The sequence below is a fragment of the Pseudonocardia yuanmonensis genome, assembly GCF_039542425.1.
In the GTDB taxonomy this organism is placed as follows: domain Bacteria; phylum Actinomycetota; class Actinomycetes; order Mycobacteriales; family Pseudonocardiaceae; genus Pseudonocardia; species Pseudonocardia yuanmonensis.
Map to the genome: position 1 here is coordinate 113,399 of NZ_BAABIC010000011.1, position 55,472 is coordinate 168,870.

At 73.7% G+C, this 55,472-nt stretch carries 58 protein-coding genes (2 of these 58 running past the window's edge); 24 read left to right on the forward strand and 34 right to left on the reverse strand.

What is annotated here, in order from left to right; genetic code table 11:
• Together ABD990_RS17635 and ABD990_RS17640 are read right to left on the reverse strand one after the other, a co-directional pair.
• A protein-coding gene (locus ABD990_RS17635) for an ABC transporter permease (RefSeq protein WP_345381649.1) crosses the window boundary here: on the reverse strand, positions 1-574 show its 5' portion. The gene continues 212 nt to the left of window position 1, outside the view; the window shows 574 of its 786 coding nt (coding positions 1-574); it begins with the start codon at positions 572-574; its stop codon lies beyond the left edge, outside the window.
• Positions 571-1,515, reverse strand: a complete 945-nt coding sequence (locus tag ABD990_RS17640; protein ID WP_345381650.1) for an ABC transporter permease — start codon at positions 1,513-1,515, stop codon at positions 571-573. Before ABD990_RS17640 ends, ABD990_RS17635 begins: the two co-directional genes overlap by 4 nt.
• A gap of 25 nt (positions 1,516-1,540) precedes the next feature.
• Here ABD990_RS17640 and ABD990_RS17645 point away from each other — a divergent pair, with 25 nt between their 5' ends.
• Positions 1,541-2,845, forward strand: a complete 1,305-nt coding sequence (locus ABD990_RS17645) for an MFS transporter (RefSeq protein WP_345381651.1) — start codon at positions 1,541-1,543, stop codon at positions 2,843-2,845.
• Between the two features lie 3 nt (positions 2,846-2,848).
• Here the strand turns inward: ABD990_RS17645 and ABD990_RS17650 are convergent, their stop codons facing one another.
• Both ABD990_RS17650 and ABD990_RS17655 read right to left on the reverse strand, forming a co-directional pair.
• Positions 2,849-3,772 carry an SDR family oxidoreductase gene (locus tag ABD990_RS17650; protein ID WP_345381652.1) on the reverse strand — a complete coding sequence of 308 codons (924 nt, stop codon included), beginning with the start codon at positions 3,770-3,772 and terminating at the stop codon, positions 2,849-2,851.
• 765 nt (positions 3,773-4,537) lie between these two features.
• Positions 4,538-4,948, reverse strand: coding sequence for a hypothetical protein (locus ABD990_RS17655; protein ID WP_345381653.1), 411 nt, complete (start codon positions 4,946-4,948; stop codon positions 4,538-4,540).
• 314 nt (positions 4,949-5,262) lie between these two features.
• Between ABD990_RS17655 and ABD990_RS17660 the strand changes: the two genes are divergently transcribed.
• Complete coding sequence (locus ABD990_RS17660) at positions 5,263-6,018, forward strand: sigma-70 family RNA polymerase sigma factor (RefSeq protein ID WP_345381654.1); 756 nt, start codon at positions 5,263-5,265, stop codon at positions 6,016-6,018.
• A gap of 127 nt (positions 6,019-6,145) precedes the next feature.
• On the opposite strand, the gene ABD990_RS17665 is transcribed toward ABD990_RS17660, so the two are convergent.
• The 3 genes from ABD990_RS17665 to ABD990_RS17675 are packed head-to-tail and all read right to left on the reverse strand — an operon-like array spanning position 6,146 to position 8,815.
• On the reverse strand, positions 6,146-7,228 hold the full coding sequence (locus ABD990_RS17665) for a hypothetical protein (RefSeq protein WP_345381655.1): 1,083 nt from the start codon (positions 7,226-7,228) through the stop codon (positions 6,146-6,148).
• Positions 7,229-7,274: 46 nt separating this feature from the next.
• Positions 7,275-8,267 carry an NADPH:quinone reductase gene (locus ABD990_RS17670; RefSeq protein ID WP_345381656.1) on the reverse strand — a complete coding sequence of 331 codons (993 nt, stop codon included), beginning with the start codon at positions 8,265-8,267 and terminating at the stop codon, positions 7,275-7,277.
• Between the two features lie 44 nt (positions 8,268-8,311).
• Entirely contained in the window at positions 8,312-8,815 is a 504-nt protein-coding gene (locus tag ABD990_RS17675; RefSeq protein WP_345381657.1) for a GNAT family N-acetyltransferase, read from the reverse strand.
• A gap of 187 nt (positions 8,816-9,002) precedes the next feature.
• Between ABD990_RS17675 and ABD990_RS17680 the strand changes: the two genes are divergently transcribed.
• Positions 9,003-9,539: a nucleoside/nucleotide kinase family protein gene (locus tag ABD990_RS17680; protein WP_345381658.1), complete on the forward strand. Its 537-nt coding sequence runs from the start codon at positions 9,003-9,005 to the stop codon at positions 9,537-9,539.
• A gap of 82 nt (positions 9,540-9,621) precedes the next feature.
• Here ABD990_RS17680 and ABD990_RS17685 read toward each other — a convergent pair whose 3' ends face one another.
• The 4 genes from ABD990_RS17685 to ABD990_RS17700 form a co-directional block, all read right to left on the reverse strand.
• Positions 9,622-10,368 (reverse strand): hypothetical protein, encoded by a 747-nt coding sequence (locus tag ABD990_RS17685; RefSeq protein WP_345381659.1) that lies wholly within the window; start codon positions 10,366-10,368, stop codon positions 9,622-9,624.
• Positions 10,365-11,270 (reverse strand): ABC transporter ATP-binding protein, encoded by a 906-nt coding sequence (locus tag ABD990_RS17690; RefSeq protein ID WP_345381660.1) that lies wholly within the window; start codon positions 11,268-11,270, stop codon positions 10,365-10,367. Before ABD990_RS17690 ends, ABD990_RS17685 begins: the two co-directional genes overlap by 4 nt.
• On the reverse strand, positions 11,267-11,626 hold the full coding sequence (locus ABD990_RS17695; protein WP_345381661.1) for a GntR family transcriptional regulator: 360 nt from the start codon (positions 11,624-11,626) through the stop codon (positions 11,267-11,269). The genes ABD990_RS17690 and ABD990_RS17695 overlap by 4 nt, the downstream gene beginning before the upstream one ends.
• A 317-nt stretch (positions 11,627-11,943) precedes the next feature.
• A complete protein-coding gene (locus ABD990_RS17700; protein WP_345381662.1) occupies positions 11,944-12,240 on the reverse strand; it encodes an antibiotic biosynthesis monooxygenase family protein in 297 nt (98 codons plus the stop codon).
• Positions 12,241-12,385: 145 nt separating this feature from the next.
• Between ABD990_RS17700 and ABD990_RS17705 the strand changes: the two genes are divergently transcribed.
• Complete coding sequence (locus tag ABD990_RS17705; RefSeq protein WP_345381663.1) at positions 12,386-13,705, forward strand: acyltransferase; 1,320 nt, start codon at positions 12,386-12,388, stop codon at positions 13,703-13,705.
• On the opposite strand, the gene ABD990_RS17710 is transcribed toward ABD990_RS17705, so the two are convergent.
• The 4 genes from ABD990_RS17710 to ABD990_RS17725 form a co-directional block, all read right to left on the reverse strand.
• Complete coding sequence (locus ABD990_RS17710; protein ID WP_345381664.1) at positions 13,653-14,423, reverse strand: ANTAR domain-containing protein; 771 nt, start codon at positions 14,421-14,423, stop codon at positions 13,653-13,655. The two genes, ABD990_RS17705 and ABD990_RS17710, sit on opposite strands and share 53 nt — an antisense overlap.
• 61 nt (positions 14,424-14,484) lie before the next feature.
• Positions 14,485-15,123: a DedA family protein gene (locus tag ABD990_RS17715; protein ID WP_345381665.1), complete on the reverse strand. Its 639-nt coding sequence runs from the start codon at positions 15,121-15,123 to the stop codon at positions 14,485-14,487.
• A 117-nt stretch (positions 15,124-15,240) separates the two neighbouring features.
• Positions 15,241-17,403, reverse strand: coding sequence for a 3-hydroxyacyl-CoA dehydrogenase NAD-binding domain-containing protein (locus ABD990_RS17720; protein WP_345381666.1), 2,163 nt, complete (start codon positions 17,401-17,403; stop codon positions 15,241-15,243).
• Between the two features lie 14 nt (positions 17,404-17,417).
• On the reverse strand, positions 17,418-18,638 hold the full coding sequence (locus tag ABD990_RS17725; RefSeq protein ID WP_345381667.1) for an acetyl-CoA C-acetyltransferase: 1,221 nt from the start codon (positions 18,636-18,638) through the stop codon (positions 17,418-17,420).
• A gap of 131 nt (positions 18,639-18,769) precedes the next feature.
• On the opposite strand from ABD990_RS17725, the gene ABD990_RS17730 reads away from it, so the two are divergent.
• Positions 18,770-19,558 (forward strand): MerR family transcriptional regulator, encoded by a 789-nt coding sequence (locus tag ABD990_RS17730; protein WP_345381668.1) that lies wholly within the window; start codon positions 18,770-18,772, stop codon positions 19,556-19,558.
• Between the two features lie 90 nt (positions 19,559-19,648).
• On the forward strand, positions 19,649-20,173 hold the full coding sequence (locus tag ABD990_RS17735) for a potassium channel family protein (RefSeq protein ID WP_345381669.1): 525 nt from the start codon (positions 19,649-19,651) through the stop codon (positions 20,171-20,173).
• A gap of 12 nt (positions 20,174-20,185) precedes the next feature.
• Here ABD990_RS17735 and ABD990_RS17740 read toward each other — a convergent pair whose 3' ends face one another.
• The 3 genes from ABD990_RS17740 to ABD990_RS17750 all read right to left on the reverse strand — a co-directional run bounded on the left by ABD990_RS17740 (position 20,186) and on the right by ABD990_RS17750 (position 22,909).
• Complete coding sequence (locus ABD990_RS17740) at positions 20,186-20,458, reverse strand: amphi-Trp domain-containing protein (protein WP_345381670.1); 273 nt, start codon at positions 20,456-20,458, stop codon at positions 20,186-20,188.
• Positions 20,459-20,797: 339 nt separating this feature from the next.
• The gene (locus tag ABD990_RS17745) at positions 20,798-21,076 is read right to left on the reverse strand and encodes a hypothetical protein (protein WP_345381672.1); all 279 of its coding nucleotides are present in this window, start codon (positions 21,074-21,076) and stop codon (positions 20,798-20,800) included.
• A gap of 12 nt (positions 21,077-21,088) precedes the next feature.
• On the reverse strand, positions 21,089-22,909 hold the full coding sequence (locus ABD990_RS17750; protein ID WP_345381673.1) for a glycoside hydrolase family 15 protein: 1,821 nt from the start codon (positions 22,907-22,909) through the stop codon (positions 21,089-21,091).
• A gap of 101 nt (positions 22,910-23,010) precedes the next feature.
• Between ABD990_RS17750 and ABD990_RS17755 the strand changes: the two genes are divergently transcribed.
• The 6 genes from ABD990_RS17755 to ABD990_RS17780 all read left to right on the forward strand — a co-directional run bounded on the left by ABD990_RS17755 (position 23,011) and on the right by ABD990_RS17780 (position 27,301).
• Positions 23,011-23,415 carry an acyl-CoA thioesterase gene (locus tag ABD990_RS17755; protein WP_345381674.1) on the forward strand — a complete coding sequence of 135 codons (405 nt, stop codon included), beginning with the start codon at positions 23,011-23,013 and terminating at the stop codon, positions 23,413-23,415.
• Positions 23,416-23,458: 43 nt separating this feature from the next.
• The gene (locus tag ABD990_RS17760; protein ID WP_345381763.1) at positions 23,459-24,136 is read left to right on the forward strand and encodes a MerR family transcriptional regulator; all 678 of its coding nucleotides are present in this window, start codon (positions 23,459-23,461) and stop codon (positions 24,134-24,136) included.
• Positions 24,097-25,068 (forward strand): hypothetical protein, encoded by a 972-nt coding sequence (locus ABD990_RS17765; RefSeq protein WP_345381675.1) that lies wholly within the window; start codon positions 24,097-24,099, stop codon positions 25,066-25,068. Before ABD990_RS17760 ends, ABD990_RS17765 begins: the two co-directional genes overlap by 40 nt.
• Positions 25,069-25,280: 212 nt before the next feature.
• The gene (locus tag ABD990_RS17770) at positions 25,281-25,856 is read left to right on the forward strand and encodes a ClpP family protease (protein WP_345381764.1); all 576 of its coding nucleotides are present in this window, start codon (positions 25,281-25,283) and stop codon (positions 25,854-25,856) included.
• A gap of 1 nt (position 25,857) precedes the next feature.
• Positions 25,858-26,469, forward strand: coding sequence for an ATP-dependent Clp protease proteolytic subunit (locus ABD990_RS17775; RefSeq protein ID WP_345381676.1), 612 nt, complete (start codon positions 25,858-25,860; stop codon positions 26,467-26,469).
• Between the two features lie 241 nt (positions 26,470-26,710).
• A complete protein-coding gene (locus tag ABD990_RS17780) occupies positions 26,711-27,301 on the forward strand; it encodes a class I SAM-dependent methyltransferase (RefSeq protein WP_345381677.1) in 591 nt (196 codons plus the stop codon).
• Between the two features lie 219 nt (positions 27,302-27,520).
• Here ABD990_RS17780 and ABD990_RS17785 read toward each other — a convergent pair whose 3' ends face one another.
• From ABD990_RS17785 to ABD990_RS17795, 3 genes are read right to left on the reverse strand one after another with little or no spacing between them, the layout of a single operon-like run.
• Positions 27,521-28,249, reverse strand: coding sequence for an SDR family NAD(P)-dependent oxidoreductase (locus ABD990_RS17785; RefSeq protein WP_345381678.1), 729 nt, complete (start codon positions 28,247-28,249; stop codon positions 27,521-27,523).
• 8 nt (positions 28,250-28,257) lie between these two features.
• Positions 28,258-28,419, reverse strand: a complete 162-nt coding sequence (locus ABD990_RS17790; RefSeq protein WP_345381679.1) for a hypothetical protein — start codon at positions 28,417-28,419, stop codon at positions 28,258-28,260.
• A gap of 2 nt (positions 28,420-28,421) precedes the next feature.
• Complete coding sequence (locus tag ABD990_RS17795) at positions 28,422-29,228, reverse strand: enoyl-CoA hydratase-related protein (protein ID WP_345381680.1); 807 nt, start codon at positions 29,226-29,228, stop codon at positions 28,422-28,424.
• Between the two features lie 67 nt (positions 29,229-29,295).
• Between ABD990_RS17795 and ABD990_RS17800 the strand changes: the two genes are divergently transcribed.
• Positions 29,296-29,892, forward strand: coding sequence for a TetR/AcrR family transcriptional regulator (locus tag ABD990_RS17800; RefSeq protein WP_345381681.1), 597 nt, complete (start codon positions 29,296-29,298; stop codon positions 29,890-29,892).
• Here the strand turns inward: ABD990_RS17800 and ABD990_RS17805 are convergent.
• The 4 genes from ABD990_RS17805 to ABD990_RS17820 form a co-directional block, all read right to left on the reverse strand.
• Positions 29,870-31,027, reverse strand: coding sequence for a hypothetical protein (locus tag ABD990_RS17805; RefSeq protein ID WP_345381682.1), 1,158 nt, complete (start codon positions 31,025-31,027; stop codon positions 29,870-29,872). The two genes, ABD990_RS17800 and ABD990_RS17805, sit on opposite strands and share 23 nt — an antisense overlap.
• 154 nt (positions 31,028-31,181) lie before the next feature.
• Positions 31,182-31,487 carry a hypothetical protein gene (locus ABD990_RS17810; RefSeq protein ID WP_345381683.1) on the reverse strand — a complete coding sequence of 102 codons (306 nt, stop codon included), beginning with the start codon at positions 31,485-31,487 and terminating at the stop codon, positions 31,182-31,184.
• Between the two features lie 118 nt (positions 31,488-31,605).
• A complete protein-coding gene (locus ABD990_RS17815) occupies positions 31,606-32,784 on the reverse strand; it encodes a fumarylacetoacetate hydrolase family protein (protein ID WP_345381684.1) in 1,179 nt (392 codons plus the stop codon).
• Positions 32,785-32,794: 10 nt separating this feature from the next.
• On the reverse strand, positions 32,795-33,244 hold the full coding sequence (locus ABD990_RS17820; RefSeq protein ID WP_345381685.1) for a DUF2867 domain-containing protein: 450 nt from the start codon (positions 33,242-33,244) through the stop codon (positions 32,795-32,797).
• 578 nt (positions 33,245-33,822) lie between these two features.
• Here ABD990_RS17820 and ABD990_RS17825 point away from each other — a divergent pair.
• The 4 genes from ABD990_RS17825 to ABD990_RS17840 all read left to right on the forward strand — a co-directional run bounded on the left by ABD990_RS17825 (position 33,823) and on the right by ABD990_RS17840 (position 36,558).
• Positions 33,823-34,428, forward strand: coding sequence for a TetR/AcrR family transcriptional regulator (locus ABD990_RS17825; protein ID WP_345381686.1), 606 nt, complete (start codon positions 33,823-33,825; stop codon positions 34,426-34,428).
• 46 nt (positions 34,429-34,474) lie between these two features.
• Positions 34,475-34,699, forward strand: coding sequence for an FDXHR family putative zinc-binding protein (locus ABD990_RS17830; protein WP_345381687.1), 225 nt, complete (start codon positions 34,475-34,477; stop codon positions 34,697-34,699).
• Between the two features lie 120 nt (positions 34,700-34,819).
• Positions 34,820-35,908: an S-(hydroxymethyl)mycothiol dehydrogenase gene (locus ABD990_RS17835; protein WP_345381688.1), complete on the forward strand. Its 1,089-nt coding sequence runs from the start codon at positions 34,820-34,822 to the stop codon at positions 35,906-35,908.
• Positions 35,908-36,558 carry an MBL fold metallo-hydrolase gene (locus tag ABD990_RS17840; protein WP_345381689.1) on the forward strand — a complete coding sequence of 217 codons (651 nt, stop codon included), beginning with the start codon at positions 35,908-35,910 and terminating at the stop codon, positions 36,556-36,558. The genes ABD990_RS17835 and ABD990_RS17840 overlap by 1 nt, the downstream gene beginning before the upstream one ends.
• Positions 36,559-36,616: 58 nt before the next feature.
• Here the strand turns inward: ABD990_RS17840 and ABD990_RS17845 are convergent, their stop codons facing one another.
• Positions 36,617-37,759, reverse strand: coding sequence for an MFS transporter (locus ABD990_RS17845; RefSeq protein ID WP_345381690.1), 1,143 nt, complete (start codon positions 37,757-37,759; stop codon positions 36,617-36,619).
• On the reverse strand, positions 37,756-38,676 hold the full coding sequence (gene mtnA / locus ABD990_RS17850) for an S-methyl-5-thioribose-1-phosphate isomerase (RefSeq protein WP_425569620.1): 921 nt from the start codon (positions 38,674-38,676) through the stop codon (positions 37,756-37,758). The genes ABD990_RS17845 and mtnA overlap by 4 nt, the downstream gene beginning before the upstream one ends.
• Before the next feature lie 153 nt (positions 38,677-38,829).
• On the opposite strand from mtnA, the gene ABD990_RS17855 reads away from it, so the two are divergent.
• The 6 genes from ABD990_RS17855 to ABD990_RS17880 all read left to right on the forward strand — a co-directional run bounded on the left by ABD990_RS17855 (position 38,830) and on the right by ABD990_RS17880 (position 45,210).
• On the forward strand, positions 38,830-39,765 hold the full coding sequence (locus tag ABD990_RS17855; protein WP_345381692.1) for a metal ABC transporter solute-binding protein, Zn/Mn family: 936 nt from the start codon (positions 38,830-38,832) through the stop codon (positions 39,763-39,765).
• A 2-nt stretch (positions 39,766-39,767) separates the two neighbouring features.
• On the forward strand, positions 39,768-40,505 hold the full coding sequence (locus tag ABD990_RS17860) for a metal ABC transporter ATP-binding protein (RefSeq protein ID WP_345381693.1): 738 nt from the start codon (positions 39,768-39,770) through the stop codon (positions 40,503-40,505).
• The gene (locus ABD990_RS17865) at positions 40,493-41,680 is read left to right on the forward strand and encodes a metal ABC transporter permease (protein ID WP_345381694.1); all 1,188 of its coding nucleotides are present in this window, start codon (positions 40,493-40,495) and stop codon (positions 41,678-41,680) included. The genes ABD990_RS17860 and ABD990_RS17865 overlap by 13 nt, the downstream gene beginning before the upstream one ends.
• Complete coding sequence (locus ABD990_RS17870) at positions 41,677-42,564, forward strand: metal ABC transporter permease (RefSeq protein ID WP_345381695.1); 888 nt, start codon at positions 41,677-41,679, stop codon at positions 42,562-42,564. Before ABD990_RS17865 ends, ABD990_RS17870 begins: the two co-directional genes overlap by 4 nt.
• Before the next feature lie 16 nt (positions 42,565-42,580).
• A complete protein-coding gene (locus ABD990_RS17875; RefSeq protein WP_345381696.1) occupies positions 42,581-43,651 on the forward strand; it encodes a gamma-glutamylcyclotransferase in 1,071 nt (356 codons plus the stop codon).
• Between the two features lie 155 nt (positions 43,652-43,806).
• A complete protein-coding gene (locus ABD990_RS17880) occupies positions 43,807-45,210 on the forward strand; it encodes an MFS transporter (RefSeq protein ID WP_345381697.1) in 1,404 nt (467 codons plus the stop codon).
• A gap of 49 nt (positions 45,211-45,259) precedes the next feature.
• On the opposite strand, the gene ABD990_RS17885 is transcribed toward ABD990_RS17880, so the two are convergent.
• From ABD990_RS17885 to ABD990_RS17910, 6 genes are all read right to left on the reverse strand, one after another.
• Positions 45,260-46,375 (reverse strand): amidohydrolase family protein, encoded by a 1,116-nt coding sequence (locus tag ABD990_RS17885; protein WP_345381698.1) that lies wholly within the window; start codon positions 46,373-46,375, stop codon positions 45,260-45,262.
• A gap of 12 nt (positions 46,376-46,387) precedes the next feature.
• Positions 46,388-48,076 carry a chaperonin GroEL gene (groL, locus tag ABD990_RS17890; RefSeq protein WP_345381700.1) on the reverse strand — a complete coding sequence of 563 codons (1,689 nt, stop codon included), beginning with the start codon at positions 48,074-48,076 and terminating at the stop codon, positions 46,388-46,390.
• 142 nt (positions 48,077-48,218) lie between these two features.
• Positions 48,219-48,593, reverse strand: coding sequence for a propane 2-monooxygenase effector subunit MimD (mimD, locus tag ABD990_RS17895; RefSeq protein ID WP_345381701.1), 375 nt, complete (start codon positions 48,591-48,593; stop codon positions 48,219-48,221).
• Positions 48,590-49,792 carry a ferritin family protein gene (locus ABD990_RS17900; protein ID WP_345381702.1) on the reverse strand — a complete coding sequence of 401 codons (1,203 nt, stop codon included), beginning with the start codon at positions 49,790-49,792 and terminating at the stop codon, positions 48,590-48,592. Before ABD990_RS17900 ends, mimD begins: the two co-directional genes overlap by 4 nt.
• Positions 49,789-50,844 carry an FAD-binding oxidoreductase gene (locus tag ABD990_RS17905; RefSeq protein ID WP_345381703.1) on the reverse strand — a complete coding sequence of 352 codons (1,056 nt, stop codon included), beginning with the start codon at positions 50,842-50,844 and terminating at the stop codon, positions 49,789-49,791. The genes ABD990_RS17900 and ABD990_RS17905 overlap by 4 nt, the downstream gene beginning before the upstream one ends.
• A 199-nt stretch (positions 50,845-51,043) precedes the next feature.
• Entirely contained in the window at positions 51,044-52,681 is a 1,638-nt protein-coding gene (locus ABD990_RS17910) for a ferritin family protein (RefSeq protein WP_345381765.1), read from the reverse strand.
• Positions 52,682-53,021: 340 nt separating this feature from the next.
• Here ABD990_RS17910 and ABD990_RS17915 point away from each other — a divergent pair, with 340 nt between their 5' ends.
• Positions 53,022-54,908, forward strand: coding sequence for a sigma-54-dependent Fis family transcriptional regulator (locus ABD990_RS17915; protein WP_345381704.1), 1,887 nt, complete (start codon positions 53,022-53,024; stop codon positions 54,906-54,908).
• Between the two features lie 163 nt (positions 54,909-55,071).
• Here the strand turns inward: ABD990_RS17915 and ABD990_RS17920 are convergent, their stop codons facing one another.
• On the reverse strand, positions 55,072-55,472 hold the final stretch of the coding sequence (locus tag ABD990_RS17920) for an SCO6745 family protein (protein ID WP_345381705.1). The gene runs 487 nt beyond the window's last position; the window shows 401 of its 888 coding nt (coding positions 488-888); its start codon lies beyond the right edge, outside the window — the gene reads right to left on this strand; it ends in the stop codon at positions 55,072-55,074.

Sequence of the window (55,472 nt, forward strand, 5' to 3'; positions counted from 1 at the left end):
CGAACCGCAGGCAGGCATGCGCGGTCAGCGGGCGCAGGGCGTTCGGGAGGATGTGCCGCACGGCGATCCGGCCGGGCCCGGCGCCCAGCGCGACCGCCCCCTCCACGTACTCGCGGGCCCGCTCGCGGACCGTGAGCTGGTAGGCGAGCCGGGCGAACGGCGTCCAGCCGGTGAGCAGCACGGCGATCAGCAGCGTCCCCGTGCCGGGCTCCCGGACGGCCGCCACGACCAGGCCCACGATCACCGTCGGGACGGCCACCAGGACGTCGAGCACCCGCTGCAGGAGCTGGCCAGCGATCCCGCCCGCGTACCCGGCGAGGATCCCGAGCAGCGTGCCGGCGGCGGCGCAGAGCAGCACGGCGACCAGCGTGAACCACATGGAGAACCGGGTGCCGGCGAGCAGCCGGGCGAGGACGTCCCGGCCCAGGTTGTCCGTGCCGAGGGGATGGGCGGGGGAAGGCCCGGCGAAGCGGTCGGCGAGGTCCGTGGTGAGCGCGTCGACCGGCACCAGCGCGGCGACCACCAGCGCCCCGGCGAGCACGGCGAACGCGGTGAGGACGGGATCGCGCCTCACACCTCCACCTCCGCGCGCGCCACGGGATCGAGCGCGAGCTGCAGCAGCTCGGCCGCGAGGCCCGCCAGCACCGCCACCACGATCACGGCCAGCAGCCCGCCCTGCAGCATCGGCAGGTCCTGGCCGATCACGGCGTCGTGGAGCAGCCGGCCCAGCCCGGGGATCCCGAAGGCGACCTCCACCACGACCGCGCCGCCGAGCAGCCCCGCGAAGAACATCCCGGAGAGCGCGGTGACGCCGGTCAGCGCGAGCCGCGCGCCGTGCCGCCAGAGCAGCTGCGACCCGGCTATCCCCTTGGCGAGGGCGACGGCGACGTGCGGGCGGGACAGGGCGTCGATCGTCTCCGCCCGGGCGAGCTGGGCGGCCAGCGCGACGGGGAAGGCGGCCAGCGTCAGCACGGGCAGCACGGCCTGCGCGGGCGTGCCCCAGCCGGTGGCGGGCAGGAGCGGTACCGCGACGGCGAGCAGCAGGACCAGCACCGGCGCCAGCACGAACTCCGGCACGGCCACGCCCAGCACCGAGCAGGCGGTCACGGCCCGGTCCAGCCGGCCGCCCGGGCGCCGCGCCGCCCGCACCCCGAGCGGGATCCCGACCAGCGCGGCGACCAGCAGCGTGAGCGCCGCGAGCACAGCCGACACGCCCAGCGCCGCCGCCAGCTGCGGGGCGACCGGGGTGCGGGTGGCGAAGGAGAGCCCGAGGTCCCCGGTCAGCGCGTGGCCGAGCCAACGCAGGTACTGCACGGACCACGAGCGGTCCAGCCCCAGCTCGGCGGCGACCCGCGCGGCCACCACCGGATCCGGCTCGGCCTCCGCGACCCGGCTGCGCAGCACCGCCCGCACCGTGTCGACGCCGGCCAGCCGCGGCAGCAGGAAGATCAGCAGCGACGCGACCAGCAGGACCGCCGGCAGGGCCGCGAGCCGGCGCGCGAGGGTGCCGCCCACTCAGCCGGTGCGGGTGAGCTCGGGCGTGATCAGGGACTTCGCCAGCGGGTCCACGGTGAACCCGGAGACGCCCCTGGTCACCGCGTTCTCCTGCGAGTGCACCAGTGGCAGCCCGACGACGTCGGCGTTCAGCTTCGCCGCCGCGGCCCGGAAGACCTCCTGCCGCTGCGCCGGGTCCGCGGTCGTGGCCAGCGGGGCCAGCAGGGTGCTGCCCTACCTGGCGACGCATCTCGCCGAGGACCTCGCACTCGCGGGCGGGGTCGTCGGGCTGGTGCTGGGGCTGCGCACGTTCAGCCAGCAGGGCCTGTTCGTCGTCGGCGGCGCCCTGGCGGACCGATGGGGCGCGAAACCGGTGGTGCTGACGGGCTGCGGGCTGCGCGTCGCGGGGTTCGTGCTCCTCGGCGTGGCGACGGCGCTGCCCGGGGTGCTGGCCGGGGCGCTGCTCACGGGGTTCGCGGCCGCCCTCTTCTCCCCGGCCGTCGAGTCGTCGCTCGCCCGCGAGGCCGGGGCGCTGGAGGAGGTCGGCGGGGTCGCGCGCGCGGACGTCTTCGCGATGTTCGCCGTGAGCGGGCAGATCGGGTCCGTGGTCGGGCCCCTGGTCGGCACCGCGCTGCTGCTCGTCGACTTCCGGCTGGCCTGCCTGGTCGCCGGCGGGGCGTTCGTGCTGATCCTGGCCGCGCACGCGGCGTGGCTGCCGCACCGGCCCGCACCGCACGCCGGCGAGCCGATCCTCGCCGGCTGGGCGGAGGTGCTGGCCAACCGGCGCTTCCTCGCCTTCGCGGCGGGCTACTCCGGCTACCTGCTCTGCTACAACCAGCTCTACCTGGCGCTGCCCGCCGAGCTCACCCGTGCCACCGGGGGGCAGGGGGCGCTGGGCTGGCTGTTCGTGCTGGCGTCCGTGATGGTGAGCGTCGGGCAGCTGCCGGTGACCCGCTGGGCCCGGCGGCGCGGCGGGCTCCGGCCGCTGGTCCTCGGGTTCGTGCTGATGACGGCCGCGTTCGCGGTCGTGGCGGTGGCGGTCGCCGCGCTGCCCCCGGCGCTCTGGCCCGCGGTGGCGTTCGTCGTGCTGCTCACCGCGGGGCAGATGCTCGCCGTGCCGATCGCGCAGGACCTCGTCCCCCGGCTGGCCGCGGAGCGGCGGCTCGGCGCCCACTTCGGGGTGCTGTCCTCCGCGGGCGGGCTCGCGGTGCTGGTGGGCAGCACGGGCGCCGGCGCGCTGCTCGACCCCGCGGTCGCCCCGCCCGTCGTCGCGTGGGTGGTGCTGGCCGCGGTGCCGCTGCTCAGTGCCGTCGTGATCGGCCGGCTGGCCCGGCGCGGGGCGCTGGACTGACCCTCACCGGTACCCCGTGGTGTCGGCCGGCTTGCCCGGGTCCTGGACCTCCACGACGTACCGCCAGGCGTCGGGGCGCGAGCCGTCGAGGTCGTCCACGCCGTAGACCTGCGCGAGCTCCCCGCTCGACGTCGAGCGCCCGGTCCACCGCGCCCGCTCCGGGTCCGCGGCGAGCGCGGCGATCCCGCGGCCGACGAACCGCGGCGTCTCGGAGATCGCGAAGTGCGGCACGGTGGTCAGCGCGTCCCGCCAGGTCTCCTCCGTCACGCCGTAGTGGTCCAGCATCGCCTCCGAGCGCAGCCACCCCGGGGTGACGGCCACGGCCGTGCCGCCGTGCTCGCGCAGCTCGTGCGCCCAGCTGCGGGCGAGCCGGATCGGCGCGACCTTGGCCAGGTCGTAGTAGACGGTCAGCCGATAGTTCTCGGCGTTGTACTCCGCGGTGCCGTCCGTGACCTCGACGACCAGGCCGCCGGGCTCGCGCACGAGGAGCGGGAAGGCGTAGCGGGCCGTCACGACGTGGGTGTCGATCGCGAGCCGCAGCAGGTGCAGGCCGTCGTCCAGCGAGTGCTCCCAGACCGGGCGGAACCACTCGGTGAGCGGGTCGCCGCCGAAGATGTCGTTGACCACCACGTCCAGCCGGCCCTGCTCGGCGTCGATCCGTGCGCACAGCGCCTGCACCTGCGCCGGGTCGAGATGGTCCACGACGACCGGGACCACGCGCCCGGGCATCCCCGCCGCCAGCTCCGCGGTCCCCTCGATCGTCTCCGTGCGGCCGTACTCCGAGGGTTTGCCGGCGGTGCTGCGCCCGGTCGCGTACACCGTCGCCCCCGCGGCCGCGAGCTCGAGCGCGATCCCCCGTCCCGCGCCCCGGGTCGCTCCCGCGACGAGCGCGATCTTGCCGTGCAGTGGTGCCGTTCCGTCGACCATGCCGAGAACGGTCGCCGGCAACCCTGACAGGTGCCGTCAGGGTCGGATCGGGGCGAGCGCGCCGGGTGCCGGGGAGGCCAGTGCGAGCAGCCGGCCCCGGTCGGCGTGGGCGCACGCAGGGCCGCGAGCCCGTCGGCGGCGAGGCCGAGCAGCAGGCGGACCGTCCGCCGGTCGGCGAACCGGAGCCGGCGGAGATCGAGCGTCCGCCGCCCGGCGGCCACCAGCCGCCGAGGACGCCGGCCAGGACCGCCGTGTTCGACCGGTCGACCTCGCCCGCCAGGCGGACCACGCCGTCGGGCGCCTCGGTGACGCGCAGGAGGCCGTCGTCGTACACGCTGGGGAGCCGGACCAGGCCGTCGTGCAGCCGGTCCAGGACCTCCCGGTCGCCCGGCGCCAGCGCCAGGGCCCGGTAGACGCACAGGATCTCCGCGGGCAGGCCGGCCGCGACCGTGTCCAGCGAGGTCTCGGTGTGCTCGATCCGCCCGGGGTCGCCCCACACCGCCACCCGCACCGGGCGCCGGCAGCGCCGCGGCAGGAACTCCAGCGCCACCGCCGGGTCCACCCCGGGCGGCAGCGGGAGGACCAGGCCCGCCGCCGTCAGCGCCGGGAGGTCCACGCCCCACTCGAGCATCCGGGCGTTCAGCTCGGCGCCGGCGGCACAGCCGACGAGGACGGTGCACCCGTCCGCATCGGCCCGCCCGAGGAAGGCGCCGAGGGCCTCGAACCGCTCCTCGGCCGACCGGGCCACGACGCACGCGTGGCCCGTCACGCCGCGCCTCCTCCGGCGCCGCCGGGGAAGGCCAGCCGCACGGTCGTCCCCAGCGACGAGTGGAGGACGGTGACGTGCGCGAGCTCGGGGGCGAGCCGGAGCCCGTCGGCGGCGTCCGTGCCGGGCGGGGCCGACGGCAGCCCGCCGGACGCGTCGATCCGGATCCGGACCCCGGCCCCGTCCGCGCACCACCGGATGCGCACCGGCCCGGCGTCCCGGTCCAGGGCCTGCCCGACGACCTCGTCCACCGCGATCGTCATCCCCGCCTCGCGGTCGGGCGCGAACCCGCGCTCCCGGGCCAGCCGGCCGAGCTCGTGGCGCAGGCCGGCGAGTTGGAAGATCCCGGCGATCTCGACGTCGAGGGTGGGTGGACGGCGTCCACCCACCCGGTCCCGCACCATCCGCATCCCGCACCACCTCGTCGTCGCGCCGCTGGGGACCGCCGCCCCGATCGCCGCGGCATGCCCCCGGCCGGACCGGTCAAACCCGCTGCGGCCCACCGGCCCCCGCCCGGCGGGAGCGCCTCGGGCCGATGCGTCCGGCGAATCCCGTGCGCGGGGTTTGGCCGGCCACCGCCCGGGCAACCGCCCGGCACCCCGCTCCCGAAGGACGGGAGCCTCCCCGCCGTTGGGCAGGCAGCGGCGGACACACCGGGCGCCCGGCCCTCACCTCCGGCCCCGGCCGGACCCCGTCCCCCGTGAACGGCAGGAGGCTGCGCACGGTGACCGTCCCCAGCGACTACGCCCGGCACCTGCCGACCCTCGCGGAGTACGCCGCGCTGCCCTGCGACGACCCGCGGCGGGCGGGCCTGCGGTCCGCGCTGATCCTCGCGTTCCTGCCGGTCGTGCAGCACATCGCGCGGCGCTACGGCGACGACGCCGCCCAGGAGGACCTGACCCAGGCGGGCGTGATCGGGTTGATCCACGCGATCGACCACTGGGACCCCGAGGCGGCGCGGGGGGACGCGCTCGGCTACGTCGTCCCGTGCGTGCGCGGGGAGATCCTGCGGCACCTGCGGGACCGCACGTGGTCGGTGCGGGTGTCACGGCCGATGAAGGAGCTGGTGGTCGCCATCGACAAGGCCACCGGGCCGCTCACCCAGCGGCTGGGCCGGGCGCCGCGGCCGAGCGAGATCGCCGACGACCTGGGGATCGGGGTCGAGGAGGTGATCGAGGCGATCACCGTGCGCACCGAGCGGCGCAGTGCCAGCCTCGACGTGACGACCGAGCCCGGCGAACCGCCCCTCGCCGAGCGGCTCGGCGACGCGGACCCGGAGCTCGACGGCGTGGAGTTCCGGCGGAGCCTGTGGCCGCTGCTGGCCGCGCTGCCCGAGCGGGAGCGACGGATCGTGCTGCTCCGCTTCTTCGGCAACAAGACCCAGTCGGAGATCGGCGAGATGGTCGGGCTCTCCCAGATGCACGTCTCCCGGCTGCTCGCCCGCGCCCTGGCGACGCTGCGGAACGGGTTGAAGGCCTGATCGCGACAGTGCGGTCCGGGACGGTCCGGCCGGTGGTCCGGGTCGTGTCAGCCGGTCCGTCCACCGCCCGTGCACAGCCGGCACACCGACGTCGTCCACGAAGTCCCCGACGTCGTGGGCGGGTGAGTCACTCCTCGCGCGTCTCGAGCTGGGCCGCCAGCTGCCGGCGCTCGCGCTGCCGGTGGCCGTAGGCGACCTGCCGGACGGTCGCGTCGTCCTCCAGGCCCGAGCCGACCGCCCCGGCGACGACACCCATGATCGTCGCGAGCACCACGATCCGGACGTAGTCGGCGGGCCCGGCGGGATACCCGAGCACCCGGGTCAGGTACGACGCCGGGATGATCACCGCCGCGACGACCGAGTTCAGCACCAGCAGGGCCAGCGAGAACAGCCCGGTCCCGGCCGTGAGCGTCAGGACCGTGCCCAGGTTGAGCAGCCGGTCCAGGTCGGGCTCGGGGGACCCGCGCTCCCACAGCCGGTGCCCGGCGATCAGCCAGGCCACGAAGATCGCGATCGAGCCGACGAACGCCAGGGCGAGCCGCCAGCCGTCGAGGTTCGTGGCGAGCTGCCACAGGTTCGAGTAGAGCAGCCCGAAGGCCGAGCCGGCCGCGGACCCGGCCAGCGCCGCGCCCAGCCCGACGGTCAGCCGCCACGGCCGGTTGGTGCGGACCATGCCGGCGAGCAGCCGCAGCGTGCCGCGCCGGGTCAGCACGGTCTCGTCGGAGTCCTCCGCCTGCACACCGGGCTCGTGCAGCAGGGCCGCCCGGCGCGTGGGACGGCGGGCCGCCGCTGCCGCCTCGACCCCGAGCAGCCGCCCCACCAGGTCGACGACGGCGTCGCGGACCCGCGGCAGCAACCGCACCCCGCCGAGGGCGGGCACCGACACGACCGCGACCCGGTCCTGCTCCCCCACCTGCGCGACGACGGGCACGCCGCTGGACTTGGCCGGCACGTCCGTCAGGCACACCGCGACGTCCCACCGGGTCCGGCGGACCCGCTCGCGCGCCCGGTCGAGGGCGCGCTCGCCGCGGTCGTTGGCCTCGAACGGCTCGACGACGGTCTCGACCTGCCAGGTGCGCGGCGTGTCCAGCCGCGCGCCGAGGACCTGCGGCAGGCCCTCGGCGAGGCGGGTGGCCAGCTCACCGGGCAGGTTCGGGTCGGCCAGCAGGCCGACGACGGTGACGGGCTCGGGGATGGGCTCGTCCGACATGCGGGAGGGCTACCCGCGCCGGGCCCCGCCGCCACCCGGACGGGCGTCACCCGATGTCGACCAGCACCTTGCCCGTCGTCCCCGACTCGACCGCCTCGTGGGCGGCCGCGATGTCGTCCAGCGTGAAGCGGTGCACCGGCAACGGGCTCAGCGCGCCCTCCGACACGGCGATAGTGAGCTCGCGCGCGGCGGCGGCGAGGTCCTCCCGCGGGACGCCGTAGAGCAGCACGAACCGCAGCACGGCGTTGGCCGTCATCAGCCGACGCACCGGAACCGTGGGGTCCTGCGGGGCGGCGGCGTAGGTGACGATCGTGCCGCCGTTCCGCAGCAGCGCGAGGTCGAGGTCGAGGTTCGCGCCGAGCGCCACCTCCACGACCCGGTCGACGTGCGGGACCAGCGCGCGGATCCGTTGCTCGGCGTCGGGCTCCCGGTAGTTGACGACGAGATCGGCACCGGCCCGCTTCGCGAGCTCCGCCTTCTCGGGCCCGGAGACCGTCGCGACCACGGTGGCCCCGGCCCAGCCGCCGATCTCCACCGCGTAGTGGCCGACGGCGCCGGCCCCGCCGGCGACCAGGACGTTCGTCCCGTGCGGGGAGCCGCCGGTGAACAGGCAGTGGTACGCGGTCATGGCCGGCACCCCGAGGCACGCGCCCAGGTCGTCCGGCGCCGACCCGGGCAACGGGACCGCCTGCGCCTCCGGCACCACGCAGTACTCGGCCGCCGTGCCCCACTCCGCGACCGGGGCGCCGCCCGGGCCGCCGGGCGAGGCGAGCCAGAGCCAGACCCGCTGCCCGACGCGGCCGGCGTCCACCCCGTCGCCGACGGCGTCGATGTCCCCGACCCCGTCCTGGTGCGGGACCCGGACGCCGTCGAAGGGCCGGGCGGTCGTGCCGTCCCGGGTCTTCACGTCCGTCGGGTTGACCGCCGACACCCGGACCCGGACGCGGACCTGCCCCGGCCCGGGCTCAGGGGTGTCGATCCCGCCGACGGTCAGGACCTCGCGCGCCGGCCCGGTGCGGTCGTAGAAGGCAGCCCTCATACCGACAGGCCTACCCCTCGGGCGGCGCGAGCACCACGGGGCGCTCAGGTCTCCGCGACCCCGGCCGTCCCGGCGGGCACCCGCCCGCCCGGCAGGACGGCGTGCACCGCGTCGTCGCTCTCGACGAGGACGGCGCCGAGCTCGCGCAGCACGGCCACGGCGGCGGCGTTGTCCGCGGTCGTCTCCGCGACGACGGGCCGGCCCCCGGCGCGGGCGACCAGCTCGCGGACGGCGGCGCGCCCGACCCCCCGGCCGCGGGCGCCGCGGGCGAGCCAGAGGCCGACCTCCAGCCCGTCGGCCACCGGCTCGAGCCGGCCCGCCCCGACGACCGTGTCGCCGTCGAGGATCGCCCAGGTGCGCTCGACCGGTGCGACGGCGCCGACCGAGCGGCTGCGGTGGAAGGTGAGGAAGGCGGCACGCGCGGCGTCGGTCCAGCCCGGGGCGCCGGCGACCGGCGGCATCACCTCGGCCGGCTCGGCACCCGCGACGGCGGCGTCGAGCAGGGCGACGAGCATCGGCTCGTCGAGGGGGCGCAGCGTGACGGTCACGGCCGCGAGTCTGGGGGGTGGGCGCCGCGAGGTCGACCCAATTCGTGGTGAACGGACGGGGTCGGAGGGCTCGACCAGCGCCGATGGCGGCGGCGGGTGAGCCTGGCCACCGGGTGCCCTGCCGCCGGGCACGGGTCGCCCGGAGGGTCCAGCGCGGACGGCGAGGTCGCCGGGGCAGGCTGACGGGGTGACGACCACGGCCGGCGCCCTGCCCGACCTCGTCCGGGACCGTCCTCCCGGGCCGGGCGGGTGCCGGCTCGTCACCGTCGACGGCTGGTCGGGCTCGGGCAAGAGCGTGCTCGCCGAGCGGCTCGGGCGGGCCCTCGACGCCCCGGTGCTCTCGATCGAGGAGCTCTATCCCGGCTGGGACGGCCTCGCCGCCGCGATCCCGCTGGCCCGCGAGTGGATCGCCGAACCCCTCTTCCACGGCCGATCCGCGCACTGGTGGCCGTGGGTCTGGGAGCGCGACGAACGCTCGCCGCACCCGCGCACCCAGCCCTGCGTGCCCGTCGTCGTGCTGGAGGGCTGCGGGTCCGGCGCGGCGGCGCTGCGCCCCTTCACCAGCGCCGCGATCCGGGTGGACTGCCCGCCCGCGGAACGGGAGCGCCGGCTGCGGACCCGCGCCGACTGGCCGGGCTACGCCCCGCACCGCGCCCGCTTCCTCGCCCAGGAGCGCCGGTACTTCGCCGGCGCCCCCGACCCGGACCTCGTCGTCCGGACCTGAGAACGGGAACGGCCGTCGTCCCGGACCCCCCGATCCGGGACGACGGCTCCCCCCTCGGCGGTCCCCCACCGCCGTGCTCGCGCTACGCCGTGGCGCGGCGCAGGAACAGGTACCCGGCGGCGGCCGCGAGGGCCGCGACGATCGCCGGGTAGCCCGCGACCAGGAGCACCGCGGGCGTCGCGGTGAAGAAGCGGCCCACGGCCGGCCACGCCTGCTGCCAGGTGATCAGCACCGCGGCGATCCCGCCGAGCAGCAGCAGGCCGATCGACGCGGTCCACATCCCGAGCTGGCCGAACCGCTTGAAGATCGTGCCGGCGAGGATGCTCACGAAGGAGAACAGCAGGAAGGGCACGGTGTAGACGAGCCACTGCAGCACCCAGTTCTGCTGCACCAGGTACGGGACGCCGAAGAAGTGCAGCCCCATCGCCCACCCGCCGGTGGCCTGCTCGAGCGCGAGCAGCAGGGTGAGCAGCAGGCCCTGCACGGCGGACTGCACCAGCACGAACAGCGAGGTGCCGGTGAAGAAGTCCCGGCGCGTCACCGAGAGCCCGAGGGCGAACGGGAACATCTGCGTCATGGTCACCAGGTGGGCCACGACCACGAAGATGTAGATCGACAGCAGGCCGCCGGTCACCTTCGGCTCGCCGGGCGTCTCCGGCACCAGCGCGAAGATCACCAGGTTGATCGCGAAGGAGATGCCGAGGATCAGCCAGGGCATCCCCACCTGCACCGGCAGGTTCACGAGCTGCATCCGGGCGACGGTGAGCGGGCGGCGGCGCCGGCCCGGCGTGTCCAGGGCGGGCGGGACGGGGTCCAGGGCGGCGGTCATCGCGTGGCCACCTCCCGGCCGTCGTGGTTGTCGTGGCGGGGCTCCGTCGCGAGCTGGGTCGTGCGGACCACGAGCTGCTGCAGCGAGACGGGCTCGAAGTCCAGCCCCTCGGAGCGCAGCCGGGTGTCCGGGTCGGCGCCCTCGAGCGTCACCCGTAGGAAGCCCCCCAGCTCCTCGCGGTGCAGCTCGGTGTGGCCGGCGGCGAAGGCCTTCACCGCGGCGGCCGGCCCGGTCACCGTGACGGCGCGGCCGCGCAGCACGTCGGCGTCCTCGTCGACCAGGATCCGGCCCTTGTCGATGACGACGACGTGCTCGATCAGGTCCGACACCTCGTCGATCAGGTGCGTGCTCAGCACGACGGTGCGCGGGTGGGCCGCGTAGTCCGCGAGCAGGCGGTCGTAGAACAGCTGGCGCGCGACCGCGTCGAGCCCCAGGTACGGTTCGTCGAAGAAGGTCAGCGGCGCCCGCGAGGCGAGCCCGATGGTCACCCCGACGGCCGAGAGCTGGCCGCGCGAGAGCTTCTTGATCGACTGCTTGGGCCGCAGGTGGAACTCGTCCACCAGCTCCGCCGCGAAACCGGCGTCCCAGTTCGGGTACAGCATCCCCGCCGCGCTCAGCGCGTCGCGCACCCGGAAGGCGTCCGGGTACTTCTGCGCCTCGCGGATGAAGCAGACGCGGTCGAGCACGGTCGGGTTCTCGTACGGGTGCAGGCCGAAGACCTCGACCTCGCCCGCCGTCTCGAACCCCTGCCCGGTCAGGATCTGCATGACGGTGGTCTTGCCGGCACCGTTGCGGCCGAGCAGGCCGTGCACGGTGTTCTCCCTGAGCTCGAGCGTCACGTCGTCGAGCGCGGTGAAGCTGCCGTAGCGCTTCACGACCCCCCGCATCCGTACGGCGGTCATTCGTCCCCCCAGACGTCGATCATCTTCTTGATCTGCTCGGCGTCCATACCGAGCCTGCGGGCCTCCGCCAGCAGCGGCGCGACGTACTGCTTCGCGAACTCCTCGCGGCGCCGCTCCAGCAGCTGCGTGCGTGCGCCCGTGCTGACGAACATCCCGATCCCCCTCCGCTTGTACAGCACCCCGTCGGCGACGAGCTGGTTCACGCCCTTCGCCGCCGTCGCCGGGTTGATCCGGTGGAACGCGGCCAGCTCGTTGGTCGACGGGACCTGGCCCTCCTCCGGCAGCGAGCCGTCGATGATCGACGCCTCGATCTGCTCGGCGATCTGCAGGAAGAGGGGCCGCCCGTCGTCCTTCACGGCGACCGCCCCGCCCTGTCCCAGTCCGCTGGTTCATTACCCATGTAGGTAACCATGAAGCCACTGCAGTAGTGGTGTCAAGAGGAGCAGGGGCAACCGCGCGGCGGAAGGGGCCACAGGGGCGCGCTGAGCTGCAGAAATCGCCACTCGGGTGCGACGGCACTGCGCGTCGGCGGCGAGCGCACGAAGTCGGGCGAACGCCTCGTGATCACTGTCTGCGGTACGTGACGGCCACCCACGGCCGCCTTGTACCGCCGTCGCCGATCACGGAGGAGGAGGGCCGGCACCGACGGTCCGGTGCCGGGCGCAGCGGTTCCCTAGTCCGGCAGGCGGAACTGGATCCGGTCGATGCGCTCGGAGATCGGGGCGAACAGCTCGCGCCGGATGCGGTTGTGCTCGACGTCCCGGTCGTAGATCCGGTAGGCCTCCTCGTCGTCGAGGTCGACGGTGAGGGCGTAGGAGGCGTTGCCCTCCCGCAGCCCCAGGTCGAGCCCCGCGACCATGCGCAGCTCGACGCCCTCGACCCGCAGGTCGAGCAGGGCCTGCAGGGCCCGCTCGATCTCCTCGCGCGCCACGCCCGGCCTGACCGTCCCCACGACCACGTTGCGGATCACGCGGTCAGGTTGCCACGGCGAGGGCACCCGGTGGGCTGCCCCCACCCCCGGGCGGCCGGCAGTCCCTCACGCAAGAGACCGGCTGACCCCGCTGATCATGCCGTCCCGTCCGGCGAAGCTCGGTTCCCGACGAAGGGGGATCGCGATGGCCGTCATCGAGGGACGCCGGGGTGCGGAGACCGCGCACGGGGACGCGGGCCGGGACGTGCTGCTCGACCTGGTCCGCAGCGGCGCGATCGCGCTGGTGGTGCTGCAGCACTGGCTCATGCCGGTGGTGAGCCGCGACGGCGCCGAGCTCCGCGCCGGGAACGCCCTGGCGACGCCGGGCGCGTGGGCCTGGACGTGGATCGGGCAGGTCATGCCGCTGGTGTTCTTCGCCGCGGGGGCGGCGGGCGCGCTGTCCCTGCACCGCCGGCCGGAGCCGCGGGCCTGGGTGGCGGCCCGGGTGCAGCGGCTGGTGCTGCCGGTGTTCGCGCTGCTCGCGGTGTGGGTGCCGCTGCCGGCGCTGCTGGTTGCGGCGGGCCTGCCGGCCCAGCCCGTGGACCTCGCGGCCGGGGTTGTCCCGCAGCTGCTGTGGTTCCTCGTGGTCCAACTGGTCCTCGTCGCGCTGACCCCGGTGATGGTCGCCGCGCACGCGCGGTACGGCCTCGCCGTGCTGGTGCCGCCGGTGGTGGGAGCCGCGTCGGTCGACGGCCTGCGGTTCGCCGGCGTGCCCGTGGTCGGGTTCGTCAACGCCGTCCTGGTGTGGGTGGCGGTGCACCAGCTCGGCATCGCCTACGCCGAGGGCCGCTTCGCCCGGATGACGGGTGCCCGGGCCGCCCTCGTCGGTGCGGCGGGACTGGCCGCGACGGCCGCCCTCGTGGTGGCCGGTCCCTATCCCGCGAGCATGGTCGGGATGCCCGGCGCGCCCGTGTCGAACATGAGCCCGCCGACGCTGTGCCTGGTCACCCTGGCGGTGTTCCAGCTCGGCACGCTGCTCGCGTTGCGCCCGCTGCTGGTCCGCGCGGCGGCCGCTCCGCGGGCGGCGCGGGCGCTGGCGCTGCTCGCCCCGCGCACCATGACGGTGTTCCTCTGGCACATGTCCGCACTGGTCGTGGGGCTGGGCGTGCTCACCCTGGGTCTCGGGTGGTCCACCCCCGAGCCGTGGAGCGCCGGCTGGCTGCTCGGCGCGCCGCTGTGGGTGGCCGGACTGCTGGTGGTGCTGTGCGGGCTCGTGCGCGTGGCCGGCGGCCTGGAGACACGCTCGGCGCGCCCGCCGGTGGCGCCGTCCGCGGTCGCCCTCTGGCCGGGCCTGCTGCTCTGCGCCGGGGGCCTGCTCGGGCTGGCCGCGCGCGGGTTCGAGGCCGGCGTGCTCGAGCCGGCGGCCTGGTCGGCGGCGCTGGTCGCGGGCTACCTGCTGGTGACGGCCGGGGTCAGAGTTCGGCCCGGCGCAGGGCGAGGGTCTCGGCGACCTGCGCGAGCTTGACGTTGAGGCTCTGCGAGGTGCGTCGCAGGACGTCGAAGGCCTCCTCCGCGGAGATCCCGCGGCGCTCCATGAGGATGCCCTTGGCCTGGCCGATGACGTCCCGGCTCTGCAGCGCCCGGCGCAGCTGGGCCGCCTCCAGCTCGGCCGCCGCGCACGCCTGGGTGGCGGCGAGCGCGGTCGACGCGTGGGCGGCGAGGACCAGCGCCACGTCCCGCTCGGCGGCGCCGATGCCGCCGAGCCGGCGCGAGTACAGGTTGAGCGCGCCCATCCGCGGGGCGTCGCCGTTCGGGAACAGGCCGACGGCCAGCACGCTGCGGACCCCGAGCTCGGCCGCGGCGGGGCCGAACCGCGGGAACTGCTCCGCGACGGCCAGGTCGGGCTCGTGGACCAGGCCCATCCCGAGCCTGCGGGTGGCGGCGACGCACGGGCCCTCGTCGAGCCGGTACTGCAGCTCGTCCAGGCGGGAGGCCAGCACGTCCGTCTCGACCGGCGTGCGGAAGCCGTCGCCCGGGTCCCGGACGGTGACGCTCACCAGGTCGGCCCCGGGCACGACGGCCTTGGCCGCCCGGATCACCCGCTCCAGCACCTCGGCGACCGTGGTCGCCTCGAGCAGGGCGGAGGCGAGCGCGACGAACTCCAGGGCGAGCGGCCCGGCGCCCTGCTCGTCGGGGGTGGCGAACCGCCGCCGGTCCTCCGCCCAGTCCTGCTCCGTGGTCACCCGTCACTCCTCCGCGTCCACCGAGCAGCGATCGTCACCCGAAGTGCCCGCGGAGGCAACCTCATCGGGCCCGGTGTGCCCCACCTCGTCGGCGTGTCCCGTCCCGCCGCGCCCGCAGGCGGCGCACCACGAGCCAGACGAGGCCCAGCGCGACCAGGACCAGCATCACCGTCGACACCGGCGCGAGATAGCCCTCGACCCGCTCCCAGTTCTCGCCCAGCAACCAGCCGAGGCCGAGGAACACGGCGTTCCACATCCCGCTGCCGATGGCCGTGAGCAGGGTGAACCGCCACAGCGGCATCCGGGCGAGGCCGGCGGGGATGGACACGACGCTGCGGATCAGCGGCACGCAGCGGGCGAACAGGACGATGGGGCCGCCCCGCTTGGTGAACAGCGCGTACCCGCGCTCCAGGTCCTTGCGGCTGGACAGCACGAACCAGCGCTTGCCCGCGAGCTCGTAGAGCCGCTCGTAGCCCAGCCAGGCGCCGAGCCAGTAGAGCACCAGGGCCCCGAGCACGGAGCCCGCGGTCGCGGCCGGCCAGACCCACACGGCGTCGATCGCGCCGAGGCGGGCCCGGAAGCCCGCGAGCGGCAGGATGACCTCGGACGGGATCGGTGGGATCACGTTCTCGAGGAAGATCAGGAGCCCCACCCCGGCGGCTCCGAGGCGGTCGACGATCGAGAACACCCAGTCGGCCACGTACCCAGGGTGCCCGATTTGCCTGAAAATAAGCTGAGCCGGGATGCACGAACGGCACTCTCGCTCACTAGGTGTGAGCGAAAGTGCCGTTCGCCAGTGCTTCGGACTACGCTGCGATCACGCTGCGGCGGCCTCCTGGGCCCGCTTGCGCAGGCTCTCGGGGACCTCGAAGCGGGGGCCGTACTTGGCCGCGAACTCGTCCGCCCGCTTCACGAAGCCGGCGACGCCGCCCGGGTAGCCCTCGATGTACTGCATCACGCCGCCGGTCCACGCCGGGTAGCCGATGCCGAAGATCGAGCCGATGTTGGCGTCGGGCACCGTCTCGAGCACGCCCTCGTCGAAGCAGCGCACGGTCTCGAGGGACTCGATCACCAGCATGCGCTCGGAGAGCTCGTGCAGGTCCACGTCGTGGTTCGTGGCCCCGAACGTCTCCCGCAGCCCCGGCCAGAGGCGGACGCGCTTGCCGTTCTCGTACTCGTAGAACCCGGCGGCGGAGCTCTTCCCCTTGCGGCCGAACTCGTCCACCATCCGGTCGACGATCGCGTCGGCGGGGTGCGGTGTCCAGGTCTGGCCGGCCGCCTCGACCGCCGCCTGCGTCTCCTTGCGGATCTTCTGCGGCAGCGTGAGCGTCAGCTCGTCCATCAGCTGCAGGACCGGGGCCGGGTAGCCGGCCTGGGCCGACGCCTGCTCGATCGTCTGCGGGTCGATGCCCTCGGCGAGCATCGCGATGCCCTCGTTGACGAAGGTCCCGATCACGCGACTGGTGAAGAAGCCGCGGGAGTCGTTGACGACGATCGGGGTCTTGCGGATCCCGAGCGTGATGTCGAAGGCCTTGGCCAGCGCCGCGTCCGAGGTCTGCTCGCCCTTGATGATCTCGACCAGCGGCATCTTGTCGACCGGCGAGAAGAAGTGCAGGCCGATGAAGTCCGCCGGCCGGTCGATCCCGGCCGCGAGCTCGGTGATCGGCAGGGTGGAGGTGTTCGAGCAGAGCAGGGCGCCGGGCTCGACGACCTTCATCGCCTCGCGGAAGACCTCCTGCTTGAGCGCCACCGACTCGAACACGGCCTCGATGACGACGTCGCAGCCCGCGAGGTCGGCGTACTCCGCGGTCGGCGTGATCCGGGCGAGCAGGGCCTCGCCCTTCTCCTGCGTGACCTTGCCGCGCTTGACGCCCTTCTCGACCAGGCCCTCGGAGTAGGCCTTGCCCTTCCGGGCGTTCTCCGGCGCGACGTCCTTGAGGACGACCTCCCAGCCGGCCTGGGCGCAGACGTAGGCGATGCCCGCGCCCATCATCCCGGCGCCGAGCACGGCGACCTTGCGCGGCGTGTACTTCTCGTGGCCGTCCGGGCGGGACTTGCCGCCGTTGATCGCGTTGAGGTCGAAGAAGAACGCCTTGGTCATGTTCTTCGACACCTGGCCGACGACCAGGTCCACGAAGTAGCGGCTCTCGATCCGCAGCGCGGTGTCGAAGTCCACCTGGGCACCCTCGACGGCCGCGGACAGGATGTTGCGGGGAGCCGGCATCGGCGCGCCCTTGAGCTGCTTGCGCAGGTTGGCCGGGAAGGCCGGGAGGATCGCGGCGAGCTTCGGGTTCGACGGGGTGCCGCCCGGGATCTTGTGGCCCGGGGTGTCCCAGGGCTGCCTCGCCTCGGGGTTCTCCGCGATCCAGGCCTTGGCCTTCTGCAGCATCTCCTCCCTCGAGGAGGCGACCTCGTGGATCACGCCGAGCTCCAGCGCCTTCGCGGCCGTGAGCCGCTGGCCCTGCGCGAGGACGTTCATGAAGCCGTTCGCGATGCCCAGCAGCCGCGTGATGCGGGTGACGCCGCCGCCACCCGGCAGCAGGCCGAGGGTGACCTCGGGCAGGCCGTAGACCACGCCCTTCGCGTCGAGCCCGATCCGGTGGTGGCAGGCGAGGCCGATCTCCAGGCCCCCGCCGAGGGCGGTCCCGTTCATCGCCGCGACGACGGGGCGGCCCAGCTTCTCGAGCCGGCGCAGCTGCGCCTTGACCTCGGTGACGTTCTCGAACACCGCGGGCCCGTCGTTCGGCCCGGCGGAGATGAGGTCGTCGAGGTTGCCGCCGGCGAAGAAGGTCTTCTTGGCCGAGGTGATCACGACACCGGTGATCTCGTCCTTCGCGGCCTCGAGCCCGGTGATCACCTCACCCATCGCCTGCTTGTAGGCGTCGTTCATGGTGTTGGCGCTGGCGTTCGGGTCGTCGAGCGTGACGATCGCGACGCCGTCGGCGTCCTTCTCCCAGCGCACGGCCTTCTGGTCGGTCACTGCCGTCGATCCCCTCAGACTCGCTCGATGATGGTCGCGATGCCCATGCCGCCGCCCACGCACAGCGTGGCGAGACCCCGCTGCAGGTCCCGGCGCTCCAGCTCGTCGAGCAGGGTGCCGAGGATCATGGCGCCGGTCGCGCCCAGCGGGTGGCCCATGGCGATGGCGCCGCCGTTGACGTTGGTCTTGTCGTGCGGGATCTCCATGTCCCGCATGTAGCGCAGGGCCACCGCGGCGAAGGCCTCGTTGATCTCGAACAGGTCGATGTCGTCGACCGTGAGACCGGCCTTGGCCAGGGCCTTGCGGCTGGCCGGGGCGGGCCCGGTCAGCATGATCGTCGGGTCGGCGCCGGAGAGCGCGGTGGCGACGATCCGGGCGCGCGGGATGATTCCGGCGGCCCTGCCGGCGGCCTCGGTGCCGATGAGGCAGAGCGACGCGCCGTCGACGATGCCGGAGCTGTTGCCGGCGTGGTGCACGTGGTCGATCTTCTCGATCCAGTGGTAGCGCTGGAGCGCGACGGCGTCGAAGCCGCCCTCCTGCCCCATCATCTCGAACGACGGCTTGAGCCCGGCCAGGCTCTCCAGCGTCGCCCCGGCGCGGACGTGCTCGTCGCGGTCCAGCACGACCAGGCCGTTGCGGTCCTTGACCGGGACCACGGACTTGGCGAAGTAGCCGTTGGCCCAGGCCTTGGCGGCACGGGTCTGCGACTCCACCGCGAAGGTGTCGACGTCCTCGCGGGAGAAGCCCTCGATCGTCGCGATCAGGTCGGCGCCGATGCCCTGCGGCACGAAGCCCGTCTCGTAGCTGGTGTCCGGGTCCATCGCCCAGGCACCGCCGTCCGAGCCCATCGGCACGCGGCTCATCGCCTCGACGCCGCCGGCGAGGACCATCTCCTCCATGCCCGAGCGGACCTTCTGCGCGGCGGTGTTCACCGCCTCCAGGCCGGACGCGCAGAACCGGTTGAGCTGTACACCGGCGACGGTGTGCGGCAGGCCGGCCGCGATGGCGGCGGTCTTGGCGATGTCGCCGCCCTGGTCGCCGACCGGGGACACGACGCCGAGCACGACGTCGTCGATCGTGTTCGGGTCCAGCTCCGGGTAGCGGGCGCGGATCTCCTGGATCAGGCCGATCACCAGGGAGACCGGCTTGACCTCGTGTAGCGAACCGGAGGCCTTGCCGCGTCCCCGCGGGGTCCGGATCGCGTCGTAGACGTACGCCTCGGGGATCTCGCTCATGCGAACCCTCTCGTGAAGAAGTCTGTCCAGCAGCGGCGCGCAGGCGGTGCCCGCCCCGCGTCCGATCGTGACAGCAGAATTGTTACAGCAGGACTGTCACATGGGTCAACCCGTGCCGTAACCTGCCCGCCATGGCTGCACCAGCGCCTGCGGACCCCGATCCCGAGCTCCTCACCGTCGACCAGCTGGCCGCGCGGACCGGCACCACGGTGCGGACGATCCGCTACTACGCCGGTCGCGGGCTGCTCCCCCCGCCGCAGCTCCGGGGCCGCACCGGGCTCTACGGGCCCGACCACGTCGCCCGGCTGCTCCTGGTCGCCGAGCTGAGCGAGCTCGGGTTCACCCTGACGGCGATCGAGCGGCACCTCGAGCGGCTCCCGCACTCGGCCGGGCCCGAGGAGCTCGCCCTGCAGCTCGCGCTGCTCACCCCCTGGGCGCCCGAGCAGCTCGACGAGGTCGACCACGCCGGGCTGGAGGAGCGGGCCGGGCGCCCCCTCGACGACGCCGCCGTCGACAAGCTGGTCGCGTACGGCGCCGTCGAGCACGCCGGCCCGGGGCGCTATCGCGTGCAGGGCCCGATCGCGCTGGGCGCGGGGCTCGACGCCCTCGACCTCGGACTCCCCGCCGACTTCTGGCGCCGCTCCCGCGAGGTGATCGACCGACACACGTCCGCGCTGGCCGACGACCTGATGACGCTGTTCCAGGAGGAGGTCCTGCAGCCGTACCGGGACGCGGGCCGCCCCGCCGAGCAGCGGTCCCGGCTGGCCGCGGCCCTGTCCCGGCTCAAACCGGTCACGGTGCAGGGCGTGGTCACCGCGTTCGGGCGTGCGGTCAACCGGACGATCCGCGAGCGCGCCGAGCACCCGCCCGCCAGGATCGGCCGGGGCTCCGGGCGGAGCGGGGCCACCTCCGGTGGGTGACCCGCCGCCCGGCCCCCGCCGGGACACTGGCCGCTCGCGCGGAGGGAGGTGCCCGGTGGCGGGAGGACGGCGACCGGTCGGACACGGCGGATGAACGGGCGCCCGGAGCGGCGCGGCTCCCGGCGGCGCCAGGCCGCGGCCTCGCTGACCCGGTCGGTATTGACCACCGTGCTGCTGGTCGTGGTCTACTACCGGGCCCCGCTCGACCGCGGGATCAACCCGGGGACCCTGTTCTGGTTCGTGGTCGGCCTGGTCGCGCTCGCGGTCGCCGTCGTCTGGCAGACCCGGGTCATCATCCGGTCCGAGGTGCCCCGGCTGCGGGCGGTCGAGACCGCGATGATCGGCCTGCCCGCGCTCCTGCTGCTCTACGCGTCCGTCTACACCGTCCTGTCCACGGCCGCACCCGCCTCGTTCACGCAGACCATGAGCCGCACGGACGCGCTCTACTTCACCACGACCGTCTTCGCGACGGTCGGGTTCGGCGACATCACCCCGGTCACCGAGGCGGCCCGGATCATCGTGACCACGCAGATGGTCACCGGGCTGCTCGCCGTCGGCGTCGTGGCGAAGCTGCTGCTCGGCGCCGTGCAGAAGGCGACGTCGAAGGACGGGTGAGCGGGCCCTCCGTCAGGCCGGCTCCGCGGCCGCGCGGGACTTGCGGCCCCGGCGCCCGGCCGTCGACCAGGTCAGCTCGCACTCCAGCTCCACCTCGTCGCCGTCGACCTCCACCTCGACCTCCGCCCGCACCTCGTCCGGGACCTTGAGCTCGAGCTTGCTGTCACCGAGCTGCAGGTGAACTTCGGACCCGTCCGCGGCGAGGGCGTCGGCGAGGCTGCGCAGCAGGGCCGCGGCGTCCGCCCGGCTCAGGGTCTCCGAACGGCTGATCTCGAGATCCGACATGCCGGGAGTGTCGGCCCGGGCGCGGGCCGGGTCACCACCCGCGCGGGATGAGCCCGGGGCCGGGCCGCCGCCCGCGTCCGCGGGTTCCGCGCCGCCCCGGGCGCGGGCCGGCGCGGCGCCGGGGCGAGCAGGGCCGCCTCGAGCCGCGCGAGCATCAGGACGGCGAGCATGAGCAGCACCGGCAGGCCGAGCGCGATCGACAGCAGGACGAGCAGCACGTGGATCCCCCCTTTCGCGCGGCCGCCCACGCCGCGGCCGCGCCTCCCCCAGCCCTCGAAGGGCGTCGTCCATTCTCCGGCCGCGGCGGGCCGGACGCATCCCCTCCCGCAGGCGATCCGCTCAGGCCGGCACCCTCCCCCGGCGGCCGTAGCGCCGGCTGCCGGCGTAGCCGGACAGGTCGACCAGGAACGCGAGGGCCAGCCAGACGGCGTCGAAGCCGGTGATCCCGCCGGGCGCGACGAGGACGTAGATCAGCGTCGTGAGCGGCAGGAACACGATGCCGAGGATCGGCCACAGGATGGTGTCGAAGGTCGCGTTCCAGCGCACCGGGTCGACCAGCCACCACAGCACGTCGACGATCCGCGGCCCGAACAGCAGCAGTCCGAAGAACAGGCACATGACGTCCTCCCCTCAGCGACGCCGGTCCAGCGCGGCGTCGAGCGTCGTGGCCGCGTCGATCAGCGCGAGATGGGTGAACGCCTGTGGGAAGTTGCCGATCTGCTCGCCGGTGAGGGCGATCTCCTCGGAGTAGAGGCCCAGGTGGTTGGCGTAGGTGAGCATCTTCTCGAAGGCCTGCCGGGCCTGGTCGAGCCGGCCGGCCCGGGCGAGCGCGTCGACCCAGGCGAAGGAGCACAACGAGAACGTGCCCTCGGAGCCGCGCAGCCCGTCCGGCGAGGCGGCGGGGTCGTAGCGGTACACCAGGCTGTCGGTGACCAGCTCGGCCTCCATCGCGTCGAGCGTGGAGACCCACATCGGGTCCTCGGGGGTGATGAAGCCGACGGTCGCCATGCGCAGCAGGGAGGAGTCGAGGACCTCGGTGTCGTAGTGCTGGACGAAGGCGCCGCGGCGCGCGTTCCAGCCCCGCTCCATGACCTGGTTGTAGATCCGGTCGCGCTCCTCGCGCCACCGCTCCAGCGGTGCCGGGCGGCCGGTCTCGATCGCCCCCCGGATGCCCCGGTCGAGTGCGACCCAGCTCATCACCCGGCCGTAGGTGAAGGACTGCCGGCCGCCGCGCGTCTCCCAGATGCCCTCCTCGGGCTGGTCCCAGTGTTCGCAGAGCCAGTCGAGGACCTCGGACATCGCCGTCCACCCGCGGTGCGGGGTGCGGAGCCCGGCCCGGTCGAGCGCGGCGATGCTGTCCGCGGCCTCGCCGTAGATGTCGAGCTGGAGCTGCTCCGCGGCGCCGTTGCCGATCCGGACCGGGGCCGAGCCGCGGTAGCCGGACCAGTGCTCGAGGATCTCCTCCTTGAGGTCGGAGGAGCCGTCCACCCGATACATGATGTTGAGCGGGCCGCCCTCGCCCCCGACACGCTCGCGCACCCGGTCGCCCAGCCACCCGCCGAAGCGCGCGGCCTCGTCGACGAAGCCCAGCTTGAGCAGGGAGAACACCGAGAACGACGCGTCGCGCACCCACGTGTAGCGGTAGTCCCAGTTGCGCTCGCCGCCGACCTGCTCGGGCAGTGCCGCGGTGGGCGCCGCGACCAGCCCGCCCGACGGGTCGTAGGTGAGCAGCTTCAAGGTGATCGCGGAGCGGTTCACCATCTCGCGCCAGCGCCCTCGGTAGGTCGAGCGCGCGAGCCACGTGTGCCAGAAGGCGACGGTGTCGTCGAAGAGCCGCGTGATCTCCGCGACCCTGATCTCGCGGGGCGGCCCGTCGGCGTCCGCCTCGAGGACGATTCCGCGCAGCTCGCCGGCCTCGAGCTCCAGGGTGAAGCCGACGTCGCCCTCCTCGACCTTCACCTGCGCGATCCGCGGGTCCTCCGGCTCGCGGACGGGGTGCACGGTCAACGTGAGCGCGTCGGTGACGAACACCGCGCCGGTGTCCGTGACGTCGGTGCGGTGGGCGCGACGGCCGTAGTCGAAGCGCGGCGCGATGTGCCCCGCGAAGCGCATCCGCCCGCGGACGCAGCGCACCATCCGGACCAGCCGGCTCCCGCCCTCCTGCCGACCCAGCACCGGCATGAAGTCGGCGACCTCGCCGACGCCGGACTCCGTGAAGAATCGCGTGACCAGCACGGCCGAGTCCGGGAAGTACATCTGCCGGGAGGTGTGCGGGTCGACCGGGGCCAGCCGGAAGTGGCCGCCGCGCTCGTCGTCGAGCAGGGCGCCGAACACGCTGGGCGAGTCGACCCGCGGGCAGCAGAACCAGTCGACCGTGCCCTCGGTGCTGACCAGGGCGGAGGTGTGCAGGTCCCCGACGAGGCCGTGGTCGGCGATGGCGGTCTCGGGCATGGCTCCTCCTCGGCGTCGAGCCTGGTCGGGCCACGGTCGCCGGAGGGGCCGGGCACGGCATCACCCGCCGCGAACGATCCCCGGCCGGTTAGTCTCCGACGGTGACGACGGCGCGCGAGTACGTCCATCCCTGGCAGGTGCGCTACCTCGAGGTCGACCAGCAGGGCGTCGTCTTCAACTCGTGGTACCTGGCCTGGTTCGACGAGGCGATGTCCGGCTTCCTGGCCCACTCCGGGCCGGCGTACGGCGACCTGGTCGCAGCGGGGTACGACGTTCAGCTGGTCCGGTCGGAGATCGACTGGCGTTCCGGGGTCGGCTGGGGCGACCCGGTGTCGATCGCCGTGTCGCCCGGGCGGATCGGGACGACGAGCTTCGACCTGCACTTCGAGGTCCGCCGCGGGGACGAGGTGACCTGCACGGCCCGCACCGTGTACGTCGTGATCGCGACGGACGGCTCGGGCACGCGGCCGATCCCCGACCTGCTGCGGAAGGTGCTCGACACATAGTGGACAGCACCACTATCGGATAGCTACAGTATCGGCCGTGCGCATGGCCGAGCTGAGCCGCGCGACCGGGGTGCCGGTCGCGACGATCAAGTACTACCTGCGCGAGGGGCTCCTCCCCCGCGGCGAGGTCACGACCTCGCCCAACCAGGCGCGCTACGGCGAGGAGCACGTCCGCAGGCTCGCGCTCGTCCGCTCGCTGGTCGAGGTCGGGGGCCTGTCGATCGCCGCGGTGCGCGCCGTCCTGGCCGCGATCGACGACCCGGCCGTCCCGCTGCACGACACCCTCGGCCTGACCATCGACGCCGCCGACGCGCCCGTACCGGCCGTCGACGACCCCCGGCACGCGGCCGCCGCCGCGCGGATCGACGCGGTCATCGCGGAGCGGGGCTGGCGGCTCTCGCCGGACCCGCTGGCGCGCCGGGCTGCGATCGACGTCCTCGCCACCATGCAGCGTGTGACCGGGGACCGGCTCACCGGCCTCGCCGGGGTCTACGCCGAGGCCGCCGAACGGATCGCCGAGGCCGACCTCGACACCGTCACCGCCGTCGAGGACCCCGAGACCCGCGTGGAGACCGCGCTGGTCGGGACGGTCCTCGGCGAGCGGCTGCTCGCCGCCCTCCGCCGGCTCGCGCAGGAGCACGTGTCCGCCCAACGGTTCCCACCGTCCTCACGGGAGACGCCATGTCCGCCACCGTCCCCTCGGTCCCCGTCCGACCCCTGACCCTCCGCGGCGCCCTCGTCTGGCACCGGCCGTTGATGATGCTCGCCGCCGCCATGGCCGTCCTGAGCGTCGTCGGCCTCGTCGGGCTCGTCGCCGACGACCGGGTGCTCACCGGGCTGCCGATCTGGGCCAAGCCCACCAAGTTCGCCCTCTCCACCCTGATCTACGCCGTGACCTGGGCCTGGCTCGTCGCCCTCGTCCGCGAGCACCGGCCCGCGGCGGCTCGCTGGACGCACCGCGCCGGCACCGTCGCCGCCGTGCTGCTCGGGGTGGAGCTGGTGATCATCGTCCTGCAGGTCGTGCGCGGCACGACCAGCCACTTCAACCGCGCGACCCCGCTGGACTCCACCCTCTTCACGATCATGGCGGTCTCGATCGTCGCGGTCTGGCTCGCCTCGCTCTACGCCGCGGCCCAGCTCTACCGGGTCCGCGGGCTGGACCCCGCCCGCGGCCGGGCGGTCCGCGCGGGCGCGGTGCTCGCCGTCGTCGGGATGGGGTTGGGGGTCCTGATGACGCTGCCGGCGATCGCCGGACCCACCGGCGCAGCCGGCATCACGGGCGCGCACACCGTCGGACTGCCCGACGGCGGGGCCGGGCTGCCAATGCTCGGCTGGAGCACGGAGGCGGGCGACCTGCGGATCCCGCACTTCGTGGGGATGCACGCGCTGCAGGTGCTGCCGCTCGTGCTCGTCGGGCTGGAACTGCTGGCCGCGCGGGTCGCGGTGCTGCGGCCGGTCGCCGTGCGGCGCGGGCTGGTCGGCGTGGCCGCCGGCGCCTATGCGGGACTGCTGGCCGTGGTGACCTGGCAGGCGTTGCGCGGGCAGTCGATCGTGGCGCCCGACGCCGCGACCCTCGCCGGGTTCTCCGCCGTGCTCCTCGCGACCGGGGTGGGTGCGGTCGTGGTGCTCCGGAGGCCGCCGGTCGCGGTCTGATCCGTTCACGGTCGGCGAAAACCGCAGGTCGCGGATTCGCCGTGGGCGAAGCACCGGTCCCGCGGGCGCGACCGACCCTAGCGTCGGCGGGGTCAGGTCCCGCGCACCGTCGCACCGTCGAGGAGGCCGCCGTGCCCGTTCCGATCCCGCCCCCGCAGCCGCCGTTCCACCTGCCCGCCACGCCACTGTCCGGCCCGCTGCCGCCGGCACGGATGAGCGCACCCGCCGCCGCACCGGGACTCGCGGACTCGGTGTTCGAGCGGTTGCTGACCCACCGCATCGTCGTCCTCGGACAGGAGGTCGACGCCGACATCGCCAACCGCATCGCCGGCCAGATGCTGCTGCTCGCGGCCGAGGACCCGGAGGCCGACATCTCGCTGTACATCAACTCGCCCGGCGGCTCGGTGCACGACGGGCTCGCCGTCCTCGACACCATGCGGTTCATCCCGTGCGACGTCGCGACCTACGCGATGGGGCTGGCGGCGTCGATGGGCCAGGTCCTGCTGTCGGCCGGGACGCGCGGGAAGCGGTACGTGCTGCCGCACACCAAGGTGCTGATGCACCAGCCGTCGGCCGGTGTCGGGGGCGCGGAGACCGACATCCGGATCCGCGCGGAGCTGTTGCGCCGCAACAAGGAGGAGATGGCCCGGCTGATCGCCGAGCACACCGGTCAGACCGTCGAGCGGATCACCGCGGACTTCGACCGCGACCGCTGGTTCTCCGCCGAGGAGGCCAGGGAGTACGGGTTCGTCGACCACGTGGTGACCAGGGCCGGGGAGGTGGCCTGAGATGCGGATGCGGTACACGCTGCCGTCGTTCGTGGAGCGCACGAGCTACGGCATCAAGGAGTCCAACCCGTACAACAAGCTGTTCGAGGAGCGCATCGTCTTCCTCGGTGTGCAGATCGACGACGCCTCGGCCAACGACGTCATGGCCCAGCTCCTGTACCTGGAGTCGGCCGACCCGGACCGCGAGATCTCGATGTACATCAACTCGCCCGGCGGCTCCTTCACCTCGCTCATGGCGATCTACGACACGATGCAGTTCATCCGGCCGAGCATCCAGACGGTCTGCCTCGGCCAGGCCGCCTCCGCCGCGGCGGTGCTGCTCGCCGCCGGGTCGCCCGGCCGCCGGCTCGCCGTACCCAACGCCCGCGTGCTCATCCACCAGCCGTCGACCGGCGGGTTCCAGGGACAGGTGTCCGACCTGGAGATCCACGCCGCCGAGGTCGCGCGGATCCGGGCGCAGATGGAGACGGCGCTGGCCCGGCACACCGGCCGTACCCCGGAGCAGGTGCACGCGGACATCGAGCGCGACCGCATCCTCACCGCGGAGGAGGCGAAGGAGTACGGCCTGGTCGACGAGATCATCCAGCCCCGCAAGCTCCGCGTGGTGAGGTAGCGGGGCGTGCTCTCGAGCTCCCGCGAGTCGGCAGTTCCGGTAGCGCGAGTCGCGCCCTGAGCTTCCGCGAGTCGCGCCTTGAGCTTCCCCGAGTCGCGCCCTGGGCTTCCGCGAGTCGCGCTGTGGGCTTCCGCGAGTCGCGCCCTGAGCTTCCGCAAGTCGGCAGTTCTGGTAGCGCGAGTCCGGCAGTTCGGGACTTCGTGGACTTGCCGACGGCCGGTCGGCCGGGCAGCGTCGGGGCGTGATCGAGGTGGTGCGGGAGTCGCTGGGCGTCCCGGGCGGCGAGCTCGTGTTCCTCCGGCCCGCTCCCGGCGTCGAGGTGCCGTTCGACGAGGTCGGCGACGAACTGCTGCCCCCGCACTGGGCCGAGGTGTGGCCGAGCGGGATCGCACTGGCGCACGCCGCCGGAGCGATCCCGCCGGGCACACGCGTGCTCGAGCTCGGATGCGGCCTCGCACTCCCCGCCCTCGCGGCGGCACGAGCCGGCGCGACGGTGGTCGCCACCGACCTGTCGTCGACGGCGATCGACCTGGTCCGGCGCAGCGCCGAGCTGAACGGGCTCGCGCTGCGGGCCGAGCCGCGCAGCTGGTGCGATCCGGCACTGGAGTCCGTCGACCTCGTGCTCGGCGCCGACCTGCTCTACGGGCACCGCAACGTCGTCGAGCTGCTGGAGGTCCTCCCGCGGCTCGCGCCCGAGGTGTGGCTCACCGATCCCGGACGGCCGCTCGCGCCCGAGTTCGTCGCCGCCGCCCGGACGACCTGGTCGGTCGCCGCCCGGCCGACAGAGCAGGAGGGCGTCACGCTCCATCGCCTGTCACGCGGCAGACCCTGAGCTTTCCTGACCGGACATCGCGCAGACGGTCGCCCGGAACTACCGACTCGCGCTACCGGATCTGCCGACTCGCGGTGCCGGATCTCGCGACTCGCGGGAGCGCAGCGCGCGACTCGCGAAAGCCCACAGCGCGACTCGCGAAAGCCCACAGCGCGACTCGCGAAAGCCCACAGCGCGACTCGCGAAAGCCCACAGCGCGACTCGCGGGAGTACGGCCCCTCAGCTCATGGTCAGCCCGCCGCTGACGCTGAGGGTCTGGCCGGTGATGTAGGCGGCGTCGGGCGAGGCGAAGAACGCCACGGCGCCCGCGAGGTCGGTCGGCTGTGCGAGCCGGCGGAACGGAATGGACCTGATCAGGGAGTCGCGCAGCTTCGGGTTGTCCCCGCTCATCGACGCGAACAGCGCGGTGTCGGTGGGACCGGGGCACACGACGTTGGCGTTGATGCCGTGCCGGGCGGACTCGCGCGCGATCGTCTTGGTGAACGCGATGACCCCGCCCTTGGCCGCGGAGTAGACGGCCTCGCCGGACGAGCCGACCCGCCCCGCGTCGGACGCCAGGTTGACGATCGTGCCCCCGCCCTGCGCGATCATGATCGGCAGCACGGCCTTGCACGTGTGCAGGACTCCGTAGAGGTTGATCCGGATGACGGTGTCCCAGTCGGCCGGGTCGGAGTCGACGAAGGGGCTCGCCTTGTCCCAGCCGGCGTTGTTGACCAGCACGTCGATCCGCCCGAACCGGTCGCGGACCTGCGCGACCATCGCGTCCACGGACCCGCGGTCGGTCACGTCCGCGCGGATCCCCAGCCCGCCGACGGCCTTGCCGGTCTCCTCGGCCGTGGCCTCGTCGACGTCGGTCGCGACGACCGTGACACCGTCGGCCGCGAGCCGCTCGGCGATGGCCCGACCGATCCCCCGGCCGGCCCCGGTCACGATGGCGATCCTGGACATGTGTCTCCTCAGGGTGCGAGCGGGCGGCCGTCCCGCTGCCGGGCGATCACGAGGTTCAGCTCCGGCTCGATCCGCCGCCGCCCGCGGTAGGTCGGCAGCAGCGCCCGGCGGGCGAGCGCGCGGGCCGTGTCTTGGAAGGACCCCTGTTGGGCGGTGGGCGAGAAGCCCATCCTCAGTGCGCCCGGTAGTACTTCGCGAACTCCGGCGGCCGCTTCTCGGCGAAGGCGCGGGCGCCCTCCATGCCCTCCTCCGACACCGCGAACAGGTCGAGCGCGGACATGGCCATGTTGGACAGCCCCGCCTGATGGTCGGTGTCGGCGTTGAACGAGTGCTTGAGCACCCGGAGCGCCGTCGGGCTCCGCTCGGCGACCTCGGCGGCCCACCGCTTGGCCTCCGCGAGCACCTCGGCCTGCGGGACGACCGAGTTGACCAGGCCCATCTCGAGGGCCTCCTGCGCCGAGTACTGCCGGCACCAGAACCAGATCTCGCGCGCCTTCTTCTCCCCCACGACCCGGGCGAGGTAGGCCGAGCCGAAGCCGGCGTCGAAGGAGCCGACCTTGGGGCCGGTCTGGCCGAAGCGGGCGGTGTCCGCGGCGATCGACACGTCGCACAGCACGTGCAGCACGTGCCCGCCGCCGATCGCCATCCCGTTGACGGCGGCGATGACGGGCTTCGGGACGTCCCGGATCAGCTTGTGCAGGTAGCCGATCTCGAACATGCCGCTGTCGCTCGGGCCGTAGTCGCCGGTCTCCGCACGCTGCTTGACGTCCCCGCCGGTGCAGAACGCCTTGTCACCGGCCCCGGTGAGGATGATCGCCCGTACGTCGTGGTCCGCCCACGCGGCACGGAAGGCCCTGGTCAGCTCCTCGACCGTCTGCGCTCGGAAGGCGTTGTACCGGGCCGGGCGGTTCATCGTGATCACGGCGGTGGTGCCGTCGACCTCGTACACGATGTCGGTGAAATCAGGGGTGTGGGACACGTCGACTCCCTCGTCTCGTTCGCCGACCACCGTGACGAACTTCGACTCTTGGGTCAAGATGTGAACCGTGAGTCAGCGGGTGGCGCGCAAGCGTGGCGAACGGGTGCGGGCGATCCTCACGACCGCGGCCGAGCTCCTCGGCGAGCGCGGGTACGAGGGGGTGAGCCTGGAGGACGTCGCCGACCGGCTCGACGTCACCAAGGGCTCGCTCTACTACTACTTCGCGAGCAAGGACGAGCTGGTCACGGCCGCGATCGAGACCCTCGGCACGGACTGGACGGACCGGCTCGAGGCCCTGCCCGCCGGCGGCACGCCCACGGACCGGCTCCGCGCGCTGCTCCGCGAGCACATCCGGATCGCCGTCCGCGAGTACCCCGCCGCGCTGCGCCTCTTCCTGGTCCCGGACGACTGGCCGGAGGACCAGCGGGCGCGCATCAAGGCCCTCCGCCGCCGGCACGACGCGGTGTTCCGCGCCGTCGTCGAGGAGGGGCTGCGGAGCGGCGAGTTCACCGTCGTCGCCGTCGACCCCACGCTGCAGGCGATGCACGCCGCGATGTCGCAGGCGCCGGTCTGGGTGCGGGACGACCGCGGGATCGACCGGCTCGCGGACACCCTGATGATGCTGGTCGGGGTGGTGCCGGTCAGACCGGGAAGTGCGGGATGAGCGTGCCGGCGCGGCGGCGCAGCCCGTCGATCGTCGCGAGGTCCTCGTCGATGTCCTTCAGGTCCGCGGCCACCTTCTCCAGCCCCTCGACGGCGGAGAGCGCCGATCCGAGCCGGGCGTCGAGCTCGTCGTCCCGGCGGGTGAGCGCGGTCGTGACCGCGCGGCGCAGCTCGGCGTTGGCGGAGCGCGCGGCGTCCCGGACCTGCTTGCCGACGGTGAGCTGGAACTCGTCGACCATGGCCCGGACCGCGGTGCGCACCTCGGCGCGGCGGCGGTCGAGGCCCCGCTTGCGCTCCCCGCTCAGCGCGGCGCCGCCCAGCCCGAGGGCGCCGAGGCACGCGCCGGTGACCAGCATCCACACCGGCACGGCGACGCCGAGGAACCGGGTGAGCACGAAGGCCATCATGATCCCGCCGTACGTGGGCATGACCACGGTGAGCAGGCGGGCGGGGATCGGCGTCCGCCCGGCGTCGCCCGCGGGCGGCTCCGCGATCGCGGCGACGGTCTCGGCGCCGGGCGGGATCGGGATCGCCGGCATCGGGAGCCGCTCGGTCAGCTCGGTGCCCTCGGTCAGCCGGTCGGCGACGACCCGGACGCCGTAGTCCAGCTCCACGCGGAGCCGGTCCGCCTCCCCGGCGAGCCGCTCGCGGAACCGCCCCATGATCTCGGCCCGCTCCTTGCGCGGATCGTGCTCCCCGATGTCCCGCTCGGTGTCCGCGACGACCGCTCGGGTGCGGGTGCGCAGGGAGAACTCGACGTCCGAGGTCAGCCCGGCGAAGCCGTCGCCGAGGATCTGCGACCACTCGCGGGACACGCTGCGCAGCCGCCCGGACCGCTTGCGCAGCGCGCTGAGCTCGGCCCGCAGCCGGGCGGCGCGGGCGGGGTCGGACAGCGCGGCGCGCCGGTAGCGCAGGTCCGAGCGGAGCGAGTCGAGGGCGCGGGTCAGCTCCTGCGACGCGGTGCGCATGGCGGCGACCCGGCGGCCCGCGGTGGTCGCCGCGGCGAGCTCGTCCCGCGCGGCGCGCAGGCGGCGCGCCAGGTCCTCGCGGTCGTTGGCCTCCGCACCGGCGAGCGTGGTGCCGAGCAGGTCGAGGGCCTCGTCGACGGGGTTGCGGGCGGCTTCCGGCGTGGCCACGACCGGGCTCCTCCTCGGGCGGGGACGGGCCGGGGCGGGCCCGCGGGGAACGTGACGGACGGCCGGGACGCGGTCGTCGCATCCCGGCCGTCAGCGGCGCGGCCGTCCCGCGCCCCGTGCGGTGGCTCTCGGCGGTGGCTCTGTGACGGGAGCCTCAGTGCACCACGCCGCCGCCGTGGTCGTGCCCGGCGTGCTCGTGGTGCCCGTGGTCCTCGTGGTCGCAGTGCTTCCAGTCGTGGTCGTCGTGCTTCCAGTCGTGGTCGTCGTGCTTCCAGTCGTGGTCGTGCTTCCAGTCGTGGTCGTCGTCGCGGTGCTTGTCGTGCTTGTCGTGCTTGTCGTGCTTGTCGTGCTTGTCGTGCTTGTCGTGATGGTCGTCGCGGTGCTTGTCGTGCTTGTCGTGCTTGTCGTGGTGCTTGTCGCCGTGGTGGCCGTGGTCGTGCGAGCTCTTGAAGTCCGGCATCTCCGGTCTCCGTCCTCGTGGTCGCGGCCGGGTGATCCCGGCCGTCGGTATGACCGTCACCACACGCTCGGAGATACGCCGCCCGTCGTTACGCATTGCGCCCGTCGGCGCAGCCGCGTCAGTCCGCGGGGAGGACGGTGCCGCGTACCTCGCCGAGGGAGAAGCGGCCGCCGTCCGGCCGCGGGGCGCTGGCGACGATCGAGACCTCGTCGCCGTCGTGGAGGTAGTGCCGGGTGGTGCCGTCGGACAGGGCGAACTCGTCGCGGCCGCCCCAGGTCAGCTCGAGCAGGCAACCGCGCTGGTCGCGGCGGGGACCGGAGACGGTGCCGGAGCCGAGCAGATCGCCGGGCCGGATCGGGGCGCCGTTCGTGGTCAGGTGTGTGACGAGCTGGGCGGGCGTCCAGTAGAGGTCGCCGCCGGGCGGGGTCGAGAGGCGGTCGCCGTTGAGCCGCACCTCGAGGGTCACGTCGAGGCCGCGGTCGGCCTTGCCCAGCAGGTAGGGCAGCGGCCGGGGATCCCGGGCGGGCGGCTCGGTCCAGGCGCCGGCCAGCTCGTCGAGCGGGGTCACCCAGGCGGATACGGAGGTGGCGAAGGACTTGCCGAGCAGCGGGCCGAGCGGGCGGGACTCCCAGGACTGGATGTCCCGCGCCGACCAGTCGTTGAGCAGGACCACGCCGAAGACGTGGTCGAGCGCCTCCTCCAACGGCACCGGGCCGCTGGTGGTGCCGCCGAGCACGAAGCCCAGCTCGGCCTCGAAGTCCAGCGCCCGGGTCGGACCGAGGTCACCGGGGCCGCGCTGGCCGCTGGGCCGGAGGACGGGGCTGCCGCTCACGTACACCGTGCCCGCGCGCCCGTGGTAGCCCACCGGCAGGTGCTTCCAGTTCGGGGTGACGGTCGCGCCCGGCTTGGCGATCGCGGCCGCGTTGGCCGCGTGCTGCTCGCAGGCGAAGAAGTCGACGTAGTCGGCCACGGTGAAGGGCAGCACCGGGACCACGCCGGCGTGCGGCAGGGCGTAGGGCGCGAGCCGTTCGGGATCGGCCAGCCAGGAGGCCAGCCACTCCCGGACCTCCCGCCAGGCGGGCCGGCCGGCCGCGAGCAGGCCGTCGAGCGAGGGCTCGGCGAGGAGGGTGGGGTACGGGCCGTCCTGCGCGGCCGCCAACGTCCCGACGTCGATGTACGCGGTGCCGGCCGGCGCCACGATCCGCGAGGGCCCCGGGCGCCCCGACCCGGCGACGACGCCGAGCGCGGTGCCCAGGGGCGGGTCCGGCGGGAGCAGGTCGGCGGCCGTCCGCGTCATGCGGGGCACGCTACCCCGGATGCTCGGTTCCACCCGTCGTCGTCGACCTTGCGGGTGCACCCTGCGACAGTCGGCGCGCCGCCGCCGCGAGCATCGACCGGACGACGGGGTGCAGGTGCCGCACCACGCCCCAGTACAGCCGGCCCCAGCCGCCGCGGATCCGCACGACGGTGCTCAGCACGACGCGACCGGGCTCGCGCAGGACCGAGACCCGGAAGTCCAGGTGGCCGGCGTCGGTACCCAGGAGCACCTCGTCGTCCGTGCGGCGCAGGGTGTCGAAGGCGGACCGGTCACCCCGCTCGATCCCGACGAGCCCCACCAGGGCCTGACGGAGGGCGAGCAGGGCCACGACCCACGCCGGCACCCGGCGGAACACCGCGTCCGCCCAGGCCTGCGGGTCGGTCGGCGCGCCGTCGGGCGCGGAGACGGCGTAGGCGTCGGCGGCGTCGACCCGCGGCAACGCCCCGCGGCAACGCCCCGCGCAGCAGCGCGGTGACCGGAACGGGGACGGCGGTGGCCCGCGGTCGCTCGGCGGCGAGCCGGAGCACCCGGACCAGCGGGGACCAGCGAGCCGGCCGAGCGGGCCCGGTGCCGAGCGCACGCTCGGCGGTGTCGAGCAGGTCCTCGAGAACGGCGTCGTGCAGCGGACGCACGGCCAGGGGCCAGAGCACGCGCATGGCGCCGGTCGTCCGCAGCAGCAGCTCGTGCCGGAGGACGCAACGGTCGCGCCCACGGGGCTCGACGACGAAGGCGTGCGTGCCGTCGAGGCTCCGGCCGGGCGCCGCGGTGAACTCGACGAGGCGGCCCGGTTCGTATCGGGAGACCGCGTACCGGAGCCCGCCGTGCCCGCCCGACGCCCCCGGCCCGAGCGGGCGGTCGAACGCCACCGGCAACCAGGCCGCGGGCCAGAGCCGGTCCCCCGGCCCGCCGAGGGCGGCGACCAGCTCCCACACCTGCTCAGCCGGGGCGGGGAACTCGCGCTCGTGCACGTTCCTGACCATCGGAAACCATCCGTACGCCACCGTACGGAGCCCGGCGATGTCGAGGGCCGGACGCAGGACGTTGACCGCGGACGACTGGGCCGCCACCGCCCTGACGGCGCTGGCCGAGGGCGGCACGCGGGCCGTCGCCGTCGAGCCGCTCGCCGCCCGGCTCGGCGCCACCAAGGGTAGCTTCTACTGGCACTTCAGGTCCCGCGACGAGCTGCTGGCCGCCGCCCTCGACCGCTGGGAACGGGTCGAGACCGAGGAGGTCATCCGGACCGTCGAGGCCGAGCCCGATCCCCTCGCCCGACTGCGCGCCCTGTTGTTGCTGGTCCTGGGAGCCACCACCGAGCGGTCGGGCAACGCCGTGGAGCTGGGCCTGCAGGGGGACGCCGGCCACCCGCTCGTCGCCCCGGTGCTCGAGCGCGTCTCCCGGCGCCGGCTCGCCTACCTGAGCACCCTGTTCACCCGGCTCGGCTTCCCCGCGGCCGAGGCGGAGCGCCGCAGCCTGCTCGCCTACACCGCCTACCTCGGGCACGCCCAGCTCGCACACGCGACACCCGCCCTCGCCCCCCGCGGCGAGACACTGCAGGCCTACGCCGACGAGGTGATCCGGACGCTCGTGGACCGGGGTGGTGAGGACGACGGGCCGGCGGAGTGATCACCGGCGCCCGGTTCTGTCGGTGCCGGCACGTACCCTCGCGGCCGTGGCGTCGAGCGAGCTGATCCGGGTGACCTGTTGCGGCTCGTCGTGGGTCGGGGCGGACCGTGCGCACTGCTGCCGCCGATTCAGGGGTTGCGGTGCGGTGTTCGACGACGCGAGGCTCTTCGACGCGCACCGGCCGAAGGGTGCGTGCACCGACCCCCGCGGGCTTGACCTGGTGCAGACGAAGAACGGCATCTGGCTGCGCCCGCTCGACCTCGCAGGCTGAGCGGGCCCGGTCCACGGGGGACGTTCGGGGCGAGGGATGCCGGGCGGCTCGCGCGCGACACATGAAAGGGTCACGATGCGCGCATCCGGCGCGGCGTGGACCGACACAGGAGTGAGAAGCATGGCGCAAGAGGTCCGTGGGGTCGTCTCCCTCGAGAAGGGCAAGCCGGTCTCCGTCGAGACGATCGTGGTCCCGGACCCGGGTCCCGGCGAGGCGGTCGTGGCGATCCAGGCGTGCGGGGTCTGCCACACCGACCTGCACTACCGGGAGGGCGGGATCAACGACGAGTTCCCGTTCCTGCTGGGCCACGAGGCCGCCGGGGTCGTGGAGTCCGTCGGTGAGGGTGTCACCGAGGTCGCGCCCGGCGACTTCGTGATCCTGAACTGGCGCGCGGTCTGCGGTGAGTGCCGGGCCTGCCGCAAGGGCAAGCCCTGGTACTGCTTCAACACCCACAACGCGAAGCAGAAGATGACGCTGAAGTCCGGCCAGGAGCTGTCCCCGGCCCTGGGCATCGGCGCCTTCGTGGAGAAGACCCTGGTCGCCGCCGGCCAGTGCACCAAGGTCAACCCCGCGGTGAGGCCGCAGGTCGCCGGCCTGCTCGGCTGCGGGGTCATGGCCGGCATCGGCGCCGCGATCAACACCGGCGGTGTGAGCCGCGGCGACTCGATCGCCGTGATCGGCTGCGGTGGGGTGGGCGACGCCGCCATCGCCGGGGCGAACCTGGCCGGTGCGACCACGATCATCGCGGTCGACACGGACGACCGGAAGCTGGAGTGGGCCAAGGGCTTCGGCGCCACCCACACCGTCAACGCCAGGAGCACCGACGCCGTCGAGGCCATCAAGGAGGCCACGGACGGGTTCGGCGCGGACGTCGTGGTCGACGCGGTCGGCCGCCCGGAGACCTGGAAGCAGGCCTTCTTCGCCCGCGACCTGGCCGGCACCGTGGTGCTGGTCGGCGTGCCGACCCCGGACATGGTCGCCCCGGAGCTCCCGATGATCGAGTACTTCGGCCGCGGCGGCTCGCTCAAGTCCTCCTGGTACGGCGACTGCCTGCCCTCGCGGGACTTCCCGTACCTGGTCGACCTGCACCTGCAGGGCCGGCTGCCGCTGGAGAAGTTCGTCTCCGAGGAGATCGGGCTGGACGACATCGAGACCGCCTTCGAGAAGATGCACCACGGAGACGTGCTGCGCTCGGTGGTGGTCCTCTGATGAGCACACCCGAGGGCCTGCACAAGGGGCCGATAGACCACGTCGTCACCCACGGCACGTTCTCCCTGGACGGGGGCACGTGGGAGGTCGACAACAACGTCTGGGTCGTCGGCGACGAGAACGAGGTCGTCGTGATCGACGCCGCACACGACCCGGAGGCCATCGGCGAGATCATCGCCGGGCGCCGCGTGGTGGCGGTGGTGTGCACGCACGCGCACGACGACCACGTCAACCAGGCCCCGCGGCTGGCGGACACGTTCAACGCGCCGATCCTGCTCAACCCGGCCGAGGCGCCGCTGTGGGAGATGACCCACCCGAACCGCACGCCGGACCAGGAGATCGGCGACGGGCAGGTGATCAAGGCCGGCGGGATCGAGCTGCGCGCGCTGGTCACCCCGGGGCACTCCCCCGGCTCGACCTGCCTCTACGCGCCGGAACTGAAGACGGTGTTCACCGGCGACACGCTGTTCCAGGGCGGCCCCGGGGCCACCGGGCGGTCGTACTCGAGCTTCGACACGATCATCGACTCGATCCGGGGCACGCTGCTGCCCCTGCCCGGCGACACCGAGGTCCGCACCGGGCACGGCGACTCCACCACCATCGGCTCCGAGGCACCGCACCTCGAGGAGTGGATCGCCCGCGGCCACTGACCCCTGAGAGAGGCGAACGGCACTCTCGCTCATTCCTCTTGAGCGAAAGTGCCGTTCGTCAGGTTCTGGGGCGGCGGGTGAGGGGCAGGACGGCGAGCAGCAGGAGGGCGGCGGCGCCGAAGGCAGCGCGGAAGCCGAACGGTTCGGCGATGGCGCCGAGACCGCTCGATCCGGCGCCGGTGCCGGCGTCGAACCCGATGTTCCACGCGGCGCTCGCGGCGCCGTACCGGGCGGGCCCGGCGACGGCGAACAGCGAGACCAGCGAGTCGTTCTGGACGAACCCGAAGCCGGTGCCGACGGCGAAGGCGCCGACGACGAGCAGCCAGGTCGCCCCGCCGACCGCCAGCACTTCGACGCCCATCCCGACCGCCGCGAGCAGCGTGCCCGGCAACAGCAGCCGGCCGGGGCCGCGCCGGTCCACCAGCCCGCCGGCGAGGCCGCGCCCGAGGATGCCGCCGAGGGCGACGGCGAACAGCGCGACCGGGGCGACCGCGGTCGCCGCCGGGGCGGCCAGCGGCAGGAAGGTGACCAGCCCGCCCTGCGCGAGCGAGCAGGCCAGCATGGCCACCATCGGCCCGGTCCCGCCGCGCCAGCCCCGGACGACGACGGTCCCGAGCTCCGCGGGGTCCCCGGCCCGCGGCTGCGCGGGCAGGGGGCGCTCGGCCCGCAGGAAGGGTGTGGCGGCCGCCCCGAGCAGCGGCGCGATCCCTGCCGCGAGGAACACGCCCGGGAATCCGAGCAGGTCCACGGTCGCGACGCCGAGCGGCAGCAGGACGAGCTGCGGGATCCCGATCGCGTAGCCGTACCGCGCCGACGCCCGCCCGTGCTCGGCCGGCGGCACCAGCTCCGCCACCAGCGCACTGCCGGCCACGGTGAGCAGGCCGAAGCCGATCCCGCGGATCGCGCAGATCAGCAGGACCGGCCCGAGCTCGGCCGTGAGCAGCAGGAACGGGGCGGGCGCCCCGAGCAGCACCAGCCCGGCGCCGAGCACGGCCCGGTAGCCGACCCGCCGGAGCAGGGCCGGCACCGCGAGCTGGGTGACGACGGTGGTCGCCATCAGCACCCCGGTCGTCGTCCCGGCGCCGAACTCGCCCGCCCCGCCGCGGCTGACCCACAGCGGCAGCACCGGCAGCAGCAGGGCGTGCCCGCCGAAGCCGAGCACGGTCACGACCAGCATCAGCCGGAAGGCGGCGCTCTTCATGGTCGCCAGGTGCGGGTGTCGGTGACGATCGCCGTGACCAGCTCCGCCGGCGTCACGTCGAAGGCCGGGTTCCACGCGTCGGCCCCGGCCACGACCTCCCCCGGGTCCCGCTCCTCGATCTCGATGGCGGCGCCGTCCGGCGTCGCGGCGTCGACCGTGGTCTCGGGTGCCGCGATGACGAACGGGATCCCGGCCCGCGCGGCCGCGAGGGCCAGCGGGTAGGTGCCGATCTTGTTGGCGACGTCACCGTTCGCGGCGATCCGGTCCGCCCCGACGACCACGGCGTCGACCAGCCCGCGCGCGATCACCGACGCCGCCGCGCCGTCGACGACGACCCGGTGCGGCACCCCCAGCGCCTGCAGCTCGACGGCGGTGATCCGCGCGCCCTGCAGCAGCGGCCGGGTCTCGTCGGCGACCACCAGCTCCACCCGGCCGGAGGCGTGCAGCGACCGGACCACGCCGAGCGCGGTCCCCCACTCGACACAGGCCAGGGCCCCGGCGTTGCAGTGGGTGTGCAGACGCAGCGGCCGCTGCCCGCACAGCTCCTCGAGCAGGGCGGCGCCGCGCGCGCCGATCGCCCGGCAGGCGGCGACGTCCTCGTCCCGGAAGGCGTGCGCCGCCGCCAGCGGGTCCGCGGCGGCGAGCGCCCGTTCGACGCCCCGCCGCAGGTTGACGGCCGTGGGCCGGGCCGAGGCGATGCGCTCGGCGTCCGCCGGCAGGTCACCTCCGGTGTGCGCGGCGAGCGCCACCCCGTACGCCCCGGCGACGCCCAGCGCGGGCGCCCCGCGCACGACGAGCCGCCGGATGGCGTCGACCAGACCGTCGACCGACGTGATCTCCACCCGGTGCACCTCCGGCAGCCGGGTCTGGTCGAGCAGCACGATCCGGTCGCGGTCCCAGGTGATCGTGGGGGGCAGGTCCCGCGCGACGGTGGTGGAGCACACGCGTGAACCTTCTCAGAACGAGACGACGACGGCCGCCACCGCACCCTATGCTCGGCCCACCCTTAGAGTGGTCTCCTTCGACGGTGTAGGCGGGTCTACATGACGGGTCGGCGCAGGTGGCGGGCGATGCTGGTGCTCGCCGTGTGCGCCGTCCTGCTGAGCGGCTGCGCCGCCCGGACCGTGACGGCGGACCGTGAGCCGGTGGCCGAGCGGCAGGTCCGGGTCACCACGACCACCACGATGATCACGGACGCGGTGCACCGGATCGGCGGCGACCGCGTGCAGGTCACGGGGCTCATGGGCCCCGGGGTCGACCCGCACCTGTTCAAGGCGAGCGCCCGGGACGTCCGGCTGCTGCGGGACGCCGACCTGATCCTCTACGGCGGCCTGGGCCTGGAGGGGAAGATGGGCGACCTGCTCGCCGATCTCGCCGCGCGGCAGCCCACCGCCGCCGTCACGGACGGGATCCCGCACACCGCGCTCCTGACCCACCCCGGCTCGCCCGAGCCGGACCCGCACGTCTGGTTCGACGTCGCGCTGTGGGAGGACTGCGCCCGCACGATCGCCGACCGGCTCTCCGCGCTGGACCCGCAGCACGCCGACGTCTACCGGGTCAACCTCGACTCGTACCTCGCCGAGCTGACCGGGCTCGACGCCGAGGTGCGCGAGCGGATCGCGGCCGTGCCGCCCGGCCAGCGGCTGCTCGTGACCTCGCACGACGCGTTCGCCTACTTCGGCCGCCGCTACGGCATCGAGGTCGCCGCGATCCAGGGCATCTCCACGGCCGCCGAGGCCACGACGGCCGACGTGGAGCGCGTCGCCGAACTGCTCGCCTCCCGCCGGGTCCCGGCCGCCTTCATCGAGACCTCGGTCCCGCGGCAGACCGTCGACGCGCTGCTCGCCGCGACCGCCGAGCGGGGGTTCAGGGCCTCGATCGGCGGGGAGCTGTACACCGACTCCGCCGGCGAGCCGGGGACGCCGGAGGGGACGTACACGGGCATGGTCCGCAAGAACGCCGAACTGATCGCGAGCGCCCTCGGGGCGCCGGGCCGGGAAGGGTGAGGATGCACGCTCTGGAGATCTCCGCGCTCACCGTGTCCTACCGGGCCGCGCCCGCGTTGTGGCAGGTCGACGCGACCTTCCCGCGCGGCGCCCTGTCGGCGATCGTCGGCCCGAACGGCGCGGGCAAGTCGACGCTGCTCAAGGCCGCGCTCGGGCTGGTCCCCGCCGACTCCGGCACGGTCCGGATCGCCGGCGCGCAGGGCCGGGCGGCGCTGGAGAACCTCGCGTACGTGCCCCAGGCCGAGTCCGTGGACTGGGACTTCCCGATCACCGTGGCCGAGGTCGTCGCGATGGGCCGCTACCGGGCCGCCGGCTGGTTCCGCCGGATCGGCCGCGCGGACCGGCGGATCGCCGCGGAGTGCCTGGACCGGGTGGGCATGGCCCCGCTGGCCCGGCGGCAGATCGGCCAGCTCTCCGGCGGCCAGCGGCAGCGCGTGTTCCTCGCCAGGGCCCTCGCGCAGCAGGCCGAGGTGCTGGTGATGGACGAGCCCTTCGCCGGGGTCGACGCCCGCACCCAGGCCGACCTGCTCGAACTGCTCCGCAGGCTGGCCGACGAGGGCGGCTCCACGGTCGTCGTGCACCACGACCTCGCCCAGGTCCGCAGCGCCTTCGACTGGGTGCTGCTGCTCAACGTCCGCGCGCTCGGCTGCGGGCCGACGGCGGAGGTGCTCACCGAGGAGGCCGTCCGCCGCGCCTACGGGGCCGGCCTGCCCGAGGGGACGCCGGTGTGGACCGGCTAGGGCTGGACTCCCTGGGCGCCCTGCTCGGCCTGCCCTACACCGACACCGTCGTCGTCGCGGGGGCGCTGGTCCTCGGTGTGACGAGCGGTGTGCTGGGCTCGTTCGCGGTGCTCCGCGGCCGCTCACTGGTCGGCGACGCCATCGCGCACTCCACGCTGCCCGGGGTCTGCGTGGCCTTCCTCGTGCTCGGCACCAAGGAGGTCGCCGGGCTGCTCGCGGGTGCGGCCGTCGCGGGGTTGGTCGCGGCACTGCTCATGGTGGCGGTGGAACGGTCCCGGCTGCGGCCGGACACCGCGATCGGCGTGGTGCTCTCCGGGTTCTTCTCCCTCGGCATCGTGCTGCTCACCCACATCACCGCGGGCGGCAACGCCCAGCAGGCGGGCCTGGAGAGCTTCCTGTTCGGGCAGGCCGCGGGCCTGCTCGAACGCGACGTCGCCGTGATGGCCGCGGTCGGGGCGGCCGGGGTGGCCGCGGTCGTGCTGCTGCGCCGCGCGCTCGCCGCCACGCTGTTCGACCGTGCCTATGCCGCCGCGATCGGGCTGCCGACCCGGGCGATGGAGATCGCCGTGACGGCCTTCCTCGTCGCGGCCGTCGTGATCGGGGTGCGGCTGGTCGGCGCGATCCTCATGGTCGCGATGCTCGCCGTCCCGACGGTGACCGCCCGCCAGCTGGCCGACCGCTTCCCGCGGGTGCTGGTGCTGGCCGGGATCGTCGGCGCGGTCGTCGGGGTGACCGGGGCGCTGCTCGCCACGCGCGGGCAGCTGCCGACCGGGCCGGTCGTCGTGCTGGTCGGGGTCGTGGTCGCGCTGCTCGCGGTGGTCCTGGCCCCCGGCCGCGGGGTGCTGTCCCGGCGGCTGCGGCTCGGCCGGCGTCGCCGCACCGCCCGCCGCGCCACGGCCCTGCAGGACCCGGCGAGCGCCGATCCCCGGACCCGCCGCAGGCTGGTCGCCGCGAACCTGCTCACCCCGGAGGGCATCCTGACCGTCGCCGGGGAGGCCGCGCGGGCCGAGGTCGCGGAACACCTGGTGCTCTGGCGGGCCTGGATCGACCACGGCCCGCAGATCCGGCTGCGGGACGCCCGCGAGCCCGACCCGCTCGACCTGGCCGGCACCCTGGACCCCGAGGCGCTCGCCGAGCTGCGGGAGCGCGCCGGGCTGGACGGGGGCGCCCGGTGACCGCAGACGACCTCACGATAGTGCTGGTCGCGGGCCTGACCGCGACCGCGTGCGGGTTGCTCGGCCCGTTCCTGGTGCTGCGCCGGATGGCCCTGCTGGCCGACGCCGTCAGCCACGCCGTGCTGCCGGGGATCGTGGCCGTGTGGCTCATCGCCGAGACCCGGGCGCCCGTGCCGGTGGTCGCCGGGGCCGCGGCCTTCGCGGTGCTCTGCGTGCTCGGGATCGACGCCGTGCGCGCCACCGGCCTGGTGGCCTCCGACGCGGCGATCGCGCTCGTCTTCCCCGCACTGTTCTCCCTCGGCGTCCTCGGCATCACCCGCTACGCCTCGGACATCCACCTGGACCTGGACTCCACCATCTACGGCGAGATCGCCTTCACGCCCTTCGACGTCGTGACCGTCGGCGGGATCGACCTCGCCCGGTCCGGCGTGGTCCTCGCCGTGGTGGTGCTGCTCAACCTGGTACTGGTCACGGCGCTGTGGAAGGAGCTGCGGGCCACGACCTTCGACCCGCACTTCGGCCGGGTCACCGGGCTGCGGCCGCGGCTGCTCTCCCGCCTGCTGCTGGTCGCGGTCGCGATCACCGCGGTCTCGGCCTTCGAGGCGGTCGGCGCGATCCTGGTCGTGACGATGCTGATCGTGCCGGCCGCGACGGCCTTCCTGGTGACCCGCAGCCTGGCCGCGATGGTGGCCGTGGCCGTCGCCGTCGGCTGGGTGGGGGCGGTGGCCGGGCACGTCCTCGCGCTCACCTTCGACAGCTCGATCGCCGGGGCGATGGGGCTCGTGTGCACGGGCTGCTTCCTCGTCGCGCTGATCGCGTCGCCGCGCGGGGCGGTCGCCCGCCTCCTGCGTGCCCGCCGTCGCCCCGCTCCCGCGGGACCGTAGCTGCATACTGCGGGGGATGCCCCCCGACTTCCCCGACGCCGCGTACCCCGCCGCGCCGTACCCGGGGGTCGTGCCGCACCGCTCGTTCGTGCACGTCGAGGGGGGCGGGCTGACGCTCGCCGCCGACCCGTCCGCCCGCTCGTCCTGGCGCGTGGGCGCCCTCGAGCGGGGCACGGACCTCGACGCCTGGCTCGCCGCGAGGGACGCCCCGCCGATGGCCGGACGGGTCCCGCTGCTCACCTACGGTTCCAACCGCAACCCCGCCAAGATCGGCTGGCTGCGGCGCGAGCTCGGGCTGGCGGGCCCCGTCGTCGTGCTCCGGGCCCGGACGACCGGCCTGACCGCGGTGTGGGCGCACGGCCTGCGTGTGGTCGACGACCAGCGGCCGGCGGTGCTGGCCGCCGCGCCGGGCCTGGTCGAGGAGCACTCGGTGTGGTTCGCGACGCCCGCCCAGGTCGCCGTGCTCGACCGCTGCGAGGGCCGTTCCTCCGGCCGGTACCGCCTGGCCCGGGTGCACACCGGCGAGGTGCGCACCGAGGACGGGACCCTGCTCGACGACGTCCTGGCGTACGTCGGGCTGGCCGGCATCCGGCGCCCGCTGCTGGTCGACGGCGAACCGGTCCGCTGTGCCGACCTGCCGCAGACCGCCGCCCGGGTGCTGCGCGGCGAGCGGGCGCCGTCGGACGGCCTGGAGGCGACCACCCTCGTCGGGGCGCCGGACCCGGACGCCTGGCCCGCCCGGCTCTTCGTCTACGGCACCCTGCAGCCCGGCGAGCGCGCCTGGCGGCTGCTCGCCGGTGCGACCACCGGGCGCGCCGAGCCGGTCACGGTCCCCGGGACCCTGCTGGACACCGGCCTCGGCTACCCGGCGATGCTCCGCGATCCCGGGCCCGGTGTGCCCGGTCACCTCGTCCCGTTGCGGGACCCGGGTGCCCTCCTGCCCCGGCTCGACCGCTACGAGGGCCCGGGCTACGCCCGCGTCCGGGTCACGACCTCCGACGGACGAGCGTGTTGGACGTACGTCTGGATCGCTCCGACCGGGGGTTTCCGGTGCATCGAGCGATGGCGCACGTCTCACTTGGCGTAGTCGCCCGGCGCTTTGTGACCGGCCTCTCAGGGCCAAGGGGACGCCCCGCCACCGGCCCGGCGGGCCTGCGCGTGCGACCGTTCGGCCGCCTGCCACGCCCTGCGGGAACCTGACGGTTCACCTAGCGTGGTCCGGCAACCGAGACGGGGGACGTGATGAGCGAGACCAACGCGGAAGGTCACGGGCACCGGCACCAGGTCGACGAGGCCGACCCGGCGACCGTGCGGAAGGCGGTGGCCGGTGCCGCCATCGGGAACGGCGTCGAGTGGTTCGACTACGCCGTCTACGCCTACCTGACCACGCAGATCGGGCTGAACTTCTTCCCGGAGTTCAGCCCCACGGCCCGCTCGATCTTCGTGTTCGCGGGCATCGCGATCCCCTTCGTGCTCCGGCCGCTGGGCGGGATCATCCTGGGCCCGCTGGGCGACCGGTACGGCCGCCGCCAGGTCCTCGCCGTGACGATCGTGCTGATGGCGGGCGCGACGTTCCTCATCGGCCTGCTGCCCAGCTTCACCGTCATCGGGCTGGCCGCGCCGATCCTGCTGCTGACCTTCCGCCTGGTGCAGGGCTTCTCCACCGGCGGCGAGTACGGCGGGGCGGCGACCTTCATCGCCGAGTACGCCCCCTCGAGGCGCCGTGGCTTCTTCGGCTCGTTCCTGGAGTTCGGCACCCTCGCCGGCACGGTGCTGGGCGCGATCCTGGCCACGGCGGTCCAGCTCGGGCTGTCCGAGGAGGCGCTGAACAGCTGGGGCTGGCGCATCCCGTTCCTCGTCGCGGGTCCGCTCGGCCTGGTCGGCTTCTACCTGCGGTCCAAGCTCGAGGACACACCCGCGTTCCGGGCGGCCGAGCAGGAGCACACCACCACGTCGGCGCCCTTCCGCGAGGTCGTGCGCAACGTCCGGCCGCAGATCCTGCACCTCGTCGGCTTCGTCATGCTGCTCAACGTCGCCAACTACACGCTGCTGACGTACATGCCCAGCTACCTCACCGACACGATCGACATCGACGAGACCGAGTCGCTGTTCGTGCTCATCGGCGTCATGCTGATCATGATGGTGGTCATCACGCCGATCGGGCGGCTGTCCGACCGGATCGGCCGCAAGCCACTGCTGCTGGGCTCGGCGATCAGCACGCTCGTGCTCGCCGTCCCCGCGTTCTGGCTGATCAGCCTCAAGAGCTGGCTGCCCGTGACGATCGGCATCGCCATCCTTGGTCTGCAGCTGGTCATGATGCTCGGCGTGATCGGCTCGGCATTGCCGGCCATGTTCCCCACGCGCAACCGCTACGGCGGCTTCTCGATCGGCTACGCCACCTCGACCGCGGCCTTCGGCGGCACCGCGCCGCTGATCAACGAGAGCCTCATCGCCGCCACCGGGAACACCTACATCCCGGCCTTCTACCTCATGCTCTCCGCGGCCGTGGCCATCTACCCGCTGATCACGATGCCCGAGACGGCCCGGCTCGACATCTCCCACCCGACCCGGATCCCCGGCACGGACACCTACGTGCCCGACCGCGAGCCCGCACTGGCCGGGGGCGACGGCCGCGCCACCTCCTGACCGCAGACCGACGGCCCGGGCCCCGCGGGCTCCGGGCCGTCGTCCGTCGTCAGCGCGCGCGGGCGACGGAGTCGCGCGCGACGAGCGCGTCCGGGACCGGCAGCCGGTAGAGCCGGGCCGCGTTGGCGCCCAGCACGGCCTGCACGGCGGAAGGCCCGAGTCCCCGCGCGAGCAGGGCCGCCGCCGTCTCCCCGACGAGGCGCTCCGGCCGCACCAGCGGGTAGCCGCTGCCGAACAGCAGCCGCTCCGGCCCGTAGGCCGCCAGCAGCGCGTCGAGCGCCTCCCCCGCCTCCCGCGGATGCGTCCGCAGCCCGGCGAGCACCTCGGTGAGCAGCACGTGCACCCCGGGCAGCTGGGCCAGCCGGGTGAGGACCGGCGTCGGCAGCCAGCCCGCGCCCAGCACGAACCGCACGCGCGGCAGCGCGGAGACGAGGACCCGGACCTGCCCCGGGTCGATGCGTCCGGCGGGCGCCGGCCGGGCGTCGCGCTCCCGGACGGGCAGGGCCGACCCGGAGCGCACCGGCTCGGCCCAGCTCGGCCAGCGGGCCCGGATGCGCCCGGACCCCGTGGGCCGGTCCGGGACACCGCCGTGGCTCCAGACGGGGGCACCGGCGGCCGGGTGCGCGACCGCCCCGACCCCCAGGTGCACCACGGCGGCACCCGCCTGCTCGGCCCGCGCCAGCGCCCGACGCAGGGCCGGGTCGTCGAGCCCGAGGCGGGCCTCCGGGCGGGTCCCGGAGGTCAGGGACAGCCCGCGCAGGTCCTCGCGGCGGACGCGGGCGGCGATGCCGCGCCGGCCGGCCTCGTCGGCCGGGTCCAGCTCGCCGGTCACGGCGAACCGGCCGGCGAGCCCCTCCGCGAGCTCCGCGGACCACGCCGACGGCGCGAACCCGAGGACGAACAGCGACCCGAGTCCGAGCGGCTGGAGCACCGCCCGGTCCACGTGTCCCCGCCCCAGCAGATCGGCGACCAGGGAGCGCTCGCCGACCGCGGCGAACTCGTCGAACGGGATCGGCCGCGGGGTCCGGTCGAGGACGCGGTGCCGGTGGTGGAGGTCGGCGACGAACTGCTCGCCCGCCGGGCCCGCCTGGTTGTGCGGGCTGCCGTCCCACGCGTGCACGTGGGCGTCGACGACGACGTAGCGCTCCCCGCCGACCTCGTACACCGCGTACCCCGCTCAGCCCACCGACGGGCCGAGGCCCAGGGACTGCGGGGTGGACGAGTCCGGGCTGGGCTGCGGGATGCCCTCGTCGAGCTGGCCGAACTCGGTCATCAGCGCCTTGTTCCAGGGCGTGACCTCCTCGGCCACGAGCGAGTTCGTGGTGAGCACCAGCCCGGCCACCGACGCACCCGCCTGCAGCGCGGAGCGCACGACCCGGAGCGGGTCGATGATGCCCATCTCGACCATGTTCCCGAAGCGACCCTCGAGGGCGTCGAAGCCGGAGTCGACGTCGAGCGCGGTCATCTGCTTGACGACGTCGTCACCGTCGTAGCCCGCGTTGGTCGCGATCAGGTGGGCCGGCTCCGTGAGCGCCGCCCGCACGATCGAGACGCCGATCTCATAGTCCCCGGACACGTCCAGCTTGTCCAGCACCGGCTCGGCGTGCAGCAGCGCTGCGCCGCCACCTGCGACGATGCCCTCCGCGACCGCTGCGCGGGTCGCCTGCAGGGAGTCGTCGACCCGGTGCCGGATCTCCTTGGCCTCGGCGTTGGTCGCGGCCCCGACGCGGATGATCGCGGCCTTGCCGGACAGCCGCGCGATGCGCTCGGAGAAGAAGTCCTCGTCCGTGCCGATGGTCGCCCGGGCCAGCTCGGCGCGCAGCTGCGACAGCCGGGTCTCCAGCGCTCCCCGGTCGCCCTTGCCGCCGATGATCGTGGTGCTCTCGCTGGTCACGATGACCTGCGACGCCCGGCCGAGGTGCTCGGTACGGATCTGCTCCAGGGAGAAGGACGAGCTCTTGCTGTGCACCTTGCCGCCGCACAGCGCCGCCATGTCCTCGAGCAGGTGGATGCGCTTCTCGCCGAAGCCGGGCGCCTTGATCGCGACGGCCTGGAAGGTGCCGTTGACGTGGTTGTGCACCAGCATCTGCAGCGCCGTGCCCTCGACCGTCTCGGCCACGACGACCAGCGGCCGGCGGTCGCCGCGCATGATCGCGTCCAGCACCGGCATCAGGGACTGGACGTCCTTGATCTTCTCGGCGGAGAAGAGGATGTAGGGGTCGTCGACGATCGCCTCGAGCGTGCCGGGGTTCGTCACCATGTACGGCGTGACGTAGCCGTTGTCGAACTGGAAGTCCTCGACGAAGTCCACCGAGATGCTCGGGAACGGGGCGTCCTCCACGGTGACCACGCCGTCGTCGCCCACGGTGTGCAGGGCCTTGGCCACGACCCGGCCGATGGCCTCGTCGTCGTTGGCGGAGATGGAGGCGACGCGGGCGTAGTCGTCCTCCGTCGACACGGGGTGCGACACGGTCTGCAGGTGCTCGACGAGTGCCCGCACGGCCATGTCGATCCCGCGCTTGACCAGCACGGGGTTGCCGCCGTTGGAGATCGCCTTCATTCCCTGCCGGACGATGGCCTGGGCGAGCACGGTGGCGGTGGTGGTGCCGTCGCCGACCGTGTCGTTGGTCTGGACGGCCGCTTCCTTGACCAGCTGGGCGCCCATGTTCTCGAACGGGTCGCGCAGGTGGATCTCGCGGGCGATGGTGACGCCGTCGTTCGTGACCTCGGGCGAACCCGTGATCTTCTCCAGGATGACGTTGCGGCCCTTGGGCCCGAGCGTGCTCTTGACGGCCTCGGCGAGCTGGTCGACGCCGGCCTGCAACAGGCGGCGGCCCTCTTCGCCGAATCGGAGTTCCTTGGCCATGACGGGGTCCTCCCGGAGTATCAGAACTGCGTTGGTCTGCGGCGCGGGTGCGGATCAACGGGCCCCCGGTGGCGGCGACGCGGGGCAGCGCGGAGACGCTGCGGCGCCACCGCCACCGGCGGGTGTGTGAGGAGCGGCGGTCCTACTGCTGGATCGGCTTCAGGTCGAAGTCGAGGTACTCCGCAGCGTCCTCGGGGTTGGCGAACATGATCGTCCTGTCGTCGAGGTGGACCATGCGGCCGTAGTGGGTGGACATCGCCTCCTCGAACTCGGCGGCGTTGAACCAGCCCTCCTCCTCGCCGGCCTCCTCGTCGACGTCGGCGTAGACGACCTCGAACTTGCCCTTGCCGTCGACGCGGATCATCGACGGCAGGTGCGTCACCTGGACGTTGTCCAGGCGCTGCAGCACGTTGGCGATCAGCACCCCGACCTGGCTGTTCATCAGGGTGAAGCCGCACATGTTGGACGCGGTGTTGTCCGACTTGAACGGGCTCTCGGAGGTCTTGAAGGCGGTCACTGCTTCAGCTCCTCGGGGGTGTCGAGATTGAGGTCGCGGCAGATGCCGGCGAACCGGTTCTTGGCACGGTCGAGGGCGTCCTCGAACCTCGGGGGCTTGTGGTCGGCCTGCGACCACATCGGCTGCATCGTGCGGGCCGCCTCGAGCGCCTGCGGCACCCAGTGCGAGAGCCAGCCCTGCATGAGCTGCTTGTTGTGGTCCCCGAACTCACGGTCCTGTGGCAGGGGGCCGAAGCAGGCGATCGTCCAGCGCAGGTCGCGCTGGGCGTAGTCGAACTCGCCGGCGCCCATCACGGTCGGGGTCACGAAGTCGCCGTTGCCGGCGGCGGACTGCATGACCAGGTTGGACCGGAAGAGCTCGCCGATCAGCGGCTCGAACACGACGTTCGCGGCGAAGATCGCCTCGCCCCAGTCGTCCTGCACGGCGGTGAGCGCCTCGCAGACCTTCCGGGCGCCCTGCCACTCGGCGTCGGAGTTCCACGCCTCCAGGTGGGCGGTGCCGTCGAAGCCGTCGATCTCCTCGGTCAGGGTGAGGTTGTAGAGCGCCAGGTCCTGCGCGAAGCGGATCTTGCGGGCGCTGTTCACGGCCATCGCCGTGTTGTGCATGTTCGTCGGACCGGAGCGCTCGTTCGCGGCGAAGACGTACAGGCCGAGGATGTGCTCGATGTGCATCCAGGCGCCGACGTTGCGCTCGACGAAGCGGATCCAGTTCGGGGTCCAGAGGTCGAAGGCCTTGGCGTTGCGCGCGTTCTCGACGTTCTGGGTGAGCTGCCGGACGACGTTGGCGTTGTACCGGTAGAGGCTCTGCTCCCACTCCTCGTTCGGGTCGCGGAACTCGTGCCAGCCGTGGGCCGGCCAGTTCTGGACGTGCATCGAGCCCGTCCCGACGCCACGCGCCGGCTCCGGCTCGTCGACGCCCCAGGCCTTGAGCTTCGTCCAGTGCAGCGGGTAGCCGGTGCTGCCGTCGGCGAAGCCGTAGATCCAGCCCTGCGACAGGTAGTGCCGCGGGTCGGGCTGGACCTCGACGGTCACGTCCTCGTAGTGGGTCTGCTTGCGCTTCGCGGGCTTGAAGTAGTTGTAGCGCCGCGCGGCGGGGCTCGAGTCGGGGAACTCCTTCGCGCCGGCCTCGGCGTCCGTGAACACGGGCTTCGGGACGCTGCGTTCGGTCGCGGCGGAGGGATTGTTCTCGGTGGTGGTCACTGCCCGTCCTCGCCTTCCTGCTCACCGGTCGTGGTGAACTTGTCGTAGAAGATGTTCTGCTCGCGCACGCCCAGTGCGGTCAGCGTCGCGATCGCCGCGTCGACCATGGGCGGCGGACCGCAGACGTAGGCATCTGCTCCTTCCAGGTTGGTCTCGAGGGTCTTGACCACCTCGGTGATGAGACCGGTGTGGCCCTCCCACGGCTCGCCCTCCGCCGGCTCGGACAGGGCGGGCACGTAGCGGAAGTTCGGGATCTTCTCGGCGAGCTGCCGGAGCTCGTCGGTGAAGCACAGGTCGCGGGCGGTGCGGGCGCCGTAGTAGAAGGTCGCCTTGCGGTCGACCCCGCGTTCGGCCATGGACCGCAACAGGCCGAGCACCGGGGCCATGCCGGCCCCGCCGCCCACGAAGATCAGATCCGACGAGCGGGACTCGCGCAGGGTGAAGGTCCCGAACGGGGCCTCCACCTCCAACCGGTCTCCGGCCTGCAGCTTCTCCGCCAGGTGCTCGGAGAACAGGCCGCCCGGGTAGACCTTGATGACGAACTCGAAGAGCCCCTCGCGGTTGGGGGTGTTCGCCATCGAGAAGGACCGTGTCTCCTCGGTGCCGGGGACGACGAAGTCCATGTACTGGCCCGGGAAGAACTTGATCTCTGCCGGCTCCAGGAGCTTGACGACGAGGTGCCGCATGTCGTGCGTGACGGCCTCGTTCGAGACCACCTCGACGGTGCCCTTGCGCAGCGGGAGGCCGCCCCGGATGATCTCCTCGTCGTAGTTGAGGAGTTCGATGACCAGGTCCTCGTAGGCGTGCGCCCGGCACAGCAGCGTCTGGCCGTCCTCCTTCTCGTAGTCCGGCAGGGCGAAGGTCGAATAGCTGTCGAGCTCGATGTCCTCGCCCTCGAGGACGAAGGACTTGCAGGCCGCGCACTGGCCTTCCTTGCAGCCGTGCATGAGCTGGACGCCGTTCTCGGCCGCGGCGCGCAGGATCGTCTGGTCCTCGTCGACCTCGATCTCGATGCCGACCGGCTCGAAGCGCACCGTGTGTTTGTCGCCCAAGGGAGGACCACCTTCCGACTTGGTTGGGCAGCACCCGCGGCGGGGCCCACCATCACTCCACTGTGGACGGTGATGGTCGCGGGAGACCCCTGGCCCGCGGGTGCGACGTACTGCGTGGGACGACCCCTGACGCGGGTGGGCCGACCCGGGCGGGGGGAGGACCGGAGGACCCGGTCCTCCCCCCTCGCCTGACCCGCGCTCAGGCGTCCTTGGGAGCCGGCCGGCCGGCCGGGCCCTGGCGGTTGTAGTCCGCCTTGAACGCCTCGCGCTCGGCGTCCGACATCTCGTTCAGCAGGACGTTGGGGCTCTGCAGATGCGGCATCCGCCGCATGTGGTCGAGCGTCCACATCTTCTTCGGGTCGAGGTTCAGGTGCGGCTGCGCGGTCATGGTCTTGCCGTCGTCGCGGACGAAGCCCATGTCCTTCACCACGTCGGCCCAGTTCCAGCCGTGGTACAGCGTCTCCCACTCGCGGTGACCCACGAGGCGGCCCATGTTCGGGGTCTCGCGGCCCTGGTACGTCGGGCGGAACGCCTCGGCGTCCGTCCAGCGGCAGACCTCGTGGCAGTACGTCCGCCACTGCCCGTCGACCTCCTGCATGACCATGTCCTCACGCACGAGGCAGGGCACCATGCAGGTCCAGCAGCGGTGCGGGTACACGTAGTCGACGTCCTCGGCCACGATCGCGTTGTGGCCGTTCGGGAGGGCGAGGCGGTTGTAGTTCTCCCACCACTTGCCGTACTTGTCGTACCAGCCCGGGTACTTGTACTCGAACCACTCGAAGTCCTCGTCGGTCATGCCGTCGATGCGCCAGTAGTTGGCGAGCCAACCCGTGGCGAAGAACTGCGCGACCTCGTGGACGTAGCCCTTCTCCCAGATCTGCTTCCAGGACTCCTCGACCAGGTCGTGCGGGATGACCAGGCCGTACTTCTCGAGCGGCAGCAGGTAGGAGCGGTAGTAGTCGTCGTAGATCCAGCGGCGCCACATCTCCGCGTACGACTCGCGGTCCTTGCGGCGGTCCTTCGTGCCGTACTCGATGAACGTGCCGATGGCGGCGTCGACGACACGGTGGTTGTTCCACCACGCGTAGCGCAGGTCGCGCTCGAGCAGCTGGCGGTTGTCCTCGTCCGACAGCGCCATGAGCAGCGTGGCGTAGCCGTTGGAGATGTGCCGCGACTCGTCGGACTGCACGGAGTGGAAGACCGTCGGCAGCAGGTAGTCGCCGTTCGCCGCCGCCTCGGCCGGCATGGCCACGAACAGCGTGTTCGTGAAGGCCGTCTCGGCGACGATCGTCAGGTAGATGCTCGCCGCGGTGATCGCGTCACCGGTGATGAACCCCTCGGCGAACTGGCGGCCGATGGTGCCGCAGTAGTCCGTCTGGAAGTTCCGCAGGCTGTTGTTGAAGCCCGCCGGGTCGATGTAGTTGTTCATGTACAGGCGCTTGAGGTTCTGCTGGATCGTGCTGTGCCGAACCTCGTCGATCATCTGGATCGCCTGGCCGTTGTGCAGCTCCGGGTTCGGGACCGCGTGGAACAGCATCGGCATGGAGCGCGCCGCCGAGATCTCGGGCAACGGGATGATCGACAGGAAGAGCTTCTGCCACTCCAGCCAACGCTCCTGGACCTGGCGGAACATGTTCCCGCGGATCGCGCCGTCCTGCGCCCCGTAGACGCGGTGGTCCTTCTCCTCCTCCATCGGGAAGTAGGACCGCAGGACCTGCTTGAGCGGGTCCTTCTTCGCGGCCTTCCGGAAGGTGTAGTCGGTTCCGTACTTCATGTACGGCTCGTGGTACTGCGGCTCCCAGGCGAGTTCCTGGATCTTCTGGTGAGCCTTCGCCAAACTCTGCCGACTCACGTCGTCTCCTCACGGTGGTGGGGTGAGAGCGCACAGAGCGGACGCCGTGGGATGGCGCGGGAGCCCGCGACGCTGTCGGGCTCTGTGCCCGAGGTCCGCCGTGCCGGAGCCGGGAGTGCGCCCCGTCACAGCTCGCCTCGTGCCAGGAATCACACCGCCGACCCCCCTGACCTGCGGTCTCAATATGAGACGGTGTGGGGCTGACTAGCCCCTTCCGGGTGTGGCGATCCGCCTCTAGCGTGGTCCGGGCCGGGGCGGTACCGTCCGGGCCGATCCCGGCTGCGCCGCCACCGCGGACCACAGCTGCTCCGAGAAGGGCAACCGGTTGGTCGACCAGAACGAACACGCCATCCACCACGAGGCGCCGGACGACGAGGACGAGTCCGCGCGCCGCCGCCCCGTGCCCGTCCTGCCGGCGGTGGTCGGCCGCGCCGCCGAACGCGTGGCCGTGGCTCGCGAGGCCTTCCTCCACTTCGAGGACCCGGACCCCGCTCTGGTGCGCGCCCCGATCCTGGCGTCGTGGACGCGCTCGCGGCAGTTCTCGGTCCCGAGCGACCACCTCGAGCTGCCGTACGAGAGCGACGCCGAGCCGGACACCCCGCTGCTGCGGGCCGCCCGGCCCGTCATCGAGGACATCGCGGACCAGTTCGCCACCGAGCCGGTCAGCGTGATCCTCTGCGACGACGAGGGCGTGGTCATCGACCGGCGCACGGGCGACAGCGCGCTGCGCCGCCACCTGGACCGGATCTGGCTCGCCCCCGGGTTCAGCTACGCCGAGCAGTACGTCGGGACCAACGGCATCGGCACGGCCCTCGAGGGCCGGGCCCCCGCGCAGGTGTTCGGGCACGAGCACTACGTCGAGCACCTCGAGGACATGGCGTGCGCCGGCGTGCCGATCCACCATCCGGTCAACGGGAAGCTGCTCGGGGTGCTGGACCTGACCTGCTGGCGCAGCGAGGCCAGCGCGATGATGGCGGCGACCGCCGCGACGATCGCCCGGCGAATCGAGGAGACGCTGCTCGAGCAGTCCGGCCGCCGCGAGCTCACCCTCATGCACGACTACCTGTCCGCCTGCCGCCGCGGCCGCGGCGCCGTCTTCGCCGTCAGCGACGACCTGCTGATGATGAACGACCGGGCCCGCGAGCTGATCGACCCGTCCGACCAGGTGCCGCTGCTCGCCGAGGCCACGGACGCGATCCGCACCGGGCGTCGCCGCCAGCTGCTCGTCGACCTGCCCAGCGGCGCCACGGCGCGCGTGCAGTGCCGGCCGAGCTGGGCCGAGGGCGGGCTCTCCGGCGGGATCCTGCAGGTCCAGCTGGTGTCGCGGGCGCCGCTGCACGGCCGCCCGTCGACGCCGTCGATCACCACGGCCCTGCCGGCAGCCGTCGGGTCCGGGGCGCTGTGGACCAAGTGCGCCCAGGCCGTCGACCGGCACTTCCGGATGAACGAGTGGCTGGTCCTGGAGGGGGAGAAGGGGTCGGGGCGGACCACGCTGGCCCGCGCCACCCATCAGCTGCACTCCCCCGCGGGACACGTCCGGGTGCTCGACGCCGCGCACTGCGGCCCGCGGTGGATCGCCGAGGTGTCCGACGAGCTGCACACCGGTGGCGGAACGCTCGTCCTGCAGCACCTCGACGCGCTGTCCCCGCAGCACGCGCTGGCCCTGGCCGACGCGCTCGAGCCCTACCGCGAGTCGACGGACCCGGAGCGGCAGTGGGTCGTCGCCACCCGGTCGCGGACCTCCGAGCCGGACTCGCCCGAGCTCACCGAGCTGCTCGGCTGCTTCCCGCGCAGCATCGAGGTCCCGCCGCTGCGCCACCACATCGAGGACGTCGCCGAGCTGGTGCCGTACCTGCTCGCGCGGCTCACCCGGGGCGCGGACCTGCACTGCTCGCCCGAGGCCATGCGGGTGCTGATGCGCAACCGCTGGCCGGGCAACGTCGACCAGCTCTACCAGGTGCTGCGCAAGGTCGTCGCGCGCCGCCGCACCGGCACGATCCGGCCCGAGGACCTCCCGCCGGAGACCCGGGCGATCACCCGCCGGGTGCTCACGCCGCTCGAGGCGATCGAGTGCGACGCCATCGTCGACGCCCTGCTGGACACGGACGGCAACAAGGCCGAGGCCGCCCGGCGGCTGGGGATGTCGCGGGCCACGATCTACCGGAAGATCCGCGGCTACGGCATCACCATGCCGGACGGGTCGGAGGTCTGACGCTCCTGCGTGCCGGTCGGGCCGATGTCGGCGTCCCGGCCAGCCGGGTGTGCCGGCCGGGCGGCCCGCGGGTGTGCGGGCCGGCCGCTGTCGGGCGTGCGGCTCGGCCGCTGTCTGTCAGGCGGCCAGGCCGGGGGGCGGGCCGAGTCGGACGTGCGCCGGGTCAGCCGGCGAGGTCGTGCGGGCCGGAGGCCGGGTAACCCCGCGCCTCGCGGACGGCCCGGCCCCACGGACGCAGCAGGTCGACGAGGGTGTCGAGGTCCGCGCCGAGGGCCTGCACGATCGGCTCGCACGTCCGGTCGGTGGCGATCTCGACCTCCTCGCGCTCGGCCTGGCCCCGGTCGGTCAGCCCGCCGTCGGCGAGCAGCCCGCGGGCGACCAGCCGCTCCTCCGCGGCGTCGAGCTGGGCGGTGGTCCACGCCCGGGACCGCACGTAGCTGCGCAGCGGCACACCCCAGTACGGCTCGGTGAGCAGCCCGATCTCCGCCGCGTCGAAGCCGGCCGTGGTCCAGGCGGCGATGTGCGCGTCGCCGCGGTACTCGCGCAGCAGGTCCCCGAGGCGCC

Coding starts and splice junctions, on each gene's coding strand:
- ABD990_RS17650 (WP_345381652.1), bottom strand. CDS start 3,772: ATGGTCGACGGAACGGCACCACTGCACGGCAAGATCGCGCTCGTCGCG.
- ABD990_RS17655 (WP_345381653.1), bottom strand. CDS start 4,948: ATGCGGATGGTGCGGGACCGGGTGGGTGGACGCCGTCCACCCACCCTC.
- ABD990_RS17665 (WP_345381655.1), bottom strand. CDS start 7,228: ATGTCGGACGAGCCCATCCCCGAGCCCGTCACCGTCGTCGGCCTGCTG.
- ABD990_RS17670 (WP_345381656.1), bottom strand. CDS start 8,267: ATGAGGGCTGCCTTCTACGACCGCACCGGGCCGGCGCGCGAGGTCCTG.
- ABD990_RS17685 (WP_345381659.1), bottom strand. CDS start 10,368: ATGACCGCCGCCCTGGACCCCGTCCCGCCCGCCCTGGACACGCCGGGC.
- ABD990_RS17690 (WP_345381660.1), bottom strand. CDS start 11,270: ATGACCGCCGTACGGATGCGGGGGGTCGTGAAGCGCTACGGCAGCTTC.
- ABD990_RS17705 (WP_345381663.1), top strand. CDS start 12,386: ATGGCCGTCATCGAGGGACGCCGGGGTGCGGAGACCGCGCACGGGGAC.
- ABD990_RS17725 (WP_345381667.1), bottom strand. CDS start 18,638: ATGAGCGAGATCCCCGAGGCGTACGTCTACGACGCGATCCGGACCCCG.
- ABD990_RS17730 (WP_345381668.1), top strand. CDS start 18,770: ATGGCTGCACCAGCGCCTGCGGACCCCGATCCCGAGCTCCTCACCGTC.
- ABD990_RS17735 (WP_345381669.1), top strand. CDS start 19,649: ATGAACGGGCGCCCGGAGCGGCGCGGCTCCCGGCGGCGCCAGGCCGCG.
- ABD990_RS17740 (WP_345381670.1), bottom strand. CDS start 20,458: ATGTCGGATCTCGAGATCAGCCGTTCGGAGACCCTGAGCCGGGCGGAC.
- ABD990_RS17745 (WP_345381672.1), bottom strand. CDS start 21,076: ATGTGCCTGTTCTTCGGACTGCTGCTGTTCGGGCCGCGGATCGTCGAC.
- ABD990_RS17750 (WP_345381673.1), bottom strand. CDS start 22,909: ATGCCCGAGACCGCCATCGCCGACCACGGCCTCGTCGGGGACCTGCAC.
- ABD990_RS17760 (WP_345381763.1), top strand. CDS start 23,459: ATGGCCGAGCTGAGCCGCGCGACCGGGGTGCCGGTCGCGACGATCAAG.
- ABD990_RS17765 (WP_345381675.1), top strand. CDS start 24,097: ATGTCCGCCACCGTCCCCTCGGTCCCCGTCCGACCCCTGACCCTCCGC.
- ABD990_RS17770 (WP_345381764.1), top strand. CDS start 25,281: ATGAGCGCACCCGCCGCCGCACCGGGACTCGCGGACTCGGTGTTCGAG.
- ABD990_RS17775 (WP_345381676.1), top strand. CDS start 25,858: ATGCGGATGCGGTACACGCTGCCGTCGTTCGTGGAGCGCACGAGCTAC.
- ABD990_RS17785 (WP_345381678.1), bottom strand. CDS start 28,249: ATGTCCAGGATCGCCATCGTGACCGGGGCCGGCCGGGGGATCGGTCGG.
- ABD990_RS17790 (WP_345381679.1), bottom strand. CDS start 28,419: ATGGGCTTCTCGCCCACCGCCCAACAGGGGTCCTTCCAAGACACGGCC.
- ABD990_RS17810 (WP_345381683.1), bottom strand. CDS start 31,487: ATGCCGGACTTCAAGAGCTCGCACGACCACGGCCACCACGGCGACAAG.
- ABD990_RS17815 (WP_345381684.1), bottom strand. CDS start 32,784: ATGACGCGGACGGCCGCCGACCTGCTCCCGCCGGACCCGCCCCTGGGC.
- ABD990_RS17825 (WP_345381686.1), top strand. CDS start 33,823: ATGTCGAGGGCCGGACGCAGGACGTTGACCGCGGACGACTGGGCCGCC.
- ABD990_RS17835 (WP_345381688.1), top strand. CDS start 34,820: ATGGCGCAAGAGGTCCGTGGGGTCGTCTCCCTCGAGAAGGGCAAGCCG.
- ABD990_RS17840 (WP_345381689.1), top strand. CDS start 35,908: ATGAGCACACCCGAGGGCCTGCACAAGGGGCCGATAGACCACGTCGTC.
- ABD990_RS17845 (WP_345381690.1), bottom strand. CDS start 37,759: ATGAAGAGCGCCGCCTTCCGGCTGATGCTGGTCGTGACCGTGCTCGGC.
- ABD990_RS17855 (WP_345381692.1), top strand. CDS start 38,830: ATGCTGGTGCTCGCCGTGTGCGCCGTCCTGCTGAGCGGCTGCGCCGCC.
- ABD990_RS17860 (WP_345381693.1), top strand. CDS start 39,768: ATGCACGCTCTGGAGATCTCCGCGCTCACCGTGTCCTACCGGGCCGCG.
- ABD990_RS17875 (WP_345381696.1), top strand. CDS start 42,581: ATGCCCCCCGACTTCCCCGACGCCGCGTACCCCGCCGCGCCGTACCCG.
- ABD990_RS17880 (WP_345381697.1), top strand. CDS start 43,807: ATGAGCGAGACCAACGCGGAAGGTCACGGGCACCGGCACCAGGTCGAC.
- groL (WP_345381700.1), bottom strand. CDS start 48,076: ATGGCCAAGGAACTCCGATTCGGCGAAGAGGGCCGCCGCCTGTTGCAG.